Origin of the sequence: Campylobacter sp. IFREMER_LSEM_CL2151, from assembly GCF_025771725.1 — a bacterium.
Classification (GTDB): Bacteria; Campylobacterota; Campylobacteria; order Campylobacterales; family Campylobacteraceae; genus Campylobacter_D; species Campylobacter_D lari_C.
This window is the reverse complement of the sequence record NZ_JAKMQT010000001.1, coordinates 1-57,671: the sequence shown is the minus strand read 5'-3', so window position 1 is coordinate 57,671 and position 57,671 is coordinate 1. Positions and strand designations below refer to the sequence as shown.

The 57,671-nt window shown below is 29.7% G+C and carries 56 protein-coding genes and 1 pseudogene (1 of these 57 running past the window's edge); 31 read left to right on the top strand and 26 right to left on the bottom strand.

Annotation, left to right across the window (positions count from 1 at the left end):
• A protein-coding gene (groL, locus tag L8V82_RS00285; protein ID WP_070256698.1) for a chaperonin GroEL crosses the window boundary here: on the bottom strand, positions 1-1,518 show its 5' portion. Its footprint begins 120 nt before the window's first position; only the first 1,518 of its 1,638 coding nucleotides appear in the window; its start codon is at positions 1,516-1,518; the stop codon falls past the left edge of the window.
• Between the two features lie 13 nt (positions 1,519-1,531).
• A complete protein-coding gene (gene groES, locus L8V82_RS00280) occupies positions 1,532-1,792 on the bottom strand; it encodes a co-chaperone GroES (protein WP_149062447.1) in 261 nt (86 codons plus the stop codon).
• Between the two features lie 162 nt (positions 1,793-1,954).
• Here groES and L8V82_RS00275 point away from each other — a divergent pair, with 162 nt between their 5' ends.
• Entirely contained in the window at positions 1,955-4,498 is a 2,544-nt protein-coding gene (locus L8V82_RS00275) for a hypothetical protein (RefSeq protein ID WP_263723599.1), read from the top strand.
• A gap of 31 nt (positions 4,499-4,529) precedes the next feature.
• On the opposite strand, the gene hpf is transcribed toward L8V82_RS00275, so the two are convergent.
• The 13 genes from hpf to yajC form a co-directional block, all read right to left on the bottom strand.
• A complete protein-coding gene (gene hpf / locus L8V82_RS00270; protein WP_039618662.1) occupies positions 4,530-5,048 on the bottom strand; it encodes a ribosome hibernation-promoting factor, HPF/YfiA family in 519 nt (172 codons plus the stop codon).
• A 78-nt stretch (positions 5,049-5,126) separates the two neighbouring features.
• The gene (locus L8V82_RS00265; protein ID WP_263723598.1) at positions 5,127-5,807 is read right to left on the bottom strand and encodes an endonuclease III domain-containing protein; all 681 of its coding nucleotides are present in this window, start codon (positions 5,805-5,807) and stop codon (positions 5,127-5,129) included.
• A complete protein-coding gene (locus L8V82_RS00260) occupies positions 5,804-8,743 on the bottom strand; it encodes a DEAD/DEAH box helicase (protein WP_263723597.1) in 2,940 nt (979 codons plus the stop codon). The genes L8V82_RS00265 and L8V82_RS00260 overlap by 4 nt, the downstream gene beginning before the upstream one ends.
• Entirely contained in the window at positions 8,733-9,137 is a 405-nt protein-coding gene (locus tag L8V82_RS00255) for a bactofilin family protein (RefSeq protein ID WP_263723596.1), read from the bottom strand. The genes L8V82_RS00260 and L8V82_RS00255 overlap by 11 nt, the downstream gene beginning before the upstream one ends.
• A complete protein-coding gene (locus L8V82_RS00250; protein ID WP_236681191.1) occupies positions 9,065-9,976 on the bottom strand; it encodes a M23 family metallopeptidase in 912 nt (303 codons plus the stop codon). The genes L8V82_RS00255 and L8V82_RS00250 overlap by 73 nt, the downstream gene beginning before the upstream one ends.
• Positions 9,963-11,132 (bottom strand): Mur ligase family protein, encoded by a 1,170-nt coding sequence (locus tag L8V82_RS00245; RefSeq protein ID WP_263723595.1) that lies wholly within the window; start codon positions 11,130-11,132, stop codon positions 9,963-9,965. The genes L8V82_RS00250 and L8V82_RS00245 overlap by 14 nt, the downstream gene beginning before the upstream one ends.
• Position 11,133: 1 nt before the next feature.
• On the bottom strand, positions 11,134-12,501 hold the full coding sequence (locus L8V82_RS00240) for a hypothetical protein (protein ID WP_263723594.1): 1,368 nt from the start codon (positions 12,499-12,501) through the stop codon (positions 11,134-11,136).
• Position 12,502: 1 nt separating this feature from the next.
• On the bottom strand, positions 12,503-13,000 hold the full coding sequence (lptE, locus tag L8V82_RS00235; RefSeq protein WP_263674683.1) for an LPS assembly lipoprotein LptE: 498 nt from the start codon (positions 12,998-13,000) through the stop codon (positions 12,503-12,505).
• The gene (leuS, locus tag L8V82_RS00230; RefSeq protein WP_263723593.1) at positions 12,997-15,426 is read right to left on the bottom strand and encodes a leucine--tRNA ligase; all 2,430 of its coding nucleotides are present in this window, start codon (positions 15,424-15,426) and stop codon (positions 12,997-12,999) included. The genes lptE and leuS overlap by 4 nt, the downstream gene beginning before the upstream one ends.
• Before the next feature lie 8 nt (positions 15,427-15,434).
• The gene (locus L8V82_RS00225; protein ID WP_039618681.1) at positions 15,435-15,776 is read right to left on the bottom strand and encodes a DUF6394 family protein; all 342 of its coding nucleotides are present in this window, start codon (positions 15,774-15,776) and stop codon (positions 15,435-15,437) included.
• 2 nt (positions 15,777-15,778) lie between these two features.
• Positions 15,779-16,750 carry a protein translocase subunit SecF gene (secF, locus tag L8V82_RS00220; protein WP_039618682.1) on the bottom strand — a complete coding sequence of 324 codons (972 nt, stop codon included), beginning with the start codon at positions 16,748-16,750 and terminating at the stop codon, positions 15,779-15,781.
• On the bottom strand, positions 16,750-18,330 hold the full coding sequence (gene secD, locus L8V82_RS00215) for a protein translocase subunit SecD (RefSeq protein ID WP_039628546.1): 1,581 nt from the start codon (positions 18,328-18,330) through the stop codon (positions 16,750-16,752). Before secD ends, secF begins: the two co-directional genes overlap by 1 nt.
• Complete coding sequence (gene yajC / locus L8V82_RS00210) at positions 18,323-18,598, bottom strand: preprotein translocase subunit YajC (protein ID WP_039618686.1); 276 nt, start codon at positions 18,596-18,598, stop codon at positions 18,323-18,325. Before yajC ends, secD begins: the two co-directional genes overlap by 8 nt.
• On the opposite strand from yajC, the gene L8V82_RS00205 reads away from it, so the two are divergent.
• Positions 18,568-19,890: an apolipoprotein N-acyltransferase gene (locus tag L8V82_RS00205; RefSeq protein ID WP_039628548.1), complete on the top strand. Its 1,323-nt coding sequence runs from the start codon at positions 18,568-18,570 to the stop codon at positions 19,888-19,890. The two genes, yajC and L8V82_RS00205, sit on opposite strands and share 31 nt — an antisense overlap.
• 10 nt (positions 19,891-19,900) lie before the next feature.
• On the opposite strand, the gene metK is transcribed toward L8V82_RS00205, so the two are convergent.
• A complete protein-coding gene (gene metK, locus L8V82_RS00200; protein ID WP_039628549.1) occupies positions 19,901-21,094 on the bottom strand; it encodes a methionine adenosyltransferase in 1,194 nt (397 codons plus the stop codon).
• A 130-nt stretch (positions 21,095-21,224) separates the two neighbouring features.
• Between metK and sstT the strand changes: the two genes are divergently transcribed.
• From sstT to L8V82_RS00115, 17 genes are all read left to right on the top strand, one after another.
• Positions 21,225-22,451 carry a serine/threonine transporter SstT gene (gene sstT / locus L8V82_RS00195; protein WP_214124889.1) on the top strand — a complete coding sequence of 409 codons (1,227 nt, stop codon included), beginning with the start codon at positions 21,225-21,227 and terminating at the stop codon, positions 22,449-22,451.
• A gap of 9 nt (positions 22,452-22,460) precedes the next feature.
• Entirely contained in the window at positions 22,461-23,339 is an 879-nt protein-coding gene (locus L8V82_RS00190) for an aspartate carbamoyltransferase catalytic subunit (protein WP_263723592.1), read from the top strand.
• 4 nt (positions 23,340-23,343) lie between these two features.
• Positions 23,344-25,065, top strand: a complete 1,722-nt coding sequence (locus L8V82_RS00185; protein ID WP_263723591.1) for a M3 family oligoendopeptidase — start codon at positions 23,344-23,346, stop codon at positions 25,063-25,065.
• Positions 25,058-25,504, top strand: coding sequence for a hypothetical protein (locus L8V82_RS00180; protein WP_074691700.1), 447 nt, complete (start codon positions 25,058-25,060; stop codon positions 25,502-25,504). Before L8V82_RS00185 ends, L8V82_RS00180 begins: the two co-directional genes overlap by 8 nt.
• Positions 25,501-27,564: an ATP-dependent helicase gene (locus L8V82_RS00175; RefSeq protein WP_263659034.1), complete on the top strand. Its 2,064-nt coding sequence runs from the start codon at positions 25,501-25,503 to the stop codon at positions 27,562-27,564. The genes L8V82_RS00180 and L8V82_RS00175 overlap by 4 nt, the downstream gene beginning before the upstream one ends.
• On the top strand, positions 27,561-28,379 hold the full coding sequence (truB, locus tag L8V82_RS00170; protein WP_263664372.1) for a tRNA pseudouridine(55) synthase TruB: 819 nt from the start codon (positions 27,561-27,563) through the stop codon (positions 28,377-28,379). Before L8V82_RS00175 ends, truB begins: the two co-directional genes overlap by 4 nt.
• A complete protein-coding gene (gene csrA / locus L8V82_RS00165; RefSeq protein WP_012661763.1) occupies positions 28,373-28,600 on the top strand; it encodes a carbon storage regulator CsrA in 228 nt (75 codons plus the stop codon). The genes truB and csrA overlap by 7 nt, the downstream gene beginning before the upstream one ends.
• Positions 28,597-29,352, top strand: coding sequence for a 4-(cytidine 5'-diphospho)-2-C-methyl-D-erythritol kinase (locus L8V82_RS00160; RefSeq protein WP_263723590.1), 756 nt, complete (start codon positions 28,597-28,599; stop codon positions 29,350-29,352). The genes csrA and L8V82_RS00160 overlap by 4 nt, the downstream gene beginning before the upstream one ends.
• Complete coding sequence (gene smpB / locus L8V82_RS00155; RefSeq protein WP_263663092.1) at positions 29,352-29,807, top strand: SsrA-binding protein SmpB; 456 nt, start codon at positions 29,352-29,354, stop codon at positions 29,805-29,807. The genes L8V82_RS00160 and smpB overlap by 1 nt, the downstream gene beginning before the upstream one ends.
• Positions 29,808-29,819: 12 nt before the next feature.
• The gene (locus L8V82_RS00150; protein WP_263723589.1) at positions 29,820-30,437 is read left to right on the top strand and encodes a thioredoxin domain-containing protein; all 618 of its coding nucleotides are present in this window, start codon (positions 29,820-29,822) and stop codon (positions 30,435-30,437) included.
• Positions 30,421-30,714, top strand: a complete 294-nt coding sequence (locus L8V82_RS00145; protein WP_263723588.1) for an ATP-dependent Clp protease adaptor ClpS — start codon at positions 30,421-30,423, stop codon at positions 30,712-30,714. The genes L8V82_RS00150 and L8V82_RS00145 overlap by 17 nt, the downstream gene beginning before the upstream one ends.
• Complete coding sequence (locus L8V82_RS00140; RefSeq protein WP_263723587.1) at positions 30,711-32,840, top strand: AAA family ATPase; 2,130 nt, start codon at positions 30,711-30,713, stop codon at positions 32,838-32,840. Before L8V82_RS00145 ends, L8V82_RS00140 begins: the two co-directional genes overlap by 4 nt.
• The gene (gene aat / locus L8V82_RS00135) at positions 32,815-33,456 is read left to right on the top strand and encodes a leucyl/phenylalanyl-tRNA--protein transferase (RefSeq protein WP_263678800.1); all 642 of its coding nucleotides are present in this window, start codon (positions 32,815-32,817) and stop codon (positions 33,454-33,456) included. The genes L8V82_RS00140 and aat overlap by 26 nt, the downstream gene beginning before the upstream one ends.
• Before the next feature lie 92 nt (positions 33,457-33,548).
• Complete coding sequence (gene flgB, locus L8V82_RS00130; protein WP_039668590.1) at positions 33,549-33,980, top strand: flagellar basal body rod protein FlgB; 432 nt, start codon at positions 33,549-33,551, stop codon at positions 33,978-33,980.
• A 10-nt stretch (positions 33,981-33,990) separates the two neighbouring features.
• Complete coding sequence (gene flgC / locus L8V82_RS00125; protein ID WP_039618718.1) at positions 33,991-34,485, top strand: flagellar basal body rod protein FlgC; 495 nt, start codon at positions 33,991-33,993, stop codon at positions 34,483-34,485.
• Positions 34,486-34,488: 3 nt separating this feature from the next.
• Positions 34,489-34,782: a flagellar hook-basal body complex protein FliE gene (gene fliE / locus L8V82_RS00120; protein ID WP_039668591.1), complete on the top strand. Its 294-nt coding sequence runs from the start codon at positions 34,489-34,491 to the stop codon at positions 34,780-34,782.
• 3 nt (positions 34,783-34,785) lie between these two features.
• A complete protein-coding gene (locus tag L8V82_RS00115; protein WP_263723586.1) occupies positions 34,786-36,597 on the top strand; it encodes a peptidoglycan D,D-transpeptidase FtsI family protein in 1,812 nt (603 codons plus the stop codon).
• Positions 36,598-36,624: 27 nt separating this feature from the next.
• Here the strand turns inward: L8V82_RS00115 and hemH are convergent, their stop codons facing one another.
• Genes hemH through L8V82_RS00100 form a run of 3 tightly spaced genes read right to left on the bottom strand, consistent with a single transcriptional unit; the run spans position 36,625 to position 39,460 of the window.
• The gene (gene hemH, locus L8V82_RS00110; RefSeq protein WP_263678802.1) at positions 36,625-37,527 is read right to left on the bottom strand and encodes a ferrochelatase; all 903 of its coding nucleotides are present in this window, start codon (positions 37,525-37,527) and stop codon (positions 36,625-36,627) included.
• A gap of 2 nt (positions 37,528-37,529) precedes the next feature.
• Complete coding sequence (locus L8V82_RS00105) at positions 37,530-38,387, bottom strand: Gfo/Idh/MocA family protein (protein WP_263678803.1); 858 nt, start codon at positions 38,385-38,387, stop codon at positions 37,530-37,532.
• Entirely contained in the window at positions 38,384-39,460 is a 1,077-nt protein-coding gene (locus L8V82_RS00100; protein WP_263678821.1) for a DegT/DnrJ/EryC1/StrS family aminotransferase, read from the bottom strand. The genes L8V82_RS00105 and L8V82_RS00100 overlap by 4 nt, the downstream gene beginning before the upstream one ends.
• A 108-nt stretch (positions 39,461-39,568) precedes the next feature.
• On the opposite strand from L8V82_RS00100, the gene alaS reads away from it, so the two are divergent.
• The 6 genes from alaS to L8V82_RS00070 all read left to right on the top strand — a co-directional run bounded on the left by alaS (position 39,569) and on the right by L8V82_RS00070 (position 48,100).
• Positions 39,569-42,106, top strand: a complete 2,538-nt coding sequence (gene alaS, locus L8V82_RS00095) for an alanine--tRNA ligase (RefSeq protein WP_263723585.1) — start codon at positions 39,569-39,571, stop codon at positions 42,104-42,106.
• On the top strand, positions 42,106-42,648 hold the full coding sequence (gene maf / locus L8V82_RS00090; RefSeq protein WP_263682070.1) for a septum formation inhibitor Maf: 543 nt from the start codon (positions 42,106-42,108) through the stop codon (positions 42,646-42,648). Before alaS ends, maf begins: the two co-directional genes overlap by 1 nt.
• On the top strand, positions 42,648-44,579 hold the full coding sequence (locus L8V82_RS00085) for a PBP1A family penicillin-binding protein (protein ID WP_263723800.1): 1,932 nt from the start codon (positions 42,648-42,650) through the stop codon (positions 44,577-44,579). The genes maf and L8V82_RS00085 overlap by 1 nt, the downstream gene beginning before the upstream one ends.
• Positions 44,580-44,660: 81 nt before the next feature.
• Positions 44,661-45,554 (top strand): protein-methionine-sulfoxide reductase catalytic subunit MsrP, encoded by an 894-nt coding sequence (gene msrP / locus L8V82_RS00080; RefSeq protein WP_257396805.1) that lies wholly within the window; start codon positions 44,661-44,663, stop codon positions 45,552-45,554.
• Positions 45,554-46,114 (top strand): sulfite oxidase heme-binding subunit YedZ, encoded by a 561-nt coding sequence (locus tag L8V82_RS00075; protein WP_263723584.1) that lies wholly within the window; start codon positions 45,554-45,556, stop codon positions 46,112-46,114. Before msrP ends, L8V82_RS00075 begins: the two co-directional genes overlap by 1 nt.
• Positions 46,115-46,204: 90 nt before the next feature.
• On the top strand, positions 46,205-48,100 hold the full coding sequence (locus L8V82_RS00070; protein WP_263723583.1) for an NAD(P)/FAD-dependent oxidoreductase: 1,896 nt from the start codon (positions 46,205-46,207) through the stop codon (positions 48,098-48,100).
• A 61-nt stretch (positions 48,101-48,161) separates the two neighbouring features.
• Here the strand turns inward: L8V82_RS00070 and L8V82_RS00065 are convergent, their stop codons facing one another.
• Genes L8V82_RS00065 through L8V82_RS00055 form a run of 3 tightly spaced genes read right to left on the bottom strand, consistent with a single transcriptional unit; the run spans position 48,162 to position 51,009 of the window.
• On the bottom strand, positions 48,162-50,282 hold the full coding sequence (locus tag L8V82_RS00065) for a heavy metal translocating P-type ATPase (RefSeq protein ID WP_263723582.1): 2,121 nt from the start codon (positions 50,280-50,282) through the stop codon (positions 48,162-48,164).
• Positions 50,272-50,463, bottom strand: a complete 192-nt coding sequence (locus L8V82_RS00060; protein ID WP_263663078.1) for a heavy-metal-associated domain-containing protein — start codon at positions 50,461-50,463, stop codon at positions 50,272-50,274. The genes L8V82_RS00065 and L8V82_RS00060 overlap by 11 nt, the downstream gene beginning before the upstream one ends.
• On the bottom strand, positions 50,464-51,009 hold the full coding sequence (locus L8V82_RS00055) for a GNAT family N-acetyltransferase (RefSeq protein ID WP_263723581.1): 546 nt from the start codon (positions 51,007-51,009) through the stop codon (positions 50,464-50,466).
• A gap of 80 nt (positions 51,010-51,089) precedes the next feature.
• On the opposite strand from L8V82_RS00055, the gene L8V82_RS00050 reads away from it, so the two are divergent.
• The 6 genes from L8V82_RS00050 to L8V82_RS00025 all read left to right on the top strand — a co-directional run bounded on the left by L8V82_RS00050 (position 51,090) and on the right by L8V82_RS00025 (position 54,871).
• Positions 51,090-51,797, top strand: a complete 708-nt coding sequence (locus L8V82_RS00050; protein WP_039618745.1) for a YebC/PmpR family DNA-binding transcriptional regulator — start codon at positions 51,090-51,092, stop codon at positions 51,795-51,797.
• A gap of 9 nt (positions 51,798-51,806) precedes the next feature.
• Positions 51,807-52,289, top strand: a complete 483-nt coding sequence (locus L8V82_RS00045) for a peptidylprolyl isomerase (protein ID WP_263677775.1) — start codon at positions 51,807-51,809, stop codon at positions 52,287-52,289.
• Positions 52,290-52,337: 48 nt separating this feature from the next.
• Positions 52,338-52,766, top strand: a complete 429-nt coding sequence (locus tag L8V82_RS00040; RefSeq protein ID WP_263723580.1) for a trehalose-6-phosphate synthase — start codon at positions 52,338-52,340, stop codon at positions 52,764-52,766.
• A 49-nt stretch (positions 52,767-52,815) separates the two neighbouring features.
• Positions 52,816-53,430, top strand: coding sequence for a DedA family protein (locus L8V82_RS00035; protein ID WP_263723579.1), 615 nt, complete (start codon positions 52,816-52,818; stop codon positions 53,428-53,430).
• A 143-nt stretch (positions 53,431-53,573) separates the two neighbouring features.
• The gene (locus L8V82_RS00030) at positions 53,574-54,350 is read left to right on the top strand and encodes a threonine/serine exporter family protein (protein WP_263723578.1); all 777 of its coding nucleotides are present in this window, start codon (positions 53,574-53,576) and stop codon (positions 54,348-54,350) included.
• Positions 54,347-54,871 (top strand): threonine/serine exporter family protein, encoded by a 525-nt coding sequence (locus L8V82_RS00025; RefSeq protein WP_012661791.1) that lies wholly within the window; start codon positions 54,347-54,349, stop codon positions 54,869-54,871. Before L8V82_RS00030 ends, L8V82_RS00025 begins: the two co-directional genes overlap by 4 nt.
• On the opposite strand, the gene argS is transcribed toward L8V82_RS00025, so the two are convergent.
• The 4 genes and pseudogenes from argS to L8V82_RS00005 all read right to left on the bottom strand — a co-directional run.
• On the bottom strand, positions 54,862-56,457 hold the full coding sequence (gene argS, locus L8V82_RS00020) for an arginine--tRNA ligase (RefSeq protein WP_263723577.1): 1,596 nt from the start codon (positions 56,455-56,457) through the stop codon (positions 54,862-54,864). The two genes, L8V82_RS00025 and argS, sit on opposite strands and share 10 nt — an antisense overlap.
• A 9-nt stretch (positions 56,458-56,466) precedes the next feature.
• On the bottom strand, positions 56,467-56,706 hold the full coding sequence (locus L8V82_RS00015; RefSeq protein WP_039618758.1) for a twin-arginine translocase TatA/TatE family subunit: 240 nt from the start codon (positions 56,704-56,706) through the stop codon (positions 56,467-56,469).
• A 1-nt stretch (position 56,707) separates the two neighbouring features.
• Complete coding sequence (locus L8V82_RS00010; RefSeq protein ID WP_039628617.1) at positions 56,708-57,322, bottom strand: deoxyguanylate kinase / guanylate kinase; 615 nt, start codon at positions 57,320-57,322, stop codon at positions 56,708-56,710.
• Positions 57,319-57,671: pseudogene (locus L8V82_RS00005) on the bottom strand (hypothetical protein); the annotation flags it as partial. The gene L8V82_RS00010 and the pseudogene L8V82_RS00005, both read right to left, overlap by 4 nt.

Here is a 57,671-nt window from a genome sequence, read left to right as displayed (position 1 = left end):
AACCGCATTAAGTAAAGCTACTCTTTCTACTTTAACAGGATCAATAATACCGCTTTCAAGCATATTTACATATTCGCCTTTTGCAGCATCAAAACCGGTATTTTCTTCTTTACTATTTTCTACTGTATTTACAACTACACCAGCATCAAATCCAGCATTTTCAGCAATTTGTCTTAAAGGTGCTCTTAAAGCTCTTTCTACAATAGCAGCGCCAATAGCCTCATCACCTTGTAAATTCAAGCTGATTTTTGATTTTGCTTTGATTAATGCAGCACCACCGCCTATTACTATACCTTCTTCAACAGCAGCTTTTGTAGCACTTAATGCATCATCAACTCTATCTTTTTTCTCTTTCATTTCAGTTTCAGTAGCCGCACCAACTTTAATCACCGCTACACCACCACTTAATTTAGCTAATCTTTCTTGTAATTTTTCTCTATCATAATCTGAACTTGTTTCAGCAATTTGAGCTTTGATTTGGTTAATTCTTGCATCAATATTTGCTTTTTCACCTGCACCATTTACAATAGTTGTATTGTCTTTATCAATAATCACGCTTGAAGCTTGACCTAAATCTTGAATACTAGCACTTTCTAAAGTTCTTCCAAGCTCTTCAGAAATCACTTCACCACCTGTTAAAATAGCAATATCTTCAAGCATGGCTTTTCTTCTATCGCCAAAGCCAGGAGCTTTAACTGCTGAAATATTTAAAACACCTCTTAATTTATTTACAACTAAAGTTGCCAAAGCTTCGCCTTCAATGTCTTCAGCTATAATTAAAAGTGGTTTTCCTGTTTTTTGAATTTGCTCTAAAATAGGTAATAAATCTTTTAAGTTGGCAATTTTTTTATCAAATAACAAAATAAATGGATTTTGCAATTCAGCTGTCATTTTTTCAGTATTTGTAATGAAATATGGGCTTAAATAGCCTCTATCAAATTGCATACCTTCAACTACATTTAATTCATCATTGATTGATTTTGCTTCTTCAACAGTGATAACACCATCTTTTCCAACTTTTTCCATAGCATCAGCGATTAAATTTCCGATTTTTTCATCTGAATTTGCAGAAATTGTCGCAACTTGAGCTATTTCTTTTTTATCTTTAACTTCACGAGAAAGTTTTTTAAGTTCAGCAACTATAGCTTCGCAAGCTTTATCCATACCTCTTTTAACTTCAATAGGATTCGCACCTGCTGTGATGTTTCTTAAACCTTCTTTAAAAATAGCATGTGCTAAAACTGTTGCTGTTGTTGTTCCATCACCTGCTTGATCAGCTGTTTTACTAGCTACTTCTCTAACTAAAGAAGCACCCATATTTTCTAAAGAATCTTTTAATTCCACTTCTTTAGCCACACTCACACCATCTTTTGTGATAGTTGGAGCGCCAAAACTTTTTTGGATTAATACATTACGACCACGTGGTCCCATAGTAACTTTTACTGCATCATTAAGTTTTTTAACACCTTCATAAAGTTTATTTCTTGCTTCGTCTGAAAAAAATATTTCTTTTGCCATTTTTTATCCTTTTTTATTTAATAATCCCTAAAACATCATCAATATTAAGAACCAAATACTCTTCATTATCAAGTTTTATTTCAGTTCCGCCGTATTTTGCAAACATTACTTTATCATTTACTTTAACATCTTCTATTTCTTTACTCACTGCAACAACTTCACCATTTAATGGCTTTTCTTTAGCATTATCTGGTATAATAATCCCAGAAGCAGTAGTTTTCATTTCTTCTAAGCGTTTTACTAAAATGCGCTTTCCTAGAGGTTGAAAATTCATTTTTTATCCTTTCTAAAATGTGCCATTTTTAGCACTCTTTGTTTTTGAGTGATAGAATTATACATTAAAGAAAGTTAATTGTCAATAAATTAAGTAAAATATATCATATAAGTTTAGTCTATATCACTAAATTTATATGATATATCATTATAAAGGTTTCTCATGAAAAAAATTCTTTACATTCTTTTAGGCGTAGTGTGTGTGGCATTATTAGCTATATATACATTATTATTTACAAGTATGGGCAATGCTTTTTTAAAGCCAAGAATCGAAACGATAATTGCTCAAAAAAGCGGTATGAATGTTAAATTTGAAAATTTTAAAATTAGTTTTTCACAACTTGACATTAAAGCAAATATTGATGATAAATTTTTTGCTAATATAGAAGGTGGCATATCACCTTTAAGACTAGGGTTTGATTTAAACTATCTTTTAGGACTTAAACAAAATTATATTCAAGAACTTGGTTTAAAAAGCGATAAAGACTTTACATTTAAGGGTAATGTTGTAGGTAAAAGTAGTGATTTTTCAGTAAAAGGTAATGGATTTTTATTTGATTCTAATCTTAGCTTAGATGCAAAAATTGTTGATTTTTCTCCTATAAATCTTGAATTTATTGGAAAAAATATAGATTTAGCTCAAATTTTAGATTTTGCTAATCTACCAAGATATGCTCAAGGAAAAATTAGTATTATAAGCGATATACAAGCTAAAGATTTAAAACCAAATGGTAATGCTTTGATTAATTTTTACACAAGTTCTATCGACAATGCTCTAATTGAAAAAGATTTTAATCTAAGCTTACCAAAACAAAGCTATATAAAAGGTGAAATAAGATCTTTAATCCAAAACAATGAAGTTATTTCTAAAAGTGAAATTTTAAGCAACTTCTTCAAACTTTATACACAAAAAAGCATTTATGATATAGCAAAACAAAGCTTAACTAGTGATTTTGATATCAAAATAGATGATTTTAATCAATTTTCATCTCTAGCCAAAATGAAACTCCAAGGTAAAAGTCAAATTCAAGGTAATTTACTTTTTGCAAGCAATCAATTGCAAAAATTAGATGCTAACTTGCTTGGATTTGGTGGTAGCTTAAAAGCTATTTTAGAAAATAATAATCTTAATATCAACACAACTAATATAGAAGTAGCAGAGCTTTTAAAAACTATTTCTATGCCTGCTTTTATTAATTCTAAATTAGTTTTAGATTTAAAAGCACAAGGACTTGATTTTAAAAATTTCAATCTAAATACTAGATTAAACAATGCAAATATAAATGTTATAGAATTTAAAAAACTAAGCAATCTTGATTTTCCAAAAACAACTTTTAATCTACAAGCTAAAGCAAATGCGAAAAATTCTTTAATTGATTATGAAGCTTTACTTGATTCAAACATAGCAAAAATACCTCAGCTAAAAGGCTCATATAATCTTACAAACAAAGATTTAAATGCACAAATTAGTGCTTTTGTGGATAATCTTAACAAATTAAAACCTTTAACCAAGCAAGATCTCAATGGACCTTTAAATTTAGATGCCAAAGTTGATCTTAAGGCAAATCAGATTCAAAATCTTGATGCAAATATTAAAATCATGCAAGGGCTTATCAATGCAAAATCCAATGGAAAAAGTTTACAAGCGAAAGTTGATAATATAAAATTAGAACAACTTTTTCCTTTAATAGGACAAAAAGTTTTAGCTTATGGAGATGTAAATGCTGACATTGATTTAAAAACACTTGATTTTAACAATATTAATGGTGATTTTAAAGCCATTATTAATTCTTCTTTTAATGAAGTAGAATTATCTAAGCTTTTAGAGAAAAAATTTCCAAAGAATACTTCAGCAAAAATCAATCTTGATGGAAAAATTTCTAAATCAATCATTGATTTTAATGCTAAAGCTCTAAGTTCATTTGCTAATATTAATTCACTAAAAGGAAAATTTGATCTTAATCAAATGGCTCTAGCAAGTACTTATAATATTTCATTACAAGATTTTTCTAAGTTAGGATTTTTAGTCGATAGAAACTTAAAAGGTAAGGCTGATTTTGAAGGAAAATTTGATTTTAAAAATGCCTTAATAGATGCAAGTGTTAATAGTAAAAATATATTTAATGGCTCATTAAATGCAACTTTAAAAAATAATATTTTTAACGCTAAAATGCAAAATACTGATCTTTCAAATTTAGCTCAAAGTTTAGATTTACCTGACTATTATCAAGCAAAATCAAATTTAAGTATTGACTATAATCTTTTAAAAGAAAGCGGTGTGGTGCTAATGAACTTAGCCGATGGACAACTTAAGAAAAACCTCATCACAAGTGCTTTAATGCTACTTTTACAAAAAGATATCACGCAAGATGTATATCGCAATGGTGAAGCTAAAATAAACATCAATAAAAATCTTATAGATTTAAATTTAAACCTAGTGGCCGATAGAAGTAACATAAACATCAGCAAAGGTAAGATTGATACAAAAAGTACTAAATTAAACATTCCTTTTAATATCGTTATTGATAGAGCAAATTTCAAAGGAATTATAAAAGGAACAACACAAGATCCTAAAATAAATCTTGATACAAAAAGTGTTGTAAATTCTATTGTTAATACAATAGGTGGAAATACTAGTGATGGTGCTAAAAATACGGGTAAAAAAGTAGATCAAGCAATAGATAAAATCTTTAACAAACTCTTCTAATACATCTAGCCTTTAAAAAAGGCTAGATTTTTTAAAATAAACCAAATTTACCATCTTTTTTCTTATATAAAACCCTCATTTTTGCATCGATGTCATTAAAAACTAAAAATATATCCTTACTTGCTTTTAATTTTTCCAATGCTTCTTCAATTTCTAAAGGTTTATATAATTCAAGCTCCATTGGAACTATCTCATCTTCCTCAATCACACTTGGCAATACTAAATTTTCTTTTATCTCATCTTGATGCTTATGGGTAATATTTTTATCATGCAATCTTCTTAAAACCTTAGAAATTCTATCAATAGCTAAATCTATAGCAGCATATAAGTCTTTATCCTTTTGCTTTACAACCACTGTATTAATACCAGCTAGATTAATGCTAAATTCAGCCCAAAATCCTTTCTTTCCATGCCTTTCATCAGCACTTATAACACAACGTGCAGAAATCACATCTAAGCCATATTTACTTAAAGCATCAAAGCTTTTTTCCACATACTCTTTTATAGATTCAGTTAGCTCAAATTGCTTTCCAACTATACTTGTATTCATTACTTCTCCTTTTTATGAAGTTAAATACATTATAGCACTTTAATCGTAAAAAATTAACTTTTTAAATAAAAAATAAATTTAAAATTTTAAAGGATCTAAAATAAGCGCACCATCTGCTGAAAGTTTTTTACCTTGAAAATGCATTTTACAAAAAGAAACAATTAAAGCATGAAAAATTTGATAAAGCTCGTATAGTTTACATTCTTTTTTTAGTAAAACACACAATTCTTGTTGATTTTTAGCTATGTCCTTTTTTAAAAAATCTGCCAACTCATCATAACTTTGACACTCATAACCTAAATAATTAGCTATTTTTGCACTATAAGCATCAACTACTAAAACTTCTTTTTTACATATATAATTTAAAATTCCATCTGCACTTTCTTGACCAAAACCCTTAATACTCAAAAGCCATTCTCTATCTACTTCTTCTTTAAAAAACTCAAAAGAATTAAAATCTTGGAAATATTTTTGAGTAAAATTTTTAATATATTTTGCCTTAGTATTATAAAATCCACTTGGCTTTATTAAAAGCGCTAAATCTTGAGTATTTAAATTTAACAAATCTTCTATCTTAGTAATATTTGCTTGTTTTAAATTTGTCAAAGCTTTTAATACATTTTTCCAGTTTGTATTTTGAGTTAAAACCACAGAAATTAAAATTTCAAACTCGCTTAAAGTATTATTTTCTAGCCACTCAAAATCTTGATAATCAATATTTGCATTAACTAAAACTTTAAAAATTTCATACCCGCTCATGCTTTTTCATTCTTTCTTAAATGCATCAAAATAGCCTCGATCACATCATCATCGTCTTTACTTTTTGCCTTAATGACTTCCTTACTCTCATCATCTTTTACAAAACAAATATTTTGCTCATAATTACTCACTAGTTTATAATGCTTGCTAGCTAAAATTTTTATAATGATTAAATCCAAAAACTGCTTAGTAAAAATATCAGGCCTTCCAAAACGATCATTCATCTCACTTTCTATCTCATAAACTTCATTAACACTCATGCATTTACTAAGTCTTCTATAAAGTTCTAATCTCAAACGATCTTCACTAATATACTCACTATTTAAAAAGGCATTGATGTTAAGCTTTAAATCTATTTTTTTCTCTTTAGTCTCTTCTTTTTTACTTAGCTTATTAATTTCATCTTCTAACATTTTAAGATACAAGCTATAACCAATTTGCTCTATATGCCCACTTTGATCTACACCTAATAAATTTCCACCCCCACGAATTTCTAAATCATGGTAAGCAAGCACGCTTCCTGAGCCTAAATAAGAATTACTCTCTAAGCTCGTAAGTCTTTTTAAAGAATCTTTTGTGATTTTTTCCTTATCTTCAATCAAAAAATAACAATATCCTTGCTTAGCACTACGCCCTACTCTTCCTCTAAGTTGGTGCAAATCAGCCATACCAAAGCGATCTGAATTTTCTACTATAATAGTATTTGCATTTGCCAAATCAATACCACTTTCAACTATAGAAGTACAAAGCAATAAATCATATTCTTTATTTTCAAATTTAATCATTTCTTCTTCGGTAGTTTTTGCATCAATTTTAGAATGCAAGATTAAAATTTTTAAATTTGGAAACAAATCTAAAAGATATTTTTTACACCCATCAATACTTGCTATATGATTGTGTATATAAAAAATCTGTCCTGCTCTTCTTAATTCTCTAGAAATAGCTTCTTTAATCAAAGCATCATTACTTTCTCTAACAAAGGTACGCACATCTAAACGATCCTCAGGTGGAGTTTGTAAAACACTATATGATTTTAAAGAACTAAGAGCTTGATTTAAGCTTCTTGGTATGGGCGTTGCCGACATAGATAAAATATGGGAGTTTTTACTTAATTCTTTGAGTTTTTCTTTTTGTTTTACACCAAATTTATGCTCCTCGTCTATCACGACTAAACCTAAATTTTCACACTCAACCCCTAAAAGAGAATGCGTTCCAACCACTACACAAGGCTTATTTTCTTTTAAAAATGCCAAAACTTGTTTTTTTTCTTTAACACTAGTAAAACGATCTAGCTTAAAAACCTCTATATTAAAAGAATCAAATCTTCGTTTTAAGGTTTTAAAATGTTGAGCCGAAAGTAAAGTAGTTGGTACAAAAAACAAAGCCGTATAACCACTTTTTACACAAGTAAATATAGCATTCATAGCAACTTCTGTTTTACCAAAGCCCACATCACCACTTAAAAGCCTATCCATTACTTGAGAACTTTTTAAATCTTGAGTGATTTCTTGGCAAACTTGACTTTGATCTTTAGTGTAAAAAAACCCTGCTTTATTGATAAATTCATCTTGTAATTCTTGAGAGATTTTTAATTCTTTTGCTTTTATCAAAGCTCTAGTCGCTGCTAAAGAAACTATATTTGAAGCAATGGCAAATAATTTTTCTTTTAATCTTTCCTTGATTTTTAAAAAACTTCCTTTTCCAAGCTTATCAAGCAAAGGCACGCCACCACTTGCACCGATATATTTATCAATCATATATAAATTTTCAACAGGCAATAAAAGCTTATCGTTATTTAAATACCCAAGAGCGACAAATTCTTTTTTTGCTCCTGCTATTGTAATAATCTCAAGACCTAAAAATTTAGCTATACCATAATCTTCATGTACAACAAAATCCCCGACTCTAAGCTCATCTATTACCAAACTTGCTTTTCTAACTCTTTTATTTTTTTCTTTTTTATTTAAAGAGATGATAAGCTCATCTTGAGTGCTTAAATTAATTCTTTCTTGAGATATTTTTAATTTAATATTTGAAAATTCTTGTAAATTTAAAGCTTTAAACAAAGCTTCATTCTTTGCTAAAACAGTAATTTTTTTATCTTTATGAAAAGTGAAAAAATCATGATTATAAGAGCTTATTAAATCTTTATAAAATCTTGGCTCAGGCAAAATATTTTGATTGATTTTACTAATATCTTCTTCAAAATCATTTATATCAAAATTTTTTATACTCACAAAATTTAAATCTAAATAATCACAAAAGTCATCAACACACCAAAAACCCAAAGAATTAACATCATTAATGATGCTTTGACTTTGAAAATTTTGAATTTTTTCTTGTAAATTTTCATATTGCTCTTGATTAAAAGTACTCAAAAATGGGCAAATTTCAATTTTTGAAAGTTCGTTTGGAATTGATTTTTGCGTATGGATATCAAAATATCTTATACTTTCTATCTCATCCGAAAAAAGCAAAATTCTAAAAGGCTGTTCTTCGTTAATTGCAAAAATATCTATAATATCTCCGCGTATTGAAACTTCACCCTTATCTTGAACTATATCTACAAACTCATATCCACTATGTAAAATTTCTTCTTTAAATTTCTCTAAAGCAAGAAGTGAATTTCTTTTAAGAATAATATTTTTGAGATGCTTTTTTCCGGGGAGTTTTTGTAAGATTGTTTTTATAGGGGAAATTAAAATTTTATTTTCATCTTCTTTGTGATAAGCATTTAAAACTTTGCAAATTTCAAAAAGCTCTTTAGAAAAAGAGCGTAAATCACTACCAAATTCTGCTCTAAAATCAGGTAAAACAAAAGTCTTGAATTTTAAAAATAAACAAACTTGAGCTAATTCATCTGCTTCTTTATCATTCTCACAAACTATTAACTCAGTTTTATTGCTTAATAAATATTCATATAATTTAGCTTGCATTTTCTGAATTTTCTATACTCACATCGATAGTTGCAAGTTCTTCGTCTTTTTCAATTATTTTACTGCTTCCATTAAATTTTCCACCATTTTCAATGCTTAATTGTTTAACTATGATATTACCATTAAGCACACCACCGGATAAAATTTCTAAAGAATCAACTTGCATTTCTCCTTCAAAAACTCCATTAATCACTATCTTGTTTGCCTTAACTTGTCCTTTTAAAACACCACTTTTACCTATTACTATCACATTAGAAGAATTAATCACTCCTGTGATTTCTCCATCTAAATGAAGCATAGAATCAAAATAAAATTTTCCTTCTATTTTTGCTCCGTTTGAAATGACTGTAGTTTCGGATACTGTAGCAATAGAGCCTTTATTAAAGATTGCCATGGAACTCTCCTTTCTTTTTCAAAAATTTGTTCGTAGTTTTTTCGGTTTAAATCTATAAAAATCTTAGGATCTAAAAGTTTATTAATAAATCTAACCTCATAATGCAAATGCGGCCCCGTAGAAAGACCTGTATTTCCTGTATATCCAAGTAAATCACCTTTTTTTACAAATTGTCCTGCTTTGACAACATCTTTACGCATCATGTGCGCATATACTGTTTTAAAACCAAAATTATGGATCAAAATCACTGAATATCCATAACCGTTATTACTATATGCAGCATATTCAACCACTCCATTTGCCGGTGCATAAATGGGGGTATTTAAAGCCGCCCTTAAATCAATGCCTGGATGAAACTCTTTTTTATTTAGTATAGGATGATGGCGCCATCCAAAATTACCTGTGATTCCATTATCTTCTATCACATGACCATTTGGAATTTGTGTTAAAAATAAATAAGCTTGATCATTAGTAAGTTTAACCTTTTCTAATCTTTCTGGTATATCTAAGCTCTCATCTTGCTTTAAACCTAAATTTTCTTCAATATCTGCAAGTTGAGTTTGAAGCTCATCATATAAGGCTGTTTTTTCCTCTAAACTTTTTTGCATGCTCTCATTTTGAGAAAATAATTTAGTATTTTTTGCTGATAAAGCTTCTTGTTCTTTTAAAAGCTCTGAACGTTTGTCTGCTAAATAATTAATATATAAAGCACCTAAAACTATAACAACAAAAACAAAAGAAGTAAAATAAATAATCACTTTTTTTATAATCTGACTTAATAAAAAATGTCTAGAACCATTTACATCTGTGATAGTTAGCGTAAATTTATCTTTCATTATAGCCTCTTAAAAAATTTTCTACCAATACAAAAGAACCAAAAACCAAATATAGCTCATCTTTTTTTATTTGTTCAAATTTTTGATAAGCAATATCCAATTTTTCTAAATTTTCTAGCAAAACAGAACCTGCCAAAGGCCTATCTTTGCTTTCATACTCATAAATTTCAACTATTTTTATTATAGGCTTTAAAGCCCTTAAAATTTTATAAGAATCTTTATCTAAAAAACAATTATAGACTAAATGAACTTTTTTTTCCTTGAAAATTTCAGCTAAAGCTAAAGCCGCCATTTCATTATGACCCACATCAACAAAAATATTTTGACTTATTTGCTCACACCTTCCTTTTAAATCAAGTTTTGGCAAATTACTAATGCTGTAAATTAATTCTTTTTCATTTTTGGTACAAATTTTAGAAAAAGCTTCTAAGGCTAAAAAAAGATTATCTTTTAAAAAACTCGCTAAATTATATTTTTGAATATATTCTTGCACATAAGGATAAATAGCCTTGTTTTCATCTAACGCACTAATATCTAAACTAGCTTGTTTTAAATCAGCTATTTTTTGAGCTAAATTTAATACTTTTGCCTCTTGCTTGCGACTAACTAAAACTTTAGTGCTCATGGCCTTTAGTTTTGTTCTTGCTATTTCATCTAAGTTTTTACCTAATAAATCTTGATGATCAAAACCTATTTTAGTAAAAACACTAAAATCTATTTCAAAAACACTTGTTGCATCATACTCCCCACCTACTCCAGCTTCTAAAATCACATAATCACAATCTTTAAAAACAAAAAATGCTAAAAATGTAGCATACTCAAAATAACTAAGTTTTTTGATATCTTCTAAAAAAATACCTTCTAATTCTTCATGTGCTTTTTCTAAAAGTTCATTGCTTACAATTTTCCCATTTAACCAAAATCTTTCATTAAATTCAAAAATATGTGGACTTGTATAATGCCCTACTTTATATCCTTGTTCTAAAAGTAAAAGTGCTAAAAATCTACCTGTACTTCCTTTGCCATTAGTGCCAATAATTTGAATATTTTTGGTTTTTGGGATAAATTTTTTATATTTTTCATACATGCTAAACATAAAAAATCTACTGATTTTTTGTACATACATAGTTTTTTGTGAGAGTGTTTGTTGGAATTTCATACTAAGCTTTTTGCATTAATTCTTTTAAAATATCACCATCTGGAAATTCTTTTTTTTCTATACAAGAAGATGATAAAACAAGCTTAACCACTTCTTCTTTATAAATAAATTTATAATCATCTATAAGTTTTAAAGCTTTTTCTGTAAAAATTTGAGCGCTTTCTAAATTTTTACCTGGAAATATAATCAAATAAGAACTTTCATCTAAAATCCAAATTTCAGCCAAATTTTTACATAAATCTTTGAGGATTTTTTTAAACTTTCCGCTGATAGTTTTAAAGCTATCAATACCATAGGCATTAATAACATGTTCTATATTGTTGATTTTAAAGAAAGATAAAGCATAATTAACTGCATAAAGCTTATAATTTTCATCAAGTTTTTTAAGCTCTTGAGCAAGATTCCATTGCTCTCTTTGCTCATCATCACTTGTAGCTTGAATTTGCGTTTTAATTTGAGCTATTTGCTCGTTTGCATATAAAAGTTTATCTTTTAATGTATCAAAATTAATCTGCACATTACCATTTTCATCTTTAGTTAAAGCATTGATAAATTTTACATCTTCTTGACTATTATCATAAAGCTTTGACACCATTTCATTTAAACTTTCTAAGTGCTGATTAAAAAAAGAAAGATTTTTTTGTATATAGTATTTATCTATTGCTTCTTTTTTTTGTAGCATCAAACAATATTCATGTGCAAATTCTTTTCTAGCAATCAATCTAGGATTTTCTTTTAGTTTTTGCTTAAATTGCTCTACTTCTTTACTCTCACCAAACAAAGGCTCTAAAGAAGCCAGCAAAAGCTCAGCTTGTTTTTCATAAGAGCGTTCTTTTAACATAGTGATAAGTTTTTCTATTAAAGCGTGAAAATCCAAAAACGCTCGGATATTAAATTCTTCTAATTTTTTTAAAAGCTCATGATCTTCATAAGATTTTTCAAGTTCTCTCCATTTAGCTCTTAATAGATATATGGTTTCTAAATCCATAGCTTGAGATAATCTATGTTGAGTAATTTGAGCAAGTTCTTTGATTTTTTTATCTTTACTAATACTAAGTTGTTGAATGATTAAACCAAGTAAAGCATAAACATCTTCATATTTTCTACTTACCTGCCTATTGAGCCTAGAAACCAAAAACATCAAAAACTCATCAATAGTTCGAATACTTTTTCCTTTTAATTCTTGTTTATAAGAATCATCTAAAAGATTAGTATATTTTTCTATTCTAGCTTTATTAAGACTCATAACTCCTGCTTTTTTGGCACACTCTTCAAACACCTCACTATAATTTTCAGGAGTTGGATATAATTTACGCTCTTTTAATTTTATCAATGTTTCTTTTGCGATTTCATTGATATGGCTTGCCATTTTATTTATAACCCCTAATAGCTATAATAGAAACAAATTCATCAAAAGCTTCACTTGATGCATTTTTAATCGCTTCAAATCTAGCTTGATCACTAATGATAGAGTTTGGATTAATATCAAAATTATAACTTCCTTTAGTATTTACGATTTCTTCTTTGCCATTTTTATAACGCAACACAAACTCCAAATAAAGCTCTGCTTTATAATTAATCACATAGCCATTTTTATCATAAACCATAGGATGAAATTCTAATTTTTTCATCGTAACTATAATAGAACTATCTGCATTATACTCATCTGTAATTTTTCTACCAAGCTTATTAAGCATAGCCTCTCTTAAAATATCTGTTATGTAAACACTATTTTCAGGATCTTGCTTACTGATATTAATTTTTAAAAATACATTTTCACCCAAAACCCTACTTGCCATTTGAGATGATGGAATATATCCACAAGCTATGATGAAAAAAGCAAAAAAAGATATTAAATATTTTTTCATTTAACCACCAAATTTACTAATTTCTTATCAATATAAATTTCTTTTACTATGGTTTTTCCTTCTAGCCATTTTGCAACATTTTCTTTAGCTAAAGCTAAAATCTCATCTTCTTTAGCTTCTGAATTTATTTCAATTTGTGCTCTTTTTTTACCATTAACACTAATAGCTATATTAAAACTATCTTTTACAAAAACTTCATCTTTTATTTTTAATACTTTAAAATTTTCACATTTAAATAAATGCTCGCTAAGTTCAAAACAAACATGAGGGATAATAGGCTCTAAAATATTTAAAATAATATAAAAAGCTTCTTTTGTAACTTCTTTATGATTGATAGCATTTAAGGCATTTAAAGCCTCCATACATGCAGCTATTAAGGTATTAAAGGCAAAACTTTCTTCATAAACTTCAAAAGATTTTTTCAAAGCTTCATATACTTTTAATCTAGCATATTTTTCTTCTTTATTTAAACTTTGATGATCAATTTCTTGTAATTTTCCACATTCTAAACTCATAGCCTTTTCATAAAGCCTATTGATAAATTTAAACGCACCTTCTAGCGCACTATCGTTCCATTCAAGTTCTTTAGCAGGTGGTGCAGCAAACAATATAAACAATCTTGCACTATCTGCTCCATATTTTTCTATAATATAATCAGGATCAACTACATTGCCCTTAGACTTACTCATCTTGGCACCATCTTTAGTGACCATTCCTTGGGTTAAAAGTCTATTAAAAGGCTCATCATCTTTTAAATAACCCAAGTCCCTAAGTGCTTTTTGGAAAAATCTAGCATAGAGTAAATGCAATATCGCATGTTCAATACCGCCAATATATTCATCAACATTCATCCAATAATTGACACTTTTTTCATCTACTGCTTTTTCTTGCCATGTTTTATCATCGCTTGCAAAACGCGCAAAATACCAAGAACTTTCAAAGAAAGTATCTAAAGTATCACTTTCTTTTTGCGCTTTTTTGCCACATTTTGGGCAAATACACTCTTTCCATGCTTCATGCTTATCAAGTGGATTTCCTTCTCCATTTATCACCACATCTTCAGGCAAGGTAATAGGTAAATTTTCTATTTTTTGAGGAACTATACCACAAGAATCACACTTAATCATTGGTATAGGAGCTCCCCAATATCTTTGTCTAGAAACACCCCAATCACGAATTTTAAAATTAGTAACCTTTTTACCAATACCCAAAGATTCAATTTTTAAACTAATTTTTTCTCTAGCATCATTGCATTCTAGTTGATCAAATTCGTCGCTATTAGTTAAAACGCCTTCTTTTAAAGTATAGCATTGTGCATCATTTTCATCTTTATAAATTACTTTTTTTATAGCCAAATTATAAGTTTTTGCAAACTCATAATCTCTTTCATCGTGAGCAGGCACGCTCATAACAGCTCCACTACCATAATCACTTAAAACAAAATTAGCTACCCATAAAGGAATTTTTTCTTTACTTAGTGGATGGATTGTATAAAGATTTAAAAAATATCCTTCTTTTGGTGCGGCTTGTCTTTGGCGCGGTGTTTGATTTTGTATATTTTGAATTTTAGCTATAATATCTTGATCTAGTAATTTTTTATCAATTAATTCATTTACTATTTCATGATCAGGTGCTAAAGCAATGTAAGATACTCCATAAATAGTCTCAGCTCTTGTGGTAAAAACATTGATTTTTTTTGCACTGATTTTATCATTTTCTTCTATATCAAAATCAAAACTAAGCCCTGTGCTTTTGCCTATCCAATTTTCTTGCATAGTTAAAACTTGACTTGGCCATTTTCCTTCTAATTTTTTAAGATCTTGTAATAATTCATCTGCATAAGCAGTGATTTTTACATAATATCCTGGCATTTTTTTTCTAATGACTTCATGCCCACAACGCCAACATTTGCCATCTTCAACTTGCTCATTTGCTAAAACTGTTTTATCATTCTCACACCAATTAACTTCAGCTTCTTTAGTATAAACAAGCCCTTTCTCATACATTTTGATGAAAAATTCTTGCTCAAATTTAGTATATAAAGGATCAGAAGTAGCAAGCATTCTTTTTTTGGAAAAAGAAAAACCCAAAGAAGCAAGTTCATTTTGCATATAATCAATATTTTCATAAGTCCATTTTTTAGGGTGGATACCATGTTTAATCGCAGCATTTTCAGCAGGCATACCAAAACTATCAAAACCTATAGGATGTAAGACGTTAAAACCTTTTTTTCTATAATACCTAGCCATAGCATCGCCTATGCTATAGTTTCTCACATGCCCCATATGAATTCTACCACTTGGGTATGGAAACATAGATAAAATGTATTTTTTTGGTAAAGAAAAATCATCTTTTGGTTCAAAATATTCTTTTTCTTGCCAAATTTTTTGCCATTTTTTTTCTATTTTACCTGCTTCATATGCCATTTTCACTCCTAATTTTCTTCTTGATTTTTTACTGAATCAACTATAACTAAAATCATTGAAAAGATATTAGCTATCAAAGCACCAATTGCCAAAGTATAAACCATAACATTAGCTTCTGGATTAATTTGTATTAAAGCAAAAGCTGGAATTAAATGCAAATCAGCCACCAAAGAACTAGCAAATAATTCAGCTGCTAAGAAATTTCTAACTCCAATTTTCAATAAAGTAGAAATTAAATTCACACAAGCTGCAATAAATAATGCAACTTCATTTTGATCATATAAAAATCCTGCGGTTGTAGTTAAGCTCATTAGAGCAAAAAAGATATAAATAACCTTACCCCAATTCATTTTTACACCGTTCCTTTTTCATACATCGCTCTTAATTTTTCTTTTTCTTGTTTTTTCTTAACTTTTTCTAATTCTTTTTGGCGATACTGCGCAACGCTGAATTTAAACCATAAAAGTGCTGGACTTGCTACAAATATAGAACTTGCAGTACCTGCTACAATACCCACTATCATAGTTAGAGCAAAACCTTCTATCATAGATCCACCAAAGAAATAAAGCACTACAACAGTAATTAAAGTTAATCCTGTTGTTAAAGTAGTTCTTGATAAAGTAGCTGAAACTGATTCATTGATAATTAAATCAAGTTTTGAATTTTTACTTGTTTTAACACCTTCTCTAATCCTATCAAAAATAATAATCGTATCATTTAAAGAATATCCAAGTACGGTTAAAACAGCCGCCAAAATATCTAAATTTACATCTATTTCAAATAACGCAATAGCACCTAAAGTAATGACTATATCATGAATTTCACACACAATAGAAGCCATAGCAAAACGCCATTCAAATCTCACTGCTAAATAAATCAAAATAGCAATCAAAGAAATTCCAACCGCCATAAGACCTTTATTACGCAGTTCATCTCCTACTTTTGGACCTACCACATCCACACGGCGCACTTCAAATTTACCTGTATCTTTTAATAAATTTGCAATACTTACTCCAATGTCACTTCCCAAGCTATCACTACTTCCTGAAAAACGAATAATCACTTCATTAGCACTACCAAATTCAGTAACGCTAGCGCCTTTTAAATTTTCATTGATAGCTAAAGCTTTGCGAATTTCAGCCAAAGGAGCTTTTTGCTCGTATTGAAGTTGCACTAAAGTTCCACCGGTAAAATCAATACCAAAATTTAAACCCTTAGTAAAAAGGATAAAAATAGAACCAAAAAATAAAATAAAAGACAAAGAGATGGCTGCAAATCTCATTCTCATAAAATCATAAACATGTTTTTGACTAAAAAATTGCATTAAGGTCTCCTATATCCAAACCATAATCTTGTGTTATTGCTTTTTTCCATACGGTTCATAAACATTTCAAACATACCATGAGTTCCAACAATAGAAGTAATCATCGAAACTAAAATTCCAATACTCAAAGTCACCGCAAAACCTTTTACCGCACCTGTTCCATAAGCATAAAGCACTACTGAAGTAATAAGTGAAGTAATATTAGAATCTAAAATCGCACTCATTGCATGCTTATAACCATTTTCAACACTTTGCCTTATGCTAGCACCTTCTCGCAATAACTCCCTAATTCTTTCATTAATAATAACATTAGAATCTACTGCCATACCCACAGTCAGTACAAGTCCTGCCATACCAGGTAAAGTCAAAGTTGCTCCAAACATAGCCATTACAGCAATAATCACTAAAATATTTGCTACCAAAGCAATATTAGCAAAAATTCCTGCTATACCATAATACATCACCATAAATGCAATAACTAATATAGAAGCACCTGCTAGAGCTATCATACTCATTTTAATACTATCAGCACCCAAAGATGGTCCAACGCTTCTTTTTTCAAGCATTTTAACCGGTGCTAAAAGCGCCCCACTTCTTAAAGCAATGGCCACATCATGAGCTTCTTCAACAGTAAAACTGCCACTAATTTGGCCGCTACCCCCGCCTATTCTTTCATTAATTCTTGGAGCTGAATATACTTTATTATCCAAAACTATAGCTAAGCGTTTGCCTACATTATTTCCTGTGTAGTCTCCAAATTTTTTCGCACCTTCTGAATTTAAAGTAAAATTAATCACAGGAAGATTATTACTTTGCGCAAAGCCTACTTTTGCATCTGTTAACATAGAACCATCAAGAATAGGTATAGATTTTACTAGATATTTAATTTGAGGATTTTTTGCATCTTCAAAAATCAAGTCTCCATATTCAGCAGCTTGAGCTGGGGTAAGATTATTTACCTGATCCATTCTAACATCATCTACTTCCATTAATTGCAAATGCGCAGCTTTTGCGATAAGTTCTCTAGCTCTAGCCTCATCTGCAGCAGTTTTAATACCCGGAAGCTCGACTAAAATTTTATCCTCACCTGATCTTGCTACATTTGGTTCTGCAAGGCCAAATTGATCAAGTCTGTTTCTAATGGTTTCTACAGCTTGTAAAATAGCTTGTTCATGAGTTAATTTAATTTCTTCTTGGGTTAAAGAAAGTGTGTAGTGTAAATTTTCATGTGTAATAGCCAAGCCTTTAATGTCTTTTAATAACAAATCAACCTTAGCTACATCATTTTCATCTAATAAACTAAATTCAATACTAGTATCATTTACTTTGATTTTATCAACAATAATATCTTCTTTATTGATAGAATAACTAAGAGAAGAGGCTATGGATTTAACCTTTGATTTAACTGCCTCTTCTACTTCTACACCTAATAACATATGCAAACCACCTTGCAAATCAAGTCCTAGGTTGATCTTAGCACCACTTTGGGTTTGCATAAAAGAAGGTATGGAAAAAACTAATCCTATAAGAAAAACTACAAAGAAAATAATACTTCTATAAGTAATTTTTCCACTACGCATCAATTTTCTTTGCTATAAAATCTCTAGAAATTTTTACAACTACATTTTCATCATTAAGCTTAACTTTGATAAAATCCTCTTCTGGTTTTACCACCTCGCAAATTATCCCACCATTTGTGATGATTTTATCTCCTTTTTCTAAAGATGAAACCATTAATTTGTGGTCTTTTGCTTGTTTTTGTTGTGGTCTAATAACCAAAAAATAAAAAATCGCAAAAAGCACAATGAGAGGCAACAATGAAGTCCAAATATTTCCGTTTTCTGCCATTTCTTCCCCTTTTTTTAAAATTCATAAATTCTAATTCTACCACTTTTAAAATAATAAAAGCCTTTTTTTCTGCACTTTTATTGTCAAATTTTATTTATTTTTCTTTTTTTGAAAATTTACTTTTTGAATTTATTTCACCATTTTTAAGTATATATGGTTTGATTTTATTACTAAGAAATAAAAGTAAAGTAGGATATTTTTATACCGGATTTTTTGTAGGAATTTTATGGTTTTGGTGGATAGCTTTATCATCAATTTATTTTGATTTAGCTTATTTAATTCCTTTAGAAATTATCTTAATAGGATTAATTTATGGATTTTTATTTTTAGTATGTTTTTTTCTTAAATATGATTTTTTAAGACTTTGTGGAATTTTTTTACTTAGTTTTATTCATCCTTTTGGTTTTGATTGGCTAAATTGGGGTGTTTTAAGTGTATATGGAATCTTTGATGCAAGTTATCAAGGCATTATAGCTATGTTTTTGATTGCTTATTTTTATTATGAAAAATACATTTCAAGATATTATAAGATGGCAATTATTTTAATCCTTATTCTAATCGGAGCTCAATACAATCAAAAACAACCGCAAATACTAAATTTAGACTATAAATTAATCCAAACTAATATCTCCCAAGATCAAAAATTCATACAAGAAAATTTACAAACTCATTCTAAAGATATATTTTATCAAATCAATCAGGCCATAAAAGAAGGTAAAGAAGTAATTGTTTTTCCTGAAACAGCTTTTGCCTTTGCTTTAAATAAAGCACCAAGTTATTTGCAAGCCTTAAAAGATTTATCAAAACAAATCATCATCATCACAGGTACTATAAGCACCACACCTAATCATCTATACAATAGCACTTATGTATTTGATAATGGCAATATACAAGTTTTTAACAAACACTATCTTGTACCTTTTGGAGAAGAAATTCCTATATTTAAAACCTTTTTTAAAAAATACCTTTTAAATATTGATGAATTTTCAAAAGGAAAAGAATTAAATCAATATACTTTAAATAATCAACTCATCACTAATGCTATCTGCTTTGAAGCTACAAAAGAAAAACTTTACAAACACTCAAAAATCATCATCGCTATTTCAAATAATGCTTGGTTTAATTTTTCAAGTGAATATAAATTACAAAATTTTCTAATGCGTTTTTATGCAAACAATTATAATGTAAGCATATATCATGCAGTTAATGGAAAAGAAAATGCTGTAATTAAACCAAAAGAGATATTGATTTTAAAGATAAAAGAAAAACTTTTAAAGCAAAATGAAGCTTAAAAACTTCATTTTATAATGCTTTAAATTCATCAAGAGCGTCTAATTTTTCCCAAGGATAATCAGCCTGCCCCACTTGACCACGAGCAGCTACATCAGCATACATGAAAGTATCTTTACTTGGTTTATCAAGATTGAATTTATTTTTAATCCAATTTGGAGTTAATGGGAAAGTTTTCATCACAAAATCACTTAAAATATCATCATTTAATCTTGTATTTGTTCCCATACAATCCACACTTACAGAAGTTGGTTTAGCTACACCTATAGCATAAGAAAGCTGCACTATACATTTTTTAGCAAGCCCTGCTGCTACGATATTTTTAGCAAGCCATCTTGCAGCATAAAGCCCGCTTCTATCAACCTTAGTATAATCTTTAGAAGATTGCGCACCACCTCCTATTGGAGCATAGCCACCAAAGCTATCTACTATAAGTTTTCTTCCTGTTAAACCACTATCATGTAATGAGCTGTGATTTACATATTTTCCCGTTGGGTTGATTAAAATTCTTGTTTTTTCTGGACAAAAAAGCTCTTTTGGTAAATTTGAATCTAAAATCAAATCCATCACCAAAGCTCTTAAATCTTCTATTTTCATACTTTCAACACAAGGAGCTGAAACTACAATAGTATGGATGCTTTGAGGTTTGCAATTTTCAAAATTTTCTTTATTTACATAATCAATTGTCACTTGAGTTTTAATATCCACTCCAAGTTTATCAGGATTGTTTTTTGCAAACTCATATACTTTATCGCAAAGCATTCTAGCATAAGAAATAGCTGCTGGCATATATTCTTTTGCTTCATTACTTGCAAAACCAAACATTATCCCTTGATCACCTGCTCCAATTTCTCCATCTTCTTGATCAACACCTTGATTAATATCAGGGCTTTGCTCATTTAAAAATACCATTACATCTAAATCATCAGGATGTAAACATTGCTTTTTGCTAAAATGCGGATGTCCATCATAACCAATATCCGCTAAAGCTTTTTTTACGATATTTTCATAATCTTGTTTTTCTAGCTTATGTTTTGATTTAATCTCGCCACCAATTACTACTTTATTTCCTGCTACAAAAACCTCACTAGCAACCCTTGAGTCTTTATCATGAGTTAAAAAAGCATCCACTATAGAATCAGCTATAATATCAGCACATTTATCAGGATGTCCTGCACTAACAACTTCAGAAGTAAATAAATACATATTTTATATTCCTTATCATAAAAATGATAGCTCTATTCTAACATAAGCTAGCTTAAAAATAAAAAAGCTTATTTAAGCTTTACTTTGTTAGAATAAATTAAAAATTTATCACTACAAAAAAAGGTAAGAAATGAGTTTATTTTCTTGTGCAATCAAACGTTATAAAGATGGAAATCTTATTTTACAAATTTGCATAGGTATTGTTTTAGGAATTTTAGTAGGTGTTTTTTCTAAAGATTTAGCTATTTTTGCAAATATTTTTGGTGCTTTATTTACAGGAGCTTTAAAAGCTATAGCGCCAATTTTGGTTTTTATCTTAATCTTAACAACTATTTGCACAAAAGAATTTAACCATGGAAGTGAAAAAATAAAACATATCATTTTCTTATATATATTTGGAACTTTTTTAGCTTCTTTAAGCGCAGTTAGTATAAGCTTTGTCTTTCCCGTAGAATTAGTATTAACCGATATTGAAAAAGCCTCCACCACAAGTCCTGCGCATATAGGCGAAGTATTTAAAACCTTACTTTTTCAAATCGTAGATAATCCTATCCACGCTTTATCTTCAGGAAATTATTTAAGCATATTAGCTTGGGCCATAGGCGGAGGTTTTGCCCTAAGGCATTGCTCTAATGATGCAAAGCAACTTTTTACTGATATCAACGAAGGTGTGTTAAAAATCGTTAAATTTATAGTCAAACTTGCTCCTTTTGGAATTTTTGGACTTGTAGCAAATTCAGTTGCTCAAACAGGAGCAGCAGGGCTTTTAAGTTATATTAAATTATTAATAATTTTAGTTTTAACTATGTTTTTTGTAGCCTTTGTGATTAATGCTTTAATTGTTTTTGCCTATACAAAGAAAAATCCTTATCCTTTGATTTTTATTTGCTTAAAACATAGTGCTGTTTTTGCATTTTTCACAAGAAGTTCTGCAGCAAACATCCCTGTAAATATGGCACTTTGCTCTAAATTAAATATCAACAATAACCTATATAGTATCTCCATTCCACTAGGCGCTACGATTAATATGGCAGGAGCAGCTGTAACCATTGCTATATTAAGTCTTGCAGCAGCTCACACAGTAGGCATTGAAATAAATTTTTTACAAGCTATGCTTTTGAGTGTTTTAGCTGCATTTGCAGCTTGTGGAGCTAGCGGGGTTGCTGGAGGTTCACTCTTACTTATACCACTTGCTTGCTCTTTGTTTAATATTGATTATGACATAGCTATGCAAGTAGTTGCGGTTGGTTTTATCATAGGGGTTATTCAAGATAGCGTTGAAACAGCTTTAAATAGCTCAACGGACGTTTTATTTAGCGCCATTTGTTCAGATAATGAGCTTAATTTAAAAATTTAAGGAGGGCTTATGAGGCATTTAATCACTACAAAAGATTTTAACAATGATGAAATCTTAGCTTTATTTAAAGAAGCAAAAGAATTCTTAGATGAAAAACCACGTACATTTTTAGAAGGAAAAAGCGTTACAACAATTTTTTTTGAAAACTCAACGCGCACTCAATCAAGCTTTGAAACAGCTGCAAGAAGACTGGGTGCTAAAGTTTTAAAATTAGATGTTTCAAGAAGTAGCTCAAGTAAAGGTGAAACACTTTTTGATACTGCTGCGAATTTAGACGCAATGGCGCCAAGTGCTATTGTAGTTAGACACAAAAACTCAGGTGTGCCTCATACTTTAGCAAATTATACTCATTGTCCTATAGTTAATGGAGGCGATGGCAAGCATGCTCATCCTACCCAAGCTTTACTTGATCTTTTTACTATAATGGAGCATTTTAACTATAATGTTAAAGGTAAAAAAATAGCAATAGTAGGAGATATTAAAAACTCACGCGTTGCTGCTTCAAATTTAGAATTATTACCTCGCTTTGGTATTGATATCACCCTAGTAGCCCCACCTCATTTTATGCCAAATCATCCTATTAAAAAAACAAATAAACTAAAAGAAGTTATTGATGATATTGATATTATCATGAGTCTTAGAACACAAACTGAAAGACACAATATCCCAACCTATGCATCGCTTAAAGATTATGCAAATGATTTTTGTATTAGCAAAGATTTAATAAAAGATAAAAATCTCATTATCTTGCACCCAGGTCCTGTGCATAGAAATATTGATATTAGCGATGAAGTAATGGCCGATAAAAGATGTAAGGTTTTAACTCAAGTTAAAAATGGCGTTGCCATTAGAATGGCTGTATTAAAAAAACTCATTTTAGAAAGTTAAAATCATGCAAAATTGGAACTTAAGTACATTATTTAAAGATAAGCAAGAATTAAATCTTTTTTTACAAAAAACCCAAGATGATGCTTGTGAATTTAAAAAACAATACGAAAATAATCTTCATAGTTTAAGCAATGAGCAATTCTTACAAGCTTTAAAAAATTATGAAGAATTAATCTTAAAGCTTTCCCACATACTAACCTATGTGTATTTAAATTTTGCTCAAGATACTACCAAGGGTGCTTTTTATGCAAAATATGAAAATTTAAGTAAAAAAATAGAAGAAAATCTTTTATTTTTTGAACTCGAATTTTGCGAGTTAAAAGAAGAAAAAAGTAAAACTTTCATCACATTTTGCAAAGATTATGAGTTTTATTTAAATAATCTTATCAAACACAAAAAACACAATCTTTCTAAAAAAGAAGAAAGAGTTATATTAGCTCTATCAAGTACAGGTTCAAATGCATTTGCAAGATTATTTGATGAGACATTTAGTGCTTTAAAATTTAATTTTGAAGGGCAAAAATTAAGCGAAGAAGAAATTCTAAGCAAGCTTTATGATAAAGATAGAAGCATTAGAAAAAAAGCTTCAAAATGCTTTAGTAAAACCTTAAAAAAACAAAACAAACTTTTAGTATATATTTTCAATATGATTAAAAGCGAACTTGCTAGTATTTGTGAGTTAAGATCTTATGAAAGTCCAGAAACCCCAAGACATATAAGAAATCAAATTTCTAAAAAAAGTGTTGATGCACTTATTAGTGCTAGCGAGAATAGCTTTGATATTGTTTCTAAATTTTACAATACAAAGAAAAAAATTCTAGGATATAAAAAGCTAAAAGATTATGATCGTTATGCGCCTATTGGAAAGGAAATGCAAGTTGATTTTGACCAGGGAAAGGATATAGTTTTAAAAGCCTTTGAAAAATTTTCTAAAGATTTTTATATGATAGCAAAAGAAGCTTTTGAAAATAACTGGATCGATGTTTACCCTAAAGAATTTAAACAAAGCGGTGCTTTTTCTCACTCAAGCACGCCACTAAGCCATCCTTTCATACTTTTAAACTATACCAACCAAAGACGCGATCTTTTCACTCTAGCACATGAGCTAGGCCACACTATACATCAAAAACTTTCTTATAAAGTAAGTTTTTTAAATCAAGATACACCACTAACTACAGCAGAAACTGCTTCAGTGTTTGCAGAAATGTTGATTTTTGATTATATTAAAGAAAATTTAGACAAAGAAGAGCTTTTATCTTTATATGCAGCAAAAATCGAAGATATTTTTGCTACTCTTTATAGACAGATTAATTTTACTACTTTTGAACGCAGGTTTCATGCTAAAAAAGAAGAGTTAAGTGCTCAAGAACTAAGTGAAATTTGGCTTGAAGAATCAAGAAAAATGTTTCAAGATAGCGTAGTTTTAACTAAAAACTATGGCCTTTGGTATTCTTATATACCACATTTTATACACTCTCCATTTTACTGCTATGCTTATGCTTATGCACAACTTTTAGTTTTAGCGCTTTATGGTCTATATAAAAGTGGCAAATGCTCTAATTTTACCTCAATTTATATTGAGTTTTTAAGTAGTGGGGGAAGCAAAAGCCCAAAAGAACTTGTAGCTATGTTTGGCTTTGATATAGAAAGTGACGAGTTTTGGAATATAGGCTTAGAGCAAGTTAGAATACTAGTAGATGAATTTTTAAGGTTAAGCAATGATTGATAAAATTTTAAATAATAAAAATTTTATAAGTTTAATGCAAAAAAGCATTTATGAATGTTTGCAAATTTTAATCCAAGAAGATATTGAGTTTAATATCATTGTAAATACTAAATTTGTTACACTCGAACCTCCTTTGCCACCAGAATTAGATGTAGTGAGTAAAAATCCTTATTGTCTTTTCGCACTTGGTGGTTATACTTTTAAGTCCATAGTTTTAACAAATGAGCATATAGAATTTCATGCGGGTTTTGGACCTGATGATTTTGCAACCTTTGTGAAAGTGGATTTAGGAGCAATTACTCAAATTCAAGTTGAAGATAATATCATTTTTGTTAATTTTTCAAACTATTTCAAAAAGCAAAATGATCAAAAATTAAAAGAAAAGTCTATGAATGCTTTTTTAAATAATCCTAACAATAAAGATTTATTTAAAAAATGAGTTTTTTTGAAGGTTTAAATGATAGCCAAAAAGAAGCTATCATGCATATTGATGGAGCTATGCTGATACTAGCAGGCGCAGGTAGTGGAAAGACTAAAACCATTACCACTAGACTTGCTTATTTGATTGATCATGTAGGTATTCCTGCGCAAAATACCCTCACACTAACCTTTACAAATAAAGCTGCTAATGTAATGAAAACAAGAGCCTTAGCACTTTTACAAGATCAAAATTTACATAATCCCCTTTTATGTACTTTTCATAAATTTGGTTTGTTATTTTTAAGACTTTATAGCGAAAGAATTAATAGAGCAAATAATTTTGTCATTATTGATACAGATGATAAAAAGAAAATACTAAAAGATTTAGCTAGCGAAAATTTGCAAAGCTCTTTAGCAAGCATAGGTGCTTATATTTCAAATTTTAAAAATCAAAGCAAAAGCGCTCAAGAAATACGCAAAGAATTAGAATTTTTAAAAGATGAAAAAAACAAAAATTACGAAGAAATCATTCATTTATATGAGCAATATGAGCATTTTTTAATCCAAAATAATTTCATGGATTTTGATGATTTACTCATGCTAACTAATAAAATTTTAGAAGATGAACAATTTGCACAAGAGCAAAGTCAAAAATATACTTATATAACAGTAGATGAGTATCAAGATACTAATGCCTTACAATATCAAATTCTAAAAAAACTTTGCGTGTCTCATGAAAATATTTGTGTGGTGGGTGATGATGATCAAAGTATTTATGGTTGGCGTGGAGCTAAAATAGAAAATATCTTAAATTTCAAAGAACAATTTAACAATGTAAAATTAGTCAAACTAGAGCAAAATTATCGCTCAACTAGCGCTATTTTGCAAGCTGCAAATGAGCTTATAGAGCATAATAGAAAAAGACTAGGAAAAACTTTGATTTGTACCAAAGATGAGGGCGAAGAAATTACAATTTTACAAAATGATGATGAAAAAATTGAAAGTTTTAAGGTTGCAAGAGAAGTTTCAAAACTTTTAAACTCGGGGATTAATCCTAGTGAAATAGCCATACTTTATAGAGTAAATGCCCTATCTCGTGCTCTTGAAGAAGCTTTTAGCAAAGAAAAAATTCCTTTTAAATTGCTAAGTGGAATTCGTTTTTATGAAAGAGCTGAAATTAAAGATATTATTTCTTATTTAAGATTGCTTTCAAATTTAAATGATGATTATTCTTTTAAACGCATTATCAACCGCCCTAAAAGAAACTTTGGTAATGCAAGTTTAGAAAAGCTAGAAAATTATGCTAAAGAAAATCATTTGTCTTTATTTGAAAGTCTATGTGCTTTGCAAGGAAGTGGTTTTTTTAGTAAAAAAACAGACAAAGAGTTAGAAAAATTCATACTAAGCATACACAAAATTAAAGAAAAAGATGATTTGCTTGCAATGATTTTAGCCTTAGAAGAAGAATTTAAAATCAAAGAATTTTACAAAGATAATCCAGAGGGCGAAGATAAACTTTTAAATATAGATGAACTTTATGCTAATTTAAAAGATAAAATTACTCATGGAAATTATAATGGCTTAGATGATATTTTAAATGAAATTTCTTTACTTAATGAGCAAGATGGACTTGATAAAGAAAGTATTTGTATTATGAGTATTCATGCAAGCAAAGGACTTGAGTTTGATTATGTTTTTATCATAGGTTTAGAAGAAGGATTTTTCCCACTCACTAGCGAATCAAGCAATATAGAAGAAGAAAGAAGACTTGCCTATGTAGCAATCACTAGAGCCAAGAAAAAACTTTATTTAAGTTATGCTAATTCTAGATTTTATAAAGGAAGTCGCACAAGATTAGAAAAAAGTAGATTTTTTGGTGAGAGTAATGTAATCAAAAAAGAATTAACACTAGATCATCAAAAAAATTGCTACAAAAAAGGCGATTTAATCAAACATAAAATTTTTGGCATAGGCAGAGTCACTGGGGTAAGTAAAATAGGTGCTGAAGAAAAACTCACGATTAATTTTGGAGGCATAGAAAGAATGATAATGTCAAGTTTTGTGGAAAAAGTGATATGAATAAACTTTTTGTAGCTTATAAACCAAGCGGTATGAGTTCTAATGCTTTTTTAGGCAAACTCAAGAAAAAATATAAAAATAAAAAAGCAGGTTTTTCAGGAACACTTGATCCTTTTGCAAAAGGTGTTTTACTCATAGCCTTTGATCAATACACAAAACTTTTTCGTTTTTTTGATAAAAATCCAAAAGTTTATAAAGCAACACTTTGGCTAGGCGCGCATTCACTAAGCCTTGATAATCAAAATATCAAAGAAATCAATCTTATAAATGCTTTTGAAGAGAAAGTTTTAGAACAAATTAAAAATGAACTTTTAGGTAAAATCACCTACACCCCACCCGCATTTTGTGCAAAAAAAATAGATGGGGTGCGCTCTTATGAGCTTGCAAAAAGAGGTTTTGAAGTCAATTTAAAGCCTTGTGTTATGGATATTTTTTATACTAAAATTTTACACTATAGCCACCCCTTTTTAACCATAGAAATAGCAGTTAGCGAGGGTTCTTATATACGCTCTTATTGTGAATTATTTGCTAGAAAACTTGGTATTAAAGCCACACTAAGCTCATTAGAGCGTTTAAGCGAGGGAAGGTTTTTTTATGAGAATGAAAAAGAGTTAAATCCTTTAGCTTATTTAAATCTTAGAAAAAATACGATAAAATATCCCCAAAAATTACACAATGGACAAAAAATATTTTTGGACGATTTGGAAATTCAAGAAGAAGGTAGCTATATTTTAGAAGAAAAAGATTTTTTTTCTATCATTTCTATCCAAGATAATCAAGTGCAATATTATTTAAATAAGGTATTAAAATGTTAATTTTATCAAGAAAAGAAAATGAAAGTATAAAAATCGGAGATGATATAGAAATCAAAGTAGTTCAAACAGGCAAAGGCTATGCTAAAATAGGCATCGAAGCTCCAAAGTCTTTAATGATACTACGCAAAGAGCTTATCGAGCAAGTAAAAAGTGAAAATTTACATGCAATTAGCGATGAAACGATAAAACTTGACGATCTAAGTAAAAAGCTTAAAAAATGAAAGCTTACGCAAAAGCTAATATTTTTTTAAAAATCATAGGAATTGATTTAAGATCTTATCATTTATTACAATCACGCTTTGTTTTACTAAAAGATATTTTTGATGAATTAAGCTTTAGTGATGAAAAAACAAAAGAAGGATTTGAAATCACTGGAAATTTTACTCAAGATACTATCATACACAAAGCTTATAAAGAATTAGAAAATTTAGGTTTTTCTAATGAATTAAATGAATTTTTTAAAGACAAAAGTTTAAAGCTTACCAAAAACATTCCCATAGGTGGAGGCCTTGGTGGAAGTAGCACTGATGCGGTTACATTTTTGCTTATGATCAACGAAGCTTTAAATTTAAAACTTAACCAACAACAACTTGAACAAATCTGCCAAAAACTCGGTTCTGATTTAATCTTTTTTTTAAGTGGATATGATAGTGCAAATGTTAGCGGGTGTGGCGAGATTGTAGAATATTTTGAAGATGATTTTACCCAACTTGATTTTACTTTTCCAGCTATTGAATGCTCAAGTGCAAAAGTATATAAAGCATTTGATGAAAGCTCATATGATTTAACAGCAAATTTAAATTTGTCCAAAACACTTAAAACACTCAAAACAAGCGAAATTTTAGAGTATAAAAATACTGATTTAAATGACTTATTTGCTCCTTGTGCAAAAATTTATCCTAAAATGCAAACTTTTCTTGATGAGGCTTATTTTTTAAGTGGAAGTGGAAGTGGAGTTTTTAAGGCTAAATGATGAAAAAAACTATAGTAAAAAACAAAAAAGCTTTTTTTGATTATGAAATTTTGGAAAAATTTGAAGCAGGTATTGTTTTAAAAGGCTCTGAGGTAGTAGCATTAAGAGCTAGTAGAACAAATTTAAAAGATTCTTTTGTGCGTATTATCAAAGGTGAAATTTTCTTACTTAATGCTCATATTTCTCATCTTAGTACTACACATTCCTTTTATAAGCATGATGAAAAAGGCGCGCGAAAACTTTTAATGCATAAAAAGCAAATCGATAGGCTTTTTGGTAAAATTAGCACTCAAGGCTTTACTATAGTTCCATTAGAACTTTATTTTAATGAAAAAAATAAAGCAAAAGTCTTAATAGCCTTAGCCAAAGGAAAAAACTTACACGATAAAAGAGAAAGTTTAAAGAAAAAACAAGCAGATCTTGAGGCAAGAGCTGCTATGAAAAATCATTATTAAAAAAGGATTTTGATGAAAAAAATTGCTTATTTATTTTTTACATTTGCTTTTGCATTTTTAATAAATGCTTGCTCAAGTGAAGAAAAAATTGAAAATGAATTTGCGTTTGCTGAGTATAAAATGGGCGATGAAATTCTTTTAAAAAGTGTCAATGGAGGTGAAAAAACCTTAGTAAGAACACAAAATGGTTTTGTGGTAAAGGGCGAAGAGAATAAAATTTTAATGTTTGATTTTTTTGGAACCTTTTGCACACCTTGCCAAGAAGAAGCTACCCATCTAACAAGCTTGTGGCAAAAAAATACAGATAATTTTATCATCATAGGGCTTAGTCATTTTGAAAATGTAAGCGATCAAACCGTAAAAGATTTTGCCATTAAATATGGGGCGTATTATTTTTTAAGCAATTCTAAAGAAAATGATAGAATTGTCGCACAAGCTTTAAAAGATATCAACTATCAAAGCATGGAACAACTTCCTTTTAAAGTAGTTTTAAAAGATGGTGTTTATCAAGATTTAACAGACTTTTGGAATAAAGACTCAAAAAGTTATGTGAAATATTATCTTGGGAAAGTTTCTACTGAGATTATGCAAGAAGACATTACTAGGATATTAAATGAGTCTAAAAAGTGAAATTTTAGAGCAACAAAAACTAGCAGAACCTAAAATGTTTAAGGTTTTGCTTTTAAATGATGATGTTACCACTATGGATTTTGTAATTGAAATTTTAATGAATATTTTTCATCATGATTTTGAAAAGGCAAGTGCAATTATGCTTGAAATTCATCATCAAGGAAGTGGAGTTTGTGGTATATACACAGAAGAGATTGCACTAAGTAAAAAACAGCAAGTTGACATGGCAGCAAAAAACAATGATTTTCCACTCCAAACAAGGATAGAAGAACAATGAAATATAAAGAATTAATTGACTCATTTATACCAAATGCAAGACATTTAAGCTTTATCAATCATCATGAATTTATCACTTGTGAACATTTGCTTTTTGCTTTAGTTAAGCTTAGTAATGATTTTAAAAATCTACTTGAAGAAATCGGAGATGGTGATTTACAAGGCTTTGAAAATGAATTAAAAAATTATCTAGCTAAAAATAATGAAATTTTAAAAAAAGAAATAGAACCTATTTTTTCTGTGATCTTGGAAAATATATTACACAAGCTAAATGCAAAAAATCAAACAAGTGTGATTGATTTTATCATCGCACTTTGCAAAGAAGAAAAAGCTTATTCTTATAATATCTTAAAAAAACACCTAATAGAAGAAGAAAAAATAAAAGAATTGTTACAAAATGTTGAATTTGAAAATTTAAAAACCCATACCATAGAGCTAGTTGAGCTTGCAAAAAAAGGCAAAATAGATCCTGTTATAGGTAGGAAATTTGAACTTGAAAGAATGATGCAAATTCTAAGCCGTCGCAAGAAAAATAATCCTATTTTAGTTGGTGAACCAGGTGTTGGTAAAAGTGCTATTATAGATGGGCTAGCACTAGCTATAGCTGAAGAAAAAGTGCCAAAACATTTAAAAAACTCAAAAATTTATAACCTTGATATGACAAGCTTGCTTTCGGGGACAAAATATAGGGGTGATTTTGAAAAAAGGTTAAAAGATATCATTAAAGAATTAGAAAATATCCCTAATGCTATTTTATTTATAGATGAAATTCACACCATAGTAGGAACCGGCGCAAGCAATGAAAGTCATGCAGATATGTCAAATTTATTAAAACCTGCACTAAGTAATGGCAACATCAAATGCATAGGAGCAACTACTTTTATAGAATATAAAAACACCTTTGATAAAAACAAAGCTCTAAGTAGAAGATTTGCAAAAATTGATATAGATGAACCAAGCGAAGAAGAGTGTTTTTTAATCTTACAAGGCTTAAAAAGTAAATATGAAAATTTTCACAAAATCAAAATCAGTGATGAAATTTTACAAACAAGTATAAAACTAGCAAAACAATTTTTACATGATAAATTTTTACCAGATAGCGCGATTGATTTAATCGATGAGCTTGGTGCAAGCTTTGCTTTAGAAGATAAAAAAAATAAAAAAATAGTAAAAATAAAAGATTTAGAAAATACTTTAGCAAGGATGACGCATTCCCATAAAATTTATGAAAGCGATCAAGGTAAAATTCTTAAGAACTTAGAGCATGATTTAAAACAAAACATCTTTGGGCAAGATGAAGCTATTAAAGCTTTATGTTCTATTTTAAAACAAAGCTATGCAGGATTAAAAGGTAAAAACACCCCAAAAGGCGTGTTTTTATTTACCGGTTCAAGCGGGGTTGGCAAAACCGAACTTGCTAAAAATTTAGCACAAATTTTAAATCTTAATCTTGAAAGATTTGACATGAGTGAATACTCACAAAAACATGATGTGAGCAAACTCATAGGAACTTCAGCAGGTTATGTGGGCTATGAAGATGGTGGCTTGCTTAGTAATAGTATTAGAAAAAATCCTTTTAGCGTAGTTTTATTTGATGAGATAGAAAAAGCTCATCCTGATTTAACTAATACTTTTTTACAAATTTTTGATAATGCAAGTTTAACGGATAATAGTGGATTAAAAGCTGATTTTAAAAATACTATTATCATTATGACCTCCAATTTAGGCTTAAAAGAAAGTAATGAGCTTGGTTTTTTAAGCAGCGATAAAGAAAAAAGCAATAAAGCCATAAAAGATTTTTTTGCGCCTGAATTTATCAACCGTATTGATAAAATCATTCATTTTAATGACTTAAATCAAGAAATTTTAGAACAAATCGTCCAAAAAGAGCTAGATTTAATGGCGAAAAATTTAAATAATATCACCATAGAAGCTGATAAAAAAGTAAAAGAATTTCTTGCTAAAAAAACCAATAATAAAGATTTTGGAGTCAGATTATTAAAACGCATTATTACCGAAGAATTAGGAGAGAGATTAAGCGATGAGATTTTGTTTGGAAAATTAAAAAATGGTGGTAAATTAAAACTCAAACTTTCCAAAAATGAAAAAATCGAATTTGTATTCTAAACTTTTAAAAAGTCCTGATGATGCGCCTGTTTTTATTAGCGAAAAGCTAGAAGTAGACTTTATACCTCATGCTTATCGTCTAGGGCTTTTTCCATGGACTAGTAATCCTGTTACTTGGTGGTGCCCTTCTCCTAGAATGGTGCTTTTACCCGATGAAGTGCGTATACAAAAAAGCATAAAAAAAGCTTTAAAAACTTATGAAATAAGACTTGATTTTGATTTTAACTCTCTTATAAGTCATTGCGCAAAAAGAAAAAAAACTTGGATAAGTCAAGAGTTTATACAAGTTTATACAAAGCTTTTTGAGCAAAATTTAGCTCATAGTGTCGAAGTTTATGAAAATGATGTTTTAATCGGCGGTTTATATGGACTTATCATAGGTAAAATATTTTTTGGCGAAAGCATGATAAGTCTTAAAAAAGATGCCTCAAAAGTAGCCCTAATAAGACTTTGTGAGCTTTTAAAACCATATGATTTTTTAATAGATTGTCAAGTGCCTAATGAGCATTTAAAATTTATGGGCGCTAAAGAAATGACAAAAAAAGATTTTTTAAAAACACTAGAAAAAAAAGTTTCGCTTGAAAGTGGCTTTAAAAATTTCGAAAATTTACTATAAAAAGATATACTTATAGATAAACAAAATTGCATAAATATTTTGGAATGATTTTTGCTTTTAGTCTATAAAAGCTTTATTTTAAAGGAAAAACTATGATAAGCCCTTTTAAATCAAAAGAACTTATTGTTGATGCTTTAGCAGGAAGAAACCTAAGAAGTCAAATGATTAATTCTAACCTTGCAAATGTTGATACTCCTTTTTATAAAGCAAGAGATATAGAATTTGAAACTGCTTTAGTTAATAGAGCAAATGAAATTTTTAAAAAGAAAGATACCAAAGAGCTTGAATTAGCAAGTACAAATGCAAATCATCAAAAACCTTGGAAATTTCCAGATCCTAATAAATCAACCATTTATTTAAGAGATGGGCATTTAGCAAGAAATGATGCAAATACAGTAGATCTTGATGTAGAAACTACTGAAATGAGTAAAAATACTATGATGATTACTGCTTTAGATGGTGTTTTAAGAAGACAAAGTAATATTTTTTCAACCATCATAGAAACAAGCTCTAAATTAGGCTAGGAGAAAAACAATGGCTTATTTAAGTGATTTTGATATTAGCGGATACGGACTTAGCGCTCAACGCTTTAGAATGAATGTAATTAGCTCAAATATAGCTAATGCAAACACTACTAGAACAGCAGAAGGCGGTCCATATAGAAGAAGAGAAGTAATTTTTAAAGCGACTGATTTTAATGAATTACTAAATAAACAAATCGCTAAAGATAATAATTTTTTAGAATATGAAAATCCTTTAAATGATCCTGCTTCGCAAAAAGATGCAAAACCTGCTATAATGAGCGTAGTAGTTGATAAGGTTGTAAGAGATGATAAAGATTTTCGTATGAAATTTGATCCATCTCATCCAGATGCGAATGAACAAGGTTATGTTGCTTTTCCAAATATAAACCCTGTCATTGAAATGGCCGATTTAATAGAAGCAACAAGAGCTTACCAAGCAAATGTAAGCGCTTTTACAAGCACTAAAACCATAGCACAAAGTGCGATAGATTTACTAAGAGGTTAATAAATGAACACTATTAATGGTATAAATCAATTTAACAATGTTAACAATAAAAATAATAACAACTCAAATAATATAGGTGATGAATTTTCAAGCTTATTAAAAAATTCTATAAACAACCTTAATAAAACTCAAGAAACAGCTGAAGCTGCTATGGTAGACATCGCAACAGGTGAAGTAAAAGACTTACACCAAGCGGCAATTGCAATTAGCAAAGCTGAATCAAGTATGAAATTTATGCTTGAAGTTAGAAATAAGGCTATAAACGCATATAAAGAAATTTCAAGAACTCAAATTTAATATATGCTTTCAAACACCATTAGAAATAGAGTTTCAAAGGTAGCTTTTGCTTTTTGTATGGCTCTGTTTTTTATGGCCTTGTTTTTACTTTCTACTTTTTTTCTAACCTCAAAACGCCATATACCAAATACCCAAAAAGAACAATATTTTTCCGCTCTTAGAGGTAATATCATCACAAGTGATAATTTTACAGTAACTTCAAGTAGGCAAATTTATAGAGCAGAGATTGATCTAAGAAGTTTAAATCCTGATAAAAAAGAATTATTCTTAACACTTTTTCAAATTTATAGTGGCGCAAGTGATGAGCAAATGCAAGATATCAAAAAAAGAATGCTTACAAAGAAAAGAAGAAGTTATAATTTTATTTTACTCCAAGATATTAATTCAAAAGATGCAAGTTATTTAAAAGAATTAGCTAAAAAGCTTTATACTCAAGGTTTTTTTAAGTCTTTTACAAATAACAATGGCAGAGTTGAAACAAGAGGACTTGATATCATAGAACACAAAGAAGATCGCGTGTATATGCCAAAAGACTCACTTACTCCTATCATAGGCTACACAAGAACTTATATGGATGAAAAAAGCGAAATTTTTAAAAATGTCGGCATAAAAGGCTTAGAAAAATATTACAATGAATGCTTAAGCCCTTTACAAAATGCAAAAATTCAAGGTTTAAGAGATATAGGTGGCAATATTATCTTAAATTTACACTCTTATGAAAAGCGTAAAATAGATGGATGTAATTTATACTTAAATATTTCACTAAAACTCCAAAAAGGCTTAGAAAAGGCTATTGATAAAAGAAATGAAGATCTAAAAGCTAATGAAATTATAGTTGCAATTATGGAAAGTAAAAGTGGGAAAATTTTAGCCCTTGCTAGCTCAAGAAGATATGATCCGCAAAATCGTGGAAAAGATCTATCTGTGCTTAATGCAAGTGCGATAGAATATGGCTATGAAGCAGGTTCTGTTATAAAGCCTTTTATATTTACCACTGCTTTAATGCTTGATAAAATCAAAGTCAATGAAATCATCAACACCCAAGGTGGTCAATACAAGCTTGGTCGTTTTACTATACGCGATGACCATAAAAAAGATAAAATGAGCATGGAAGAAGTTATCACCTACTCTTCAAATGTCGGTATGATTAAAATCGCCCAAAGATTAAGCAATCTTGAAATCATCTCAGGGCTTAGAATTTTTCGTTTTGGAGAAAGAAGTGGTATTGATCTTCCTTATGAACAAAAAGGAGAAATACCAAATCCAAAAAGATTAAGAGAAGTAGAAAAATCTGTATTAAGCTATGGTTATGGTTTAAAAACAACTTTTATGCAACTTCTAGCTGCTTATAATGTATTTAATAATGATGGAATTTATATCACACCACAAATTGCAAATAAAATTTATCAAGATGGACGCTTAATAAAACTTGATGATGAAGTTAAAAAAGAAAAAATTCTCTCAAGTAAAGCTGCCAAAGAAATGCAACAAATTTTAATCAATGTTATAGAAAAAGGAACAGGTAAAAAAGCACAAACTCAAGGCATTATCATAGGTGGTAAAACAGGTACAGCTAGGATTGCTGAGAGAAAAGGCTATACTTCAAATCGCTACAATGCTTCATTTTTTGGCTTTGCAAATGATGAGAAAAACAATTATACCATAGGGGTTTTGGTGAGAAATCCTACCAAGGCTTATAGTTATTATGCTGCACAAAGTGCTTTACCTATGTTTAAAGATACAGTAAATCTTATGATAAAAGAAAGTTATTTAAAGCCTATAGAGAACAAAACGATAAAAACTAATCCAAACTAACTTTAAAATTTAGAGTTTTATTTGACTCTAAACTAAACAATTTAAAATAAACTCTATAAACTCATCACTATCATTAGGACAAGCAATAAGCTCATAATCACTTTTTGCTAAGTGTCTATATTCAGCTCCAAGCTCAAAAATCGTTTCAGAACAATCTATACAAAAAGATATAGGATAAATCAAAGCTTTTTGATCTAAATTTGCTAAAATATCACTTGTATTAGGTTCAAGCCATTTTACTGGACCTAGTTTTGATTGATATGATAAAATGATTTGATCAAATTTATTTTTAAGCTTTTCTTTCAAGATACCCACATGCTCTTGCACATGTTTTTCATACAAATCACCTTTTTTAATCACTGAAAGCGGTAAAGAATGGGCAGAAAAAATCAAAGTTTTATAATCACATTCTTTCTTTTTTTCTAAAATATGCTTTATAATCATTTCATTATAAAGCTCATCTTTATAAAAAACATCAATGATTTTTACATTAGCTTGATTTTGGACACTTCTTAGCTCATTTTGCACTACTTCTAAAGAACTAGTTACAGTGGTTTTAGAATGATGAGGGTATAAAGGAAATAAAATGATTTCATCATTTTTTTGAAAATCATATTTTGAAAAAACCTCATTTGCAAAGGGTGGCACATAAAGACTGATAAAATCAAAGCTATATTCTCTAGTTTTAGAATTTAATCTATCACATAAACTTTGTGTGATTTGGGTAAGCGGGGACTTCCCACCCATTTTTTCATAGTTTTGCTTCATAGCTTTTAATCTTGATTTTCTTATCATAAAGGCTACAAATTTTCTTAAAAAAACATTTTGTATCCCTAAAATATAAGGATCATTAAACATATTTTTTAAAAAAACTTCACATTCATCAAGTTTATTAACCCCGCCCATATTTAAAAAAAATACATATTTCACTATCAAACACCTTCTAAAATTTCTTGCACTCTCAAAGCATCTTCAATACTAGCTAAATTTTCACAAACTCCATTTTGCAAAAGCTCAAAAAAGTCTTCATGCTCAGCATATAAAGGAGAGTTTTCATATAAATTTGGAATTTTTTGCATATTGATAAAAAGTTTAAAATTTTTAAGATCAAGCTCATAAGTATGTTTTTTACCTAAAATTGTAATTTTTCTTATAATGCATTGTCCATTCCAGCTATCATGAATACTTGCTAAGATATTTTCTAATTTTAAGCTTATCATTACCTCATCTTCAAATTTATCATGATGGAAGCTTTTATAAATATTTGCTTTTAAAATTTGCTCTTGACTTAAAAATCTAACTAAGTCAATATCATGCACACTAAGATCACTTAAAACACCTACATCGTTTATTCTTTGCGGATAAGGCGAAATTCTTTGTATATTAATACTTATAATCTCATCTTCTAAAAGTTTTTCTTTAAAAGTTAAAATAGCAGGATTAAATCTCTCGCAAAAACCCACCCCTACTCTGACTTTGTTTTCTCTAGCTTTTTGCTCTAAGATTAAAATTTCATCAACATTTAACGCCAAAGGCTTTTCTATCAAAACATTTTTTATTTTAGGAAAAACCTTTAAAGCTATATCTAAATGCGTATGAGTAGGCGTGGCAATGATAACACCATCAAGATTTTGTGCTAAAAAATCATCAAAATTTTTATGAAAAAAGTGTTTAAATTCATCTTTGCAAAAAGGATCATAAAGATGAATTTCTTTTACTTTTAAATTACGCTCAAGTTCTCTTAAATGGTTTTTACCCATTTTACCAAGGCCTATAAGCCCTATTTTCATTTAAAAGCCTCAATCACTCTAGCTTGGTGCTCTTCTTTTAAAAATGCACTCATAGGTAAGGATAAAATTTCATCACTTAATAGCTCCGTATTTGGTAAATCACCTTTTTTATGAGCAAGATAATCGAAAGCTTCTTGCAAATGAAGCCCCAAAGGATAATGCACCGCAGTAGGTATACCTTGCTCTTGTAATTTTTGCATGAATTTTTCTCTATTCTTTACACGCACGCTATATTGAGCCTGGGCACTCACAAAATCATCTTTTCTTGGCGGTAAAATACAATTTTTTAAATTTTCATCATAAACTTTTGCTATTACTTCTCTTTTTTTAATCTCTTCATCTAAGTATTTTAATTTCACATTTAAAATAGCTGCTTGGATGGTATCAAGCCTTCCATTAATACCGATGTATTTATGCTTATATCTTTGCACTTGTCCATGATTTAAATAAATTTTTATTTTTTGTGCTAATTCATCATCTTGGGTAAAGATCGCTCCACCATCTCCATAAGCACCTAAAGGCTTAGACGGGAAAAAGCTTGTGCAAGATATATCAGCTATAGCACATGATTTTATGCCTTTTTGACTAGCTCCAAAACTTTGCGCACTATCTTCTATCAAAGCAATATTTTGACTTTTACAAAGCTCTTTTAGAGCAAACATATCAGGCATAAGCCCAAAAATACTCACAGCAATTACAGCTTTAGTTTTAGGCGTGATAGCACTTTGAACTTTTTCTAAACTAAGATTATAATCTTTAAAATCAATATCTACAAAAACAGGCTTAGCGCCGATTAGAGCAACCATTTCAGCTGTAGCTATAAAGGTAAAACTTGGCACTATTACCTCATCATCTCTACCCACGCCCAAAGCCATCAAGGCTAAAAATAATGCACTTGTGCCACTTGAACAACCTATTGCGTGTTTAATACCTACATATTTAGCTAAATTATTTTCAAATTCTTCTAATTTTGCACCACCTATAAAAGAAGTGCTTTGTAAAATTTCACTAATAGCCTCATCGATTTCATTTTTATAAGCATTATATTGAGCATTTAAGTCTATAAAAGGAATTTTCATTGTATTACCTTAGTAAATTTAAAATCATGATTATAAGATAGTTTTACTTAATTTAAAGTATTTTTGGTATTATTTTAAGCAAAAAACTAGCTAGGAAAATCTATGGATATAAGAAAAGAATATTTAGAATTTTTTAAGTCAAAAGGACACGAAATCACTCCTTCAAGCCCTTTAGTGCCTGATGATGCAACTTTACTTTTTACTAATGCAGGTATGGTGCCTTTTAAAAGTATATTTACCGGAGAAGTACCACGTCCTAATCCTCCGCGTAAAACAAGTTGTCAAACTTGTATAAGAGCTGGTGGAAAACATAATGACTTAGACAATGTAGGCTACACAGCAAGACATCATACTTTCTTTGAAATGCTTGGAAATTTTAGTTTTGGAGATTATTTTAAAGAACAAGCCATTGCTTATGCTTGGGAGTTTGTAACTGAAGTTTTAAAACTACCTAAAGAAAGACTATATGTAACTGTACATGAGAGCGATGATGAAGCATATGAACTCTGGCAAAAACATATAGAAAAAGAAAGAATTTATAAATTTGGCGATAAAGATAATTTCTGGCAAATGGGCGATACTGGACCATGCGGGCCTTGTAGTGAAATTTTTTATGATCAAGGTGCTGAGCATTTTAATTCTAGTGAAGATTATATGGGTGGTGATGGAGATAGGTTCTTAGAAATTTGGAACCTCGTTTTCATGCAGTATGAAAGAAGTGCTGATGGCACACTTACTCCATTGCCAAAACCTAGTATTGATACAGGCATGGGACTTGAAAGAGTTAGTGCTATAAAAGAAGGAAAATTTAGCAATTTTGATAGTTCTTTGTTTATGCCTATTATTGAGAGTATTGCTAAACTTTGCGGTAAAACTTATACCTATGAAAGTGGAGCTAGCTATAGAGTAATCGCCGATCATATTAGATCAAGTGTATTTTTACTTGCTCAAGGAGTTGGCTTTGATAAAGAAGGCAGGGGCTATGTTTTAAGAAGAATTATGCGTCGTGCCTTAAGACATGGATATTTGTTAGGTCTTAAAAGAGCTTTTATGTATGAGCTTGTAGATGTAGTTTGTGAGTTAATGGGTGGGCATTATACTTACTTAAATGAAAAAAAAGAATTTATTAAAGAACAAATCAAACTAGAAGAAGAAAGATTTTTAAGCACTATTGAAAATGGTATAGAAATTTTTAATGAAGAACTTAAAAAAACTAAAGATATTTTTAGCGGTGAAGTAGCTTTTAAACTTTATGATACTTATGGTTTTCCGCTTGATTTAACCCAAGATATGCTAAGAGAAAAAAATCTTAGTATAGATGAGGCTAAATTCAATGAGCTTATGCAAGAACAAAAAGATAGAGCCAAAGCTTCTTGGAAAGGAAGTGGAGATAAAGCAATTAGCGGAGACTTTAAAGTTTTATTAGAAAAATTTGGCAAAAATACTTTTAGTGGCTATGAAAATTATGAAGAAAAAACTAAAATCATGGCTATTTTGGATGAGAATTTTAAAATCATAACCGAAGCTAAGGCAGGAGATATAGCATGGTTAATGCTTGAAAAAACTCCATTTTACGCAACAAGTGGAGGGCAAAGCGCTGATATAGGTTTTATCAATGAAAATGAGGTTTTAGATACACAAAAATTCTTTGATATTAATCTTAGTCAAGTGAAATTAAAACAAGATCTTAAAACAAATGATGAAGTGTTAGCTTGCATAGATACTAAAAAAAGAGAACAAATCGCAAGACATCATAGTGCAACACATTTATTACACCATGCTTTAAGAGAAATTCTTGGCTCACACATTAGCCAAGCAGGCTCTTTGGTAGAGCATAATAAATTAAGATTTGATTTTACTCATCCAAAAGCCCTAAACAAAGAAGAATTAAAGCAAATAGAAGCTTTAGTAAATACTTACATCATGCAAGCAAATGAAGCTAAAATTGAAATTTTAGCTTTAGATGAAGCTAAAAAAAGTGGTGCCATAGCTTTATTTAGTGAAAAATATCAAGAAAAAGTAAGAGTTTTAACCCTAGGAGCTAGTAAAGAACTTTGCGGTGGTACTCATGTGAAAAATAGCTCTGAAATAGGAAGTTTTTATATCATCAAAGAAAGCGGAGTTAGTGCTGGAGTTAGAAGAATAGAAGCAGTAGTAAGCAAAGCTGCACTTGATTATGTTAATGAAAATTTAAAAGAACTAAACCAAGTTAAAGAAGAGTTAAAAACTCATGATATTTTAAGCTATGTAGCAAAATTAAAAAATGAAATAGCTAGTTTAAAAAATGAATTAAAAAATTCAAACAAAGCAGAATTAAACTCTAAAGAACTAAATGGCATTCAATATTGCGTGCAAAAAATAGATAGTGGCGATATAAAAACCATGATAGATGAATTTAAAAATAAATTTAACAAAGCTGTAATTTTACTTTTACAAGAAAAAGAAGGTAAGATTATCATAGCAGCAGGTGTTAAAGACGCTTCATTGAAAGCTGGTGTTTTGGTAAAAGAAATTGCGCAAATGCTTGGTGGAAACGGTGGCGGTAGAGATGATTTTGCAACAGCTGGTGGTAAAGATACAAGCAAAATAGAACAAGCGCTTGATCATGCTAAGAAAATCATAGAAGAAAGTCTTGCTTAATGCTTTATTTAGCTTCAAGTTCGCCTTCGCGCGTTGCTTTATTAAAAGAAGCAAATATCGCTTTTGAACAAATTATTATCGATTATGATGAGAGCTTGGTAAAAAAAGATAATCCAAACTCTTATGTGCAAAAAATTGTTTTAGAAAAAGAAAGGCAGTTTTTTGCAAAATATCCTGATTTAAAAAATGTTTTATTTGCTGATAGTATAGTTTGTGCTCAAAATATCATTCTTACTAAAGCTAAAAGCGATAATGAGGCTTTTAATATGCTCAATTTGCAAAGTGGCAAAAGCATTAGCGTTTTAAGTGCGATGATTTTAGTTTTAGAAGATAAAAAGATTTTTAATCTTAGCAAGTGTGATTTGATTTTGGATAAATTTGATTTAAAAGATATGCAAGAATACGTTGAGTCAAAACTTTATCAAGGCAAAGCCGGAGCTGTGATGTGCGAGGGATTTCATAAAAAATACATTAAAAAAATCATAGGCCATCAAAGTACAGCACTAGGGCTTAATATAGAACTTTTGAAAGCATTTTTATGATAAAAATTTTAAAAATATTTCTTTCTTTTTGTGTAGTGTGTGCGGTTGGAATTTTTATATTTATTGCTTATTTGTTTTCTGATTCTGATTTAAATCAATACACCTTTAAAGATTACAAACCGCCTCTTACAACACAAATTTTTGATAAAAATGGAAAATTAGTTGCAAATGTTTTTGAGCAACACCGCTTTTACGCTCCTTATGAAGAACTTCCACCAAGACTTATAGAAGCTTTGGTAGCCATTGAAGATACTAGCTTTTTTGAACATGGTGGGGTTAATATAGATGCGATTTTTAGAGCAGCTATTAAAATCATAAGAAGTGGTGGAAAAACCATGGAAGGAGCTTCCACTCTTACGCAACAATTCATAAAAAACACAGAATTAACCCCTGAGCGCACTTTGAGTAGAAAGCTAAAAGAAGCCTTGCTTGCATATAAAATAGAAAGTACTTTAACTAAAGAGCAAATTTTAGAAAGATATTTAAATTTCATATTCTTTGGACATGGATATTATGGAGTAAAAACTGCTGCGCTTGGGTATTTTAGAAAAAATTTAGATGAGCTTAGTTTGAAAGAAATTGCCATTTTAGTAGGTATGCCAAAGGCTCCAAGTACTTATGATCCTACTAGACATTTAGATCTTTCTTTAGCTAGAGCAAATAGCGTAGTACAAAGAATGTATAATCTTGGTTGGATTTCTAAAGGAGAGTATGAAAATGCCTTAAAAGAAATTCCAAAAGTATATGATGATACTTTAACACAAAATGCAGCTCCTTATGTTACTCAAGAAGTTTTAAAACAGCTAAGCGGAATTAAAGACTTAAAAAGTGGCGGTTATAAAATAGAGCTTGCTATAGATCTTGATGTGCAAAATATTGCAAGAGAAGCTTTAAAATTTGGCTATGATGAAATAGTTAAAAGAGACAAAGATGCCAATTTAAGTACACTTAATGGAGCTATGATAGTAGCAAATCACCAAAATGGAGACATATTAGCCTTAGTAGGTGGGGTAAATTATACAAAAAGTAATTTTAACCGTGCTACTCAAAGTTTAAGACAGCCTGGAAGTTCTTTTAAACCTTTTTTATACCAAATTGCCATTGATATGGGCTATTCTCCTATGAGTAAGGTTGCTGATATTTCAAGAATTTTTGAAAGTACCAAAGAAGATGAGAAAGACTGGAAACCTAAAAATTACGGTGGAAAATTTCTAGGGCTTATAAGCTTAAAAGAAGCATTAACTGGATCAAGAAACCTAGCTACCATAAATTTAGCTCTTGCCCTAGGACTTGATGTGATCCATGATAAACTTCAATTTATGGGCTTTGAGAATATACCGGTTGATTTATCTATAGTTTTGGGTAGCTTTGGAATTTCTATTTATGACTATGCTAAACTTTATACAGTATTTGGAAACTATGGCGTGCAAAAAGATTTAATACTCATTAAAAGAGTAATTGATAAAAATGGCAAAATAGTAGTAGAATTTAATTCAGGAGAAAGAAAAATCAGCGAACCTGAACAAGCCTTTTTAGTCAATGATATGATGCAAAATGTTGTTAAAAAAGGTACTGGACGTAATGCTAGAGTAGAAGGGATTGAAATAGCTGGAAAAACAGGTACTTCAAATAAAAGCGTAGATGCGTGGTTTTGTGGCTTGACTCCTGAAATAGAAGCTATCATTTGGTATGGTAATGATGATAATAAACCTATGAAACAAATCGAAGGTGGTGCAAGAACCGCTGCTCCGGTTTTTAAAGAATTTTTAACAAAATACTTAGAACTTTATCCTGATAGTGCTAGAAAATTTATCATTCCAAAAGGAGTTTATCAAGGAATTTATGAAAAGCAAAGAGAATATTATACCAATACTTCTCCATTTCCAAAAAACAACCCTGCTCTATCTGAAAACAATGAGATAATTTTTTAAAAATATTTTTTTATATAATAAAAATTATCCTTTTATTTTCCTTTATATGTTTTAATATCACAAAACTTATAAAGGAAAATTATGAATATCACAAACGAACAATTATATAAAAAAAGACGCCATTTTTTAAAACTAGGTGCTGGAGCTTTAGTTAGTTCAGCCTTAGTTCAATCTGAATTGATGGCATTAAATTTCTTTCCTGATCCTAATAATGAAAAATTAAAACTTAGCGATGAAAAAATTGCGACTAATTATGTAAATTTTTATGAATTTTCTACTGATAAAAAAAGAGCCGTAGAGCTTGCGAAAAATTTTAACACAAACGGCTGGAAAATAGAAGTTAGCGGGGAAGTTGAAGAGCCTTTGACTTTAACCATGCAAGATTTATTAGCCTTTCCTTTAGAAGAGAGAATTTATAGATTTCGTTGTGTTGAAACTTGGTCTATGGTAGTGCCTTGGGTTGGTTTTGAATTGCGTGCTTTAATAGAAAAATGCAAAGTCAAAAGTGAGGCTAAATTTATAAAATTTACCACTCTTTTTGATAAAAATCAATTTGCCGATCAAGCTTCATTTTTCCCAACTCTTGATTATCCTTATGTAGAGGGTTTAAGATTAGATGAGGCTATGCATCCACTAACGCTTATGGCTGTGGGTATGTATAAAAAGCCTTTATTAGGACAAAATGGAGCGCCGATTCGTCTTGTAGTTCCATGGAAGTATGGCTTTAAAAGCATAAAATCTATTGTAAAAATAGAATTTACCAAAGAACAACCTAAAACTACATGGGAGCTAGCAAACCCTAGAGAATATGGATTTTATGCCAATGTTAATCCAAATGTTTCTCATCCAAGATGGTCTCAAGCAAATGAGCGTCCCTTGGGAGATTTTTTCACCAAGCCTACACAAATGTTTAATGGCTATGAAAAAGAAGTAGCACATTTGTATAAAGATATGGATTTAAAGGTTAATTTTTAATGAGCAAAAAAGTTTATAATATCGGTGGATTTTTAGCCTTTGCTTTAAGTATTATTTTTAGTATTTATCAAATCATGCAAGAATTTGATATTGTAAAATCTGTATATTTTTATAGTGGTATATTCGGCTTAATCTTTTTTGGATTGAGCCTGTTTTTTTCACTTTTAAAGTATAAACACACAAAAGATTACCCTAAATTTTTAGGTTTTTATGCATTTTTTTGGGCTTTGATTCACTTTTTTAATTATTTTGCTTTTGGAAAAAATTTAGATTTAATACTTTTTTTCAAAGATACTTTTAGTAAAAATTTAGAATTTAGTGGTTTTGTAAGCTTTTTTATACTCACATTTATGTTTATAAGCTCATTTAAGCTTTTTAAAAAAATGAGTAAAATAAGAAAACTTGGATATTTTTGCTTTTTGCTAGTAGCTTGGCATTATTTTTTATCTGCAAAAATACCACAAATTCCACATTTTTTAGCTTTAAGTCTAGCCTTGATTTTTCTACTTATTAAACTATATAAAAATTATAAAAAGAGAAAAAAAGTAACTTTTTTATAAAAATTTGTATTCAAATGAAACACTTTTAAGAGTAAATATATAAATATATTCTTAAAATAAGACTTGATATATCTTATTTTAAGGACAATCATGCAAAGAAGAGATTTTTTAAATGGAATGGCTTTAACTATACTTGCAGGAATGACTCCTTTGCAAGTATTATATGGTAAAGAAGCCAAAATCGAAGATTTTACCAAAGAATACTATCCTCCAAAATGGCTTGGACTAAGGGGTAGCAATAATGCAAGTTATGAATTTGCACATATGCTAAGAGATGGTGAAAAATTTGACTTTAGCGCTATCAAACCTAAACAAGAATATGATTTGGTTGTAGTTGGAGCTGGAATTAGTGGTTTAGCAGCTGCCTGTTTTTATCAAAACAAATTTGGAAAAGATAAAAAAATTCTTATCCTTGATAATCATGATGATTTTGGTGGACATGCTAGAAGAAATGAAATAGATTTAGAAGATGGTACTATTTTAAGTTATGGTGGTAGCGAAACATTTCAATCACCAAAGGCGTTATATTCTAAAGAAGTAGTAGATTTATTATCATCTTTGGGTGTGGATATTGATGAGCTTGCTAAACGTTTTGATGTAAATTTTTATCCTGATTTAAATCTTAGCAGGGGTGTGTATTTTTCTAAGGCTGAATTTGGAGTAGATAAGGTCGTAAGTGGCAACCCTAGAAAAGTAATTTGTGATGATATTCCTGAGGGAAGACATAATGGCAGAAGTGTTGAAGCTTTTATAGGTGATTTTCCTCTTAATGAAAAAGATAAAAAAGATTTAATTGCTTTATTTAAAAGCGAAAAAGACTATTTAAAAGGCTTGACAAAAGAGCAAAGAGATGAGTATGTAGCAAAAACAAGCTATAAAAAATTCTTAGAAGAAAAAGTTAAGCTTTCACCACAAGCTGTAAAATTCTTTGAAGGTATGACAGATGACTTTTTGGCTTTGGGTATTGATGCTGTTTCTTGTGAAGATGCTAGAGCTTCATTTTTACCTGGTTTTGACAAGCTTGGTCTTGATCCAATCGAAGGAGAAGCATTAGCTGAAATGGAAGAACCATACATCCACCACTGCGCTGATGGTAATGCTACTGTTGCTAGATTAATGGTTAGAAGATTAATTCCTGATGTATCTAAAAAAGGCAAAGATATGGATGAAGTTACTCTAGCTCATTTTGATTATTCTAAACTTGATCTTGCTAAAAACAAAGTGCGTTTAAGATTAAACAGCACTGTTATAAATGTAGAAAACACAAAAGATGGAGCTTTAGTGACTTATGTTAATAAAGGCAAAAACTACAGAGTAAAAGCTAAAAAAGTTGTAATGGCAAATTATAATAGTATGATTCCATACATAGTACCAAGTATGCCACAAGATCAAAAAGATGCTTTGAGTAAAAATGTAAAAACATCACTTTTACACACAAATGTTATTATAAGTAACTGGGAACCATTTATAAAACTTGGAGTACATGAAATTTATTCACCAAAAATGCCTTATGCTAGAACCAAGCTTGATTATCCTGTGGATATGGGAGGATACCATCACCCAAGAGATCCTAAAAAGCCTATTTGTGTTCATATGGTATGCTCGCCTTTAGTATTTGCTTCTATGCAAGGAATCGACCTTGAAGGAATGGATGCAAGAGATAGAGCTAGAGTGGGTAGAAATTTATTATTCACTATGAGTTTTGAAGAACATGAAAAAATCGTTCGCGATCAACTTCAAGGCATGTTAGGCTCGGCTGGATTTGACCATGAAAAAGACATTAAGGCTATAGTTGTAAATCGTTGGGGACACTGTTATTCATATACAGAAAACAGTCTGTTTGATGATAGCGAAGAAGCACAAAAAACTATAGAGCTTGCAAGAAAACCTTTTGGAAATATCGTTATAGCAAATTCAGATGCTGATTGGGATGCTTATATGCACGCAGCAATTGATCAAGCATATCGTGCTGTTAATGAACTATAAAATCAAACTCCTTTTAGGAGTTTGATGAATTAACTCTTATAAATATTGCTTAAAAAAATATCTAGCGTAATCTTAAAGAATTTAGTACAACTGTTACCGAACTAAAACACATTGCCAAAGCTGCCAAATGCGGACTAAGACTTATAAATGGCACAAAACCTGCCGCAATAGGAATGCACAAAGCATTGTAAATAAAAGCCCAAAAAAGATTAAGTTTGATGATATTTTTAGTTTTTTGAGAAAGCTCAAAACAATAAGTTATTAATGATAAATCATCTTTTATTAAAATCAAATCTCCGCTTTTTTTAGCAAGCTCACTTGCTTTGGAAAAACTTATACTTGCACTAGCTAAATTTAAAGCAGGGGCATCATTAATACCATCTCCTATAAAAAGCACTTTTTCTTTTTTGATTTTTTCTTTTATAAAATCAAGCTTTTGCTCAGGTTTTAAATCAAAATGAAATTCATTGACATTTAATTCATTTGCCGTTTTAGTAACACTTTTTTCATTATCACCACTTAAAATAATACTTTTTATACCTTTTTGTTTTAAATTTGCTATCAAGTCTTTAGCTTCGTTTTTAAGTTCATTTTTTAAACAAACCCCGCCAAGACAAATTTTATTTTTTGCAAAATACAAGCATATAGGCGCTTGATCTTCAAATTCTTGCAAAAATTGTTTGCTTTTTTGTATATCAACACCATTTTCAAGCATTAATTTCTCATTGCCTATTAAATATTTATCTTCATTTTCTTCATAAAGCAAACCACTGCCCACTAAAACACTTAATTTTCCTTGTAAATTTAAATTTATATTTAATTTTTTAGCAAAAGCTTTTGCGATTGGGTGTGAGCTTAAATTTTCAATTTGGGTGAGTTTTTGAAAATCTTCTTGAGTAAGATTATGCTTATAAACACTTAATTCATCTTGACTTAAAGTGCCTGTTTTATCAAAAATAGCAAGTTTTATACTGGATAAATTCTCTAATACCGCTGGATTTTTCACTAAGATAAAATTTCTTGCTCCATTTGCCAAAGCACTAACTATGGCTATAGGGGTTGCTAAGCCCAAAGCGCAAGGACAAGAGATTAAAAGCGTAGCGCAAGCATGTAAAAACGCTGCATTAATTCCTTCTTTAAAATACCAAAAAACAAACACAAAAAGCGATAAAACAATAATACAAGCTACAAAATAAGCTGAAATTTTATTAGCTAAATTTGCTAAAGGTGTTTTGATATTGCCTGCTTTAAAAACAAGATCTTTAATTTGTTCTAATGAGCTTTCAATCGCCTTTTTACTAGCTTTAATCTTTAAGCTTCCATTAATCAACACACTTCCTGCTAGAATTTCATCATTTTGCTTTTTCAAAAGTGGTAAAAATTCTCCTGTTAAAAAACTCACATCAACCTCAGCTTCACCTGCTATAATCACCCCATCAGCAACAACGCTTTCACCCTCTTTTACTAAAATCACATCATTTTCTTTTACAAAAGCACTGGGTATGCTTTTTATACTTCCATCTTCTAAGATTATATTAGCTTTTTTAATATCTATGTTTTTTAATTTGTTTTGATATTCTAAGGATTTAAATTTGGCCTTTTCTTCTAAGTATTTACCTAATAAAACAAAGCTTATAATCATCGCTCCACCACTAAAATACAAATAACCATCTTTACTAAATACCTCAAAATACACAAAAAAAGAATATACAAAAGAAGTAAAAGCGCCTAAGGATATCAAGGTATTCATATCTAAATTTTTATGCCTTAATCCTTTAAGAGCGTGGATAAAAAAACTTTTTCCACAATAAAAAATCGCTATCACAGATAAAAACATTTGAATTAAAGCAGAAACATTTCCTTGAACAAACATTTCAAAATACATCACAATGGAGCTTAAAAATACACTCATGATAAGCTTTGTTTTCATATTTTTAAGCTCTTTGAGTTTAAACTCGTATAAATTTTGCTCTTCTTGCAATATCTCAAAACCCAAAGCTTTGATTTTTTCTTTGATTTTTTCTTCCAAAGATAAATCTTTGAGCAAAAACACTCCACTAGAATTGACATAAGAAACACTTACATCTTCTACTCCATCAATTTTTGCACAAACTTTTTCTATAGCATTAGAGCAATTAACACAAGTCATATTGCCTATTTTTAATTTTAACTCATGCTTCATCTATCTCAAAACCTAAATCTTGCAATTGTTTTTTGAACTCTTCAACTTGCTCTGCTTTTAAATCAATCTCAATGCTTTTTGTTTCAACATTTATTTGCATAGTACCAAATTCATCTTCTAATGAAGCCTTGATTAAATTGACACAACTTTGACAATTAATATTTTTAGTTTTTATAATCATTTATTCTCCTTTTTCTCTGTATTCATATTTATGAGAGTGAAAAATTTTATTTTTTATAAATTTAAAGCCCATTTTTTCATAAAGCATTTTTGCATTTATATTTTCATCTTCTACGATTAATGAAAGCTTTTTACCATTTTTCAAAGCTTCATTGAAAGCGCATTCGATCAATTTCTTAGCAATACCTTTCCCTCTTGCTTTTTCATCCACACAAATACTATCTAAATAAAATTCATCTTCGCATTCTTTTAAAACTTTTTCATTGATTTCTAAAAATTCTAAATGATCATTTAAAGGCTTATCTAGCTCATCCGCCAAAGCCCCATCATAAAAACAAATCGCACCTAAAATTTCCCTATCTTCTTCATAAACATATATATTTTCATAGCTTAAACGATTATTTTCTTGAGTGAAGAAATTTTCTAAAACCTCTATGGCTTTTTTATGATCATTATAACCACTAAGTTTATATATAAAATGATCCATTGCCAAAGCAAGCAATTGTATGCATTTTTTAACATCATCTTTCCTAGCTTTTCTAATCACTCTTTTACTCCTTTAAAATCAAATTTAGACTTCTTAGTTTATACTTTTAACTTTAAAACAATATAAGAAAGAGAGAATTTATGGGAAGAGCGTTTGAATATCGCAGAGCCTCTAAAGAAGCAAGATGGGATAAAATGAGCAAACTTTTTCCAAAACTTGCAAAGGCTATACAAGTAGCAGCAAAAGAAGGCGGAGCTGATCCTGATATGAATCCAAAGCTTCGTAGTGCCATAGCTACTGCAAAAGCTAATAATATGCCAAAAGACAATATCGATGCAGCTATTAAAAGAGCAAGTGGAAAAGATAGTGCTGATATTAAAAATATCCACTATGAAGGAAAAGCAGCGCATGGAGCTTTAATCATCGTTGAATGTATGAGTGATAATCCTACACGCACAGTAGCAAATGTAAAAGCTATTTTTAGTAAAAATGGTGGAGAAATTTTACAAAATGGCTCTTTAACTTTTATGTTTTCACACAAGGCTGTTTTTCATCTTGAAAAATATGATGGAGATTTAGAAGAACTTGAGCTTGAACTCATTGATGCAGGACTTGAAGAACTTGAGCAAAATGAAGAGGAGTTACTAATTATAGGTGATTACACTGCTTTTGGTGAGCTTAGCAATGCTATAGAAAAAAAAGGTTTAGTGCTTAAAAAAGCAGGACTTGAATACCTTGCTAACAATCCTGTAAGTTTTAGTGAAGAACAACTTCTTGATATTGAAAAATTGCTTGATAAATTAGAAGATGATGATGATGTACAAGCAGTTTATACCAACATAGAATAGGAGCAAAAAATGCTTAAAAAAATCGACACAAAAGATGCAAAAAAATACAATTTTGCTATCATTAGTACCGAAAAAGGCGATATGAAATTAGAATTATTTCCCGATGAAGCACCGCAAACTGTGTGTAATTTTGCCAATTTAGCTAATGATGGTTTTTATGATGAGCTTGTTTTTCACCGTGTGATTCCAAATTTTGTGATACAAGGTGGTTGTCCTTATGGTATAGGTTCAGGTGGTCCTGGCTATGAGATAGAATGTGAATGTGACGATCAAAAACACAAGCACTTAAGAGGTAGTTTATCTATGGCTCATGCTGGTAGAGATACAGGTGGATCGCAATTTTTTATCTGCCATAGCCCACAACCTCATTTAGATGGAGTACATACTATCTTTGGACAAATCAATCCTGAAGATAAAGAAAGTTTGGAAGTACTAGATAGCATTAGAGCAGGAGATAAAATCAAAACTATCCAAATTTTAGAAAAACTTTAATTTTACATCTCCTTAAAATTGTGCTATGATTTTTTAAGGAGATTAACTATGCATTTTATTTTTATTTGTATTCATCTTATTTGTGCTGTATTTTTTATAGCTTATGTATTTTTTGATGTATGTGTTTATCACTTTGCTTATAAATACCAAAGTAAAGAAGATTGCGATAAAATCAAAAAAGCCTATACTAAATCAAGTATTATTATCTTTGCTAGTATTTTTATCTTACTTTTACTAAGTGGATTTTATCTTTTAAGTTTTTATGAAATTAACTCTTTTTGGGATTTTTTTGCAAGTAATTTTGGCATATTTTTATTTATCAAACTTTTATTATTAATAACAATGCTAGTTTTGACTTTTTACTCTTTATTTTTTATAAAAGTTTTAAAAAGAAAAGACCCTTTAAAATCTCACTTGATTGCATTGATTTTATGTATTTTAATAGTCATTTGCGCAAAAGCGATGCTATATTTTTAAAACATTAAAACTAAACTTATATCATTAGCTTAAAAAATAAAGGTTATTTATGCTTGGTGATATTATAGATTTTTTACTCACTCTTGCAAAAGATTGGGGTTATTGGGGGATTATTTTTCTCATGTTTGTAGAAAGTTCCTTTTTTCCTTTTCCTAGCGAAGTAGTGATGATACCTGCTGGATATTTAGCTCATCAAAACGAGCTTAACTTTTGGCTATGTCTATTTTGTGGGACTTTTGGAGCTCTTTTGGGGGCTTTGCTTAATTATTATTTATGTTATTTTTTAGGGCGGGAGGTTCTTTTAAAAATATGCAAATATTTTGGAGTTAATGAAGCAAAATTTGCTCAATTTGAAGCTTTTTTTAACAAACATGGTGAAATATCAACCTTTAGTAGTAGATTAATCCCTGGTTTACGTCAATACATTTCTTTACCTGCTGGACTTGCAAGAATGAATTTGAAAAAGTTTATATTTTATACTAGTTTGGGGGCTGGAATTTGGTGTTTAATCTTGCTTATATTAGGTTATATTTTAGGTAAAAATGAAGATTTAATCAAAGAGTATTTGCATTTTGTTATTGTAGCTTGTATTGTTTTTGCCATTATGATTGTAGCTATTTATATCTATATCCAAAAAAGAAAAAAACACTTTAAAAATTTCTAATTTTAAACACCTAGTTTAATTAGCTAGGTGTTTTATAATTTTCTTTGATTTAATATATATTTTTCTAAAAACCTTTAAATTTATATGATTTTATATTTGATTTTTGATAAAATCTTATAAAAACTATTTCAAAGAAAAATGTTATGCAAAAACCATCAATTCAAAATTTAACGGATTTTTTAATCGAATACATTAGTGTTTTTTTAAGCGCTGGAACTTACACAGCAAGAGTGGCAAAGTGCGTTGGAAGGATAGCTAATGCATATGGTTATGAGATTAACATGAATTTTTTCTTTCATCATACCACACTAAATATTTTTGACAAAAGTGATAATTCCATACAAAGAACCTATATCATACCCAATAAACACAATCATATTAACTTTAAACTTATATTAGCACTTAGCGCATTAAGCTGGCAAATTCATGATCATAAATACAACCTAGAAGAAGCTAAATTTTCTCTTTTAAAACTCAAACAAAGCACAAAAAATCCTTTTTTAGCGAATTTGTTTTTAGTATCAGTGGCAAACTCAGCATTTTGCAAGCTATTTGGAGGAGATTTTTATGGCTGTTTATTTGTGTTTTTAGCTACTTTAGTGGGTTTTAGCCTGAGAGTTTTACTTACTAGAATAAAAATTGATTTAAGAATTCAATACATTATTTGTTCTTTTTTATCCTCTTTTATTGTATTTTTTGGAGTGGATTTAAAACTCGTGCAAGAAGCTAATGTTGCTTTGGGTTCTAGTATATTGTATTTAATTCCTGGGGTTTATTTTATAAACTCCGTTATAGACATTTTAAAAGATCATATACTCATGGGACTTAGTCGTATTATAAGCGTGGCGATATTAGTATGTTGCATTGCCATTGGAATTTATACTACTCTTGGTATTAATGATTTTGGGATTTTAAGATGATTGATTATTCTTCTATACTTTGGGATATGTTTTTTGCAGCTTTAACAGGTTTTGGCTTTGCTTATGTGTGTAATCCGCCCTTTAAAACACTCATACTTTCAGCCATATTAGCTGCTATAGCTCATGGTATGCGCTTTACTTTGATGGGATATTTTGGTTTTCAAACCTTGGCTATTGCAACCTTTATAGCTTCTTTTAGTATAGGCTGTCTTGGTTTATTTTTAGCTAAGATTTTTAAAACACCTGCTGAAATCATAGCTTTTCCCGCTCTCATTCCTATGATACCTGGAATTTATGCATATAAAGCCATATTGTATTTGATTTCTTTTATACGCTCAGAAGATATTAGCGAAAAGACTAATTTCTTGATTCAATTTTTCGATCATTTTTTTACAACACTTTCAGTAACACTAGCCTTAGCAGTAGGAGTAAGCGTGACTTTACTTTTGTTTTTTGAGCAAAGCTTTATGATGACAAGAAGTATTAAAAAAAGTAAAAATCACGATCAAAATCAATCGTGATTCATTTTATTTTTTGCTTCTATTCCCATGAGCGCAAAAGCTGTTTTAATACTCAAAGCACATACAGCAAAAAGTTTTAAAAGCTCATCCTCATTATCTGAGCCAACAACTTTATTTTCATTATAAAATTTATGAAATAAAGAAGCTAAATTTTTCAAATAATCAGGAATTTTTTGTAAGGATCTTGACTCAAATGCATCATTAAGTACTGCTTTTAAATTTAAACTTTCAAATAAAAGATTCATACCATCTTCATTTAAACTCTCAAATTTAGCATGCATAACATCATTTGCACTTTTACCTGCTTTAGCAAATACTTGATGAATTCTTGCATGAGCATAATTAATATAATACACAGGATTAGAATTATCTTCTTTTTTAAACTCATCTACATCAAACTCTAAATGTGTATCACATTTTTTACTAATAAAAATGTATCTTAACACATCACTACCAAGCTCTTCTAAAACATCACCCATTAAGATGAAATTTCCTGCTCTTTTACTCATTTTATAAGGTTCGCCATTTTTTAAGAGTGAAACCATTTGCGCTAAAATAATTTCAAGATTTTGACTATCATGGCCTAAAAATTCCATAGCAGCTTTCATTCTAGCTATATAGCCATGATGATCAGCTCCCCATATATTAATACACTTATCATAACCACGGCTCATTTTGTCTTTATGATAAACTATATCAGCAGCTAGATAAGTTCCCTTTCCATCATCTTTAATAATCACACGATCTTTTTCATCGCCTTTAGCACTTGATGCAAGCCATATTTTACCATCTTGCTCATAAGTACCACCATGCTCTTTTAAAGCTTTTAAAGTATTTTCTAATTCATTATAATAGCTTGTTTCACTCACATAAGCATCAATAAATATCTTAGCATCAGCTAAATTTTGCTTGATAATTTTAAGCATTTTATCTTTAGCCCAAAGTGCTAATTGCGGAATGTTTTCTTCTACAAAGAAATCTTTTTCAAATTCAGCAAAAGCCTCTTTTGCTACATCTACGATATATTCACCTTTATAATACTCATCAGGATATTGAACTTGCTCTTTTAAACAATGCTCTTTCACTGCAAGTAATATAGAAAGACCTAAAAGATAAATTTGATTACCCGCATCATTGACATAATACTCTGTATCAAATTTATATCCTAAATGCCTAGCAACCCTAGTTAAAGTATCGCCAAAAATAGCTCCTCTAGCATGTCCTATGTGTAAAGGCCCTGTTGGATTTGCACTCACATACTCAAGTAAAAAACTCTGCTCTTTTTTATCATCTTTTGCAAAATTTTCACTATCACTCAAAGCTTGCGTAGCTAAAGAATTTAAAAAAGCTTTTGAAAGTTTAAAATTTACATAACCATTTAAAGCCTCTACACTTTCAAAACAATCACAATCTTTTAATTTAGCAACAATATCATTGGCAATTATCATAGGGTTTTGCTTTAATTCTTTAGCTAAAGAAAAAGCCAAAGGTGTTGCAAAGTGAGCTAGATTTTTATTCTTAGGATTTTCTAAGATAAAATCTCTTCCTAGTTTTTCTTTAATTTCTTTATAAACTAAAGTTTTCAATGTATTGCCTTAAGCTTTTTTTACTTCTTCGTTATTTTCTTTTACAAGAACATCTTTTTCATTGATTTTTTCAATTTTTTGTGCATCTTCTTGAACGATTTTTTTATCATCTTCTGTGTTCATTTCATCTTTAAAAGTTTTAATACCTTTTCCTAAGCCTTTAGCAAGCTCTGGAATTTTTTTTGCACCAAAAAGTAACACTACAATAAGTAATATAATCAGCCATTGAGTTCCGCTTGGCATATGCATTTTATTCTCCTTTATTCCATTGAATTTGAATTTGTTTTAAATCATGTTTTGTACTTTTTAATTTTGAAGCTTCAAAAACTGCTTCTAACTCCCTATAGCTTTTTTCAAGATCATCATTTATGATTAAAAAATCATATCGATCCAAATAAGCCATTTCATCGCTAGCATTTTCTAATCTTTTGCTAATATCTTCTATTTTATCAGTATTTCGCTTAAGCAATCTTTTTTCAAGTTCTTTTTTATTTTTGGTTGTAATAAAAACAGAAGTAATATATTCAGGCATTTTTTCTTTAGCTATACAAAAACCTTGCACATCAATATCAAAAACAACACTTTTACCCTCTTGCAATGCTTTTTTTACAGGGATTAACGAAGTGCCATAATAATTTTTATGCACCAAAGCCCATTCTAAAAAATCGCCTTTTTCTATGCCTTGTTTAAATTCTTCTTCGCTGATAAAAAAATAATCTACTCCATTTTTTTCATTTTCTCTAGGAGCTCTTGTTGTACTTGAAATAGAAAAATAAATATTATCTTTTTCTTTAAAAAGCCTTTGAAGCAAGGTACTCTTCCCTGCTCCACTTGGTCCTGAGATGATTAAAATTTGACCACTCAATGTTTATCCTCATCAAAGCTTATATTAATGTTTATATTCATTTTCATACCTTTTAAGGCTGCTTTTAAAGTATCATCAGTAATACTTGAAGTAATAGTTTGAGCTATGCTTTTACTAAGCTCATTTACCATTTCATCTTCTTGTAAATTTTCTACTTTTTCTTCAGTATTTATCTTGCTCTCTTCTTTCTTTTCTACAATAGCTGGAGTAAGCTCTTCACCTAAAGCTAACATAATATCATTTTCATTTAAATTTGCAAACTCATCTTGTGTATCATCTAAAATTGCGCCCATATTTTCCTCTATATTTTCCTCTATATTTTCCTCTATATTTTCCTCTATATTTTCCT

Bases quoted from the DNA above. Each gene is read 5' to 3' on its own strand.
- smpB (WP_263663092.1), top strand. From the start codon at position 29,352: ATGAAAAAAACTATAGTAAAAAACAAAAAAGCTTTTTTTGATTATGAA.
- hpf (WP_039618662.1), bottom strand. From the start codon at position 5,048: ATGAATACAAGTATAGTTGGAAAGCAATTTGAGCTAACTGAATCTATA.
- L8V82_RS00030 (WP_263723578.1), top strand. From the start codon at position 53,574: ATGCAAAAACCATCAATTCAAAATTTAACGGATTTTTTAATCGAATAC.
- L8V82_RS00070 (WP_263723583.1), top strand. From the start codon at position 46,205: ATGCAAAGAAGAGATTTTTTAAATGGAATGGCTTTAACTATACTTGCA.
- L8V82_RS00150 (WP_263723589.1), top strand. From the start codon at position 29,820: ATGAAAAAAATTGCTTATTTATTTTTTACATTTGCTTTTGCATTTTTA.
- alaS (WP_263723585.1), top strand. From the start codon at position 39,569: ATGGATATAAGAAAAGAATATTTAGAATTTTTTAAGTCAAAAGGACAC.
- L8V82_RS00140 (WP_263723587.1), top strand. From the start codon at position 30,711: ATGAAATATAAAGAATTAATTGACTCATTTATACCAAATGCAAGACAT.
- yajC (WP_039618686.1), bottom strand. From the start codon at position 18,598: ATGGCAGAAAACGGAAATATTTGGACTTCATTGTTGCCTCTCATTGTG.
- fliE (WP_039668591.1), top strand. From the start codon at position 34,489: ATGAACACTATTAATGGTATAAATCAATTTAACAATGTTAACAATAAA.
- L8V82_RS00160 (WP_263723590.1), top strand. From the start codon at position 28,597: ATGAAAGCTTACGCAAAAGCTAATATTTTTTTAAAAATCATAGGAATT.
- L8V82_RS00040 (WP_263723580.1), top strand. From the start codon at position 52,338: ATGCATTTTATTTTTATTTGTATTCATCTTATTTGTGCTGTATTTTTT.
- L8V82_RS00115 (WP_263723586.1), top strand. From the start codon at position 34,786: ATGCTTTCAAACACCATTAGAAATAGAGTTTCAAAGGTAGCTTTTGCT.
- L8V82_RS00180 (WP_074691700.1), top strand. From the start codon at position 25,058: ATGATTGATAAAATTTTAAATAATAAAAATTTTATAAGTTTAATGCAA.
- aat (WP_263678800.1), top strand. From the start codon at position 32,815: ATGAAAAAATCGAATTTGTATTCTAAACTTTTAAAAAGTCCTGATGAT.
- csrA (WP_012661763.1), top strand. From the start codon at position 28,373: ATGTTAATTTTATCAAGAAAAGAAAATGAAAGTATAAAAATCGGAGAT.
- L8V82_RS00035 (WP_263723579.1), top strand. From the start codon at position 52,816: ATGCTTGGTGATATTATAGATTTTTTACTCACTCTTGCAAAAGATTGG.
- lptE (WP_263674683.1), bottom strand. From the start codon at position 13,000: ATGAAAAAATATTTAATATCTTTTTTTGCTTTTTTCATCATAGCTTGT.
- L8V82_RS00260 (WP_263723597.1), bottom strand. From the start codon at position 8,743: ATGCAAGCTAAATTATATGAATATTTATTAAGCAATAAAACTGAGTTA.
- L8V82_RS00225 (WP_039618681.1), bottom strand. From the start codon at position 15,776: ATGAATTGGGGTAAGGTTATTTATATCTTTTTTGCTCTAATGAGCTTA.
- L8V82_RS00255 (WP_263723596.1), bottom strand. From the start codon at position 9,137: ATGGCAATCTTTAATAAAGGCTCTATTGCTACAGTATCCGAAACTACA.
- L8V82_RS00145 (WP_263723588.1), top strand. From the start codon at position 30,421: ATGAGTCTAAAAAGTGAAATTTTAGAGCAACAAAAACTAGCAGAACCT.
- flgC (WP_039618718.1), top strand. From the start codon at position 33,991: ATGGCTTATTTAAGTGATTTTGATATTAGCGGATACGGACTTAGCGCT.
- maf (WP_263682070.1), top strand. From the start codon at position 42,106: ATGCTTTATTTAGCTTCAAGTTCGCCTTCGCGCGTTGCTTTATTAAAA.
- metK (WP_039628549.1), bottom strand. From the start codon at position 21,094: ATGTATTTATTTACTTCTGAAGTTGTTAGTGCAGGACATCCTGATAAA.
- L8V82_RS00015 (WP_039618758.1), bottom strand. From the start codon at position 56,706: ATGCATATGCCAAGCGGAACTCAATGGCTGATTATATTACTTATTGTA.
- msrP (WP_257396805.1), top strand. From the start codon at position 44,661: ATGAATATCACAAACGAACAATTATATAAAAAAAGACGCCATTTTTTA.
- L8V82_RS00065 (WP_263723582.1), bottom strand. From the start codon at position 50,282: ATGAAGCATGAGTTAAAATTAAAAATAGGCAATATGACTTGTGTTAAT.
- L8V82_RS00245 (WP_263723595.1), bottom strand. From the start codon at position 11,132: ATGAAATTCCAACAAACACTCTCACAAAAAACTATGTATGTACAAAAA.
- L8V82_RS00265 (WP_263723598.1), bottom strand. From the start codon at position 5,807: ATGAGCGGGTATGAAATTTTTAAAGTTTTAGTTAATGCAAATATTGAT.
- sstT (WP_214124889.1), top strand. From the start codon at position 21,225: ATGAGTTTATTTTCTTGTGCAATCAAACGTTATAAAGATGGAAATCTT.
- L8V82_RS00190 (WP_263723592.1), top strand. From the start codon at position 22,461: ATGAGGCATTTAATCACTACAAAAGATTTTAACAATGATGAAATCTTA.
- L8V82_RS00275 (WP_263723599.1), top strand. From the start codon at position 1,955: ATGAAAAAAATTCTTTACATTCTTTTAGGCGTAGTGTGTGTGGCATTA.
- L8V82_RS00105 (WP_263678803.1), bottom strand. From the start codon at position 38,387: ATGAAAATAGGGCTTATAGGCCTTGGTAAAATGGGTAAAAACCATTTA.
- L8V82_RS00205 (WP_039628548.1), top strand. From the start codon at position 18,568: ATGAAGTCCAAATATTTCCGTTTTCTGCCATTTCTTCCCCTTTTTTTA.
- truB (WP_263664372.1), top strand. From the start codon at position 27,561: ATGAATAAACTTTTTGTAGCTTATAAACCAAGCGGTATGAGTTCTAAT.
- leuS (WP_263723593.1), bottom strand. From the start codon at position 15,426: ATGGCATATGAAGCAGGTAAAATAGAAAAAAAATGGCAAAAAATTTGG.
- L8V82_RS00240 (WP_263723594.1), bottom strand. From the start codon at position 12,501: ATGGCAAGCCATATCAATGAAATCGCAAAAGAAACATTGATAAAATTA.
- L8V82_RS00050 (WP_039618745.1), top strand. From the start codon at position 51,090: ATGGGAAGAGCGTTTGAATATCGCAGAGCCTCTAAAGAAGCAAGATGG.
- L8V82_RS00025 (WP_012661791.1), top strand. From the start codon at position 54,347: ATGATTGATTATTCTTCTATACTTTGGGATATGTTTTTTGCAGCTTTA.
- secD (WP_039628546.1), bottom strand. From the start codon at position 18,330: ATGCGTAGTGGAAAAATTACTTATAGAAGTATTATTTTCTTTGTAGTT.
- flgB (WP_039668590.1), top strand. From the start codon at position 33,549: ATGATAAGCCCTTTTAAATCAAAAGAACTTATTGTTGATGCTTTAGCA.
- L8V82_RS00185 (WP_263723591.1), top strand. From the start codon at position 23,344: ATGCAAAATTGGAACTTAAGTACATTATTTAAAGATAAGCAAGAATTA.
- L8V82_RS00075 (WP_263723584.1), top strand. From the start codon at position 45,554: ATGAGCAAAAAAGTTTATAATATCGGTGGATTTTTAGCCTTTGCTTTA.
- L8V82_RS00045 (WP_263677775.1), top strand. From the start codon at position 51,807: ATGCTTAAAAAAATCGACACAAAAGATGCAAAAAAATACAATTTTGCT.
- L8V82_RS00175 (WP_263659034.1), top strand. From the start codon at position 25,501: ATGAGTTTTTTTGAAGGTTTAAATGATAGCCAAAAAGAAGCTATCATG.
- secF (WP_039618682.1), bottom strand. From the start codon at position 16,750: ATGCAATTTTTTAGTCAAAAACATGTTTATGATTTTATGAGAATGAGA.
- L8V82_RS00060 (WP_263663078.1), bottom strand. From the start codon at position 50,463: ATGATTATAAAAACTAAAAATATTAATTGTCAAAGTTGTGTCAATTTA.
- groES (WP_149062447.1), bottom strand. From the start codon at position 1,792: ATGAATTTTCAACCTCTAGGAAAGCGCATTTTAGTAAAACGCTTAGAA.